71 protein-coding genes, 1 pseudogene and 2 other annotated features (1 of these 74 cut by a window edge) are annotated in these 56,065 nt (G+C 43.7%); of the genes and pseudogenes, 2 read left to right on the forward strand and 70 right to left on the reverse strand.

What is annotated here, in order from left to right; genetic code table 11:
- Positions 1–174: 174 nt before the first annotated feature.
- The gene (locus CE058_RS19265) at positions 175–405 is read right to left on the reverse strand and encodes a hypothetical protein (protein WP_048011491.1); all 231 of its coding nucleotides are present in this window, start codon (positions 403–405) and stop codon (positions 175–177) included.
- Between the two features lie 146 nt (positions 406–551).
- On the opposite strand from CE058_RS19265, the gene pdaB reads away from it, so the two are divergent.
- Complete coding sequence (pdaB, locus tag CE058_RS19270; RefSeq protein WP_048011492.1) at positions 552–1,304, forward strand: polysaccharide deacetylase family sporulation protein PdaB; 753 nt, start codon at positions 552–554, stop codon at positions 1,302–1,304.
- A 15-nt stretch (positions 1,305–1,319) separates the two neighbouring features.
- On the opposite strand, the gene CE058_RS19275 is transcribed toward pdaB, so the two are convergent.
- Positions 1,320–1,952: a KinB-signaling pathway activation protein gene (locus CE058_RS19275; RefSeq protein WP_048011493.1), complete on the reverse strand. Its 633-nt coding sequence runs from the start codon at positions 1,950–1,952 to the stop codon at positions 1,320–1,322.
- A 147-nt stretch (positions 1,953–2,099) separates the two neighbouring features.
- Here CE058_RS19275 and gerD point away from each other — a divergent pair, with 147 nt between their 5' ends.
- On the forward strand, positions 2,100–2,744 hold the full coding sequence (gerD, locus tag CE058_RS19280; RefSeq protein WP_048011494.1) for a spore germination lipoprotein GerD: 645 nt from the start codon (positions 2,100–2,102) through the stop codon (positions 2,742–2,744).
- 47 nt (positions 2,745–2,791) lie between these two features.
- Here gerD and CE058_RS19285 read toward each other — a convergent pair whose 3' ends face one another.
- The 68 genes and pseudogenes from CE058_RS19285 to CE058_RS19620 all read right to left on the reverse strand — a co-directional run.
- Positions 2,792–3,850 (reverse strand): Mrp/NBP35 family ATP-binding protein, encoded by a 1,059-nt coding sequence (locus CE058_RS19285; RefSeq protein WP_048011495.1) that lies wholly within the window; start codon positions 3,848–3,850, stop codon positions 2,792–2,794.
- A gap of 122 nt (positions 3,851–3,972) precedes the next feature.
- Entirely contained in the window at positions 3,973–4,695 is a 723-nt protein-coding gene (gene cwlD / locus CE058_RS19290; protein WP_135147989.1) for an N-acetylmuramoyl-L-alanine amidase CwlD, read from the reverse strand.
- Between the two features lie 102 nt (positions 4,696–4,797).
- A complete protein-coding gene (locus CE058_RS19295; protein ID WP_048011497.1) occupies positions 4,798–5,241 on the reverse strand; it encodes a YbaK family protein in 444 nt (147 codons plus the stop codon).
- 455 nt (positions 5,242–5,696) lie between these two features.
- Complete coding sequence (locus CE058_RS19300) at positions 5,697–6,965, reverse strand: glutamate-5-semialdehyde dehydrogenase (RefSeq protein WP_163144783.1); 1,269 nt, start codon at positions 6,963–6,965, stop codon at positions 5,697–5,699.
- Between the two features lie 19 nt (positions 6,966–6,984).
- On the reverse strand, positions 6,985–8,103 hold the full coding sequence (gene proB, locus CE058_RS19305; RefSeq protein WP_048011500.1) for a glutamate 5-kinase: 1,119 nt from the start codon (positions 8,101–8,103) through the stop codon (positions 6,985–6,987).
- A 35-nt stretch (positions 8,104–8,138) separates the two neighbouring features.
- Positions 8,139–8,981, reverse strand: coding sequence for a pyrroline-5-carboxylate reductase (proC, locus tag CE058_RS19310; protein ID WP_048011501.1), 843 nt, complete (start codon positions 8,979–8,981; stop codon positions 8,139–8,141).
- Positions 8,982–9,337: 356 nt separating this feature from the next.
- Positions 9,338–9,730: a 30S ribosomal protein S9 gene (gene rpsI, locus CE058_RS19315; protein WP_048011502.1), complete on the reverse strand. Its 393-nt coding sequence runs from the start codon at positions 9,728–9,730 to the stop codon at positions 9,338–9,340.
- Between the two features lie 20 nt (positions 9,731–9,750).
- On the reverse strand, positions 9,751–10,188 hold the full coding sequence (rplM, locus tag CE058_RS19320) for a 50S ribosomal protein L13 (RefSeq protein ID WP_048011503.1): 438 nt from the start codon (positions 10,186–10,188) through the stop codon (positions 9,751–9,753).
- Between the two features lie 449 nt (positions 10,189–10,637).
- Positions 10,638–11,375, reverse strand: a complete 738-nt coding sequence (truA, locus tag CE058_RS19325; protein WP_163144784.1) for a tRNA pseudouridine(38-40) synthase TruA — start codon at positions 11,373–11,375, stop codon at positions 10,638–10,640.
- Between the two features lie 12 nt (positions 11,376–11,387).
- Positions 11,388–12,185 (reverse strand): energy-coupling factor transporter transmembrane component T family protein, encoded by a 798-nt coding sequence (locus tag CE058_RS19330; protein ID WP_048011505.1) that lies wholly within the window; start codon positions 12,183–12,185, stop codon positions 11,388–11,390.
- Positions 12,182–13,051 (reverse strand): energy-coupling factor ABC transporter ATP-binding protein, encoded by an 870-nt coding sequence (locus CE058_RS19335; protein ID WP_048011506.1) that lies wholly within the window; start codon positions 13,049–13,051, stop codon positions 12,182–12,184. Before CE058_RS19335 ends, CE058_RS19330 begins: the two co-directional genes overlap by 4 nt.
- A complete protein-coding gene (locus tag CE058_RS19340) occupies positions 13,027–13,866 on the reverse strand; it encodes an energy-coupling factor ABC transporter ATP-binding protein (protein WP_048011507.1) in 840 nt (279 codons plus the stop codon). The genes CE058_RS19335 and CE058_RS19340 overlap by 25 nt, the downstream gene beginning before the upstream one ends.
- Before the next feature lie 582 nt (positions 13,867–14,448).
- Entirely contained in the window at positions 14,449–14,811 is a 363-nt protein-coding gene (gene rplQ, locus CE058_RS19345; RefSeq protein ID WP_009336608.1) for a 50S ribosomal protein L17, read from the reverse strand.
- Positions 14,812–14,887: 76 nt separating this feature from the next.
- Positions 14,888–15,832 (reverse strand): DNA-directed RNA polymerase subunit alpha, encoded by a 945-nt coding sequence (locus CE058_RS19350; protein WP_048011509.1) that lies wholly within the window; start codon positions 15,830–15,832, stop codon positions 14,888–14,890.
- 173 nt (positions 15,833–16,005) lie between these two features.
- Complete coding sequence (rpsK, locus tag CE058_RS19355) at positions 16,006–16,395, reverse strand: 30S ribosomal protein S11 (protein WP_048011510.1); 390 nt, start codon at positions 16,393–16,395, stop codon at positions 16,006–16,008.
- A gap of 22 nt (positions 16,396–16,417) precedes the next feature.
- Positions 16,418–16,783, reverse strand: a complete 366-nt coding sequence (rpsM, locus tag CE058_RS19360) for a 30S ribosomal protein S13 (protein ID WP_009336605.1) — start codon at positions 16,781–16,783, stop codon at positions 16,418–16,420.
- 23 nt (positions 16,784–16,806) lie between these two features.
- Entirely contained in the window at positions 16,807–16,920 is a 114-nt protein-coding gene (gene rpmJ / locus CE058_RS19365; protein ID WP_000868344.1) for a 50S ribosomal protein L36, read from the reverse strand.
- Between the two features lie 35 nt (positions 16,921–16,955).
- Positions 16,956–17,174, reverse strand: coding sequence for a translation initiation factor IF-1 (gene infA, locus CE058_RS19370; RefSeq protein WP_009336604.1), 219 nt, complete (start codon positions 17,172–17,174; stop codon positions 16,956–16,958).
- A pseudogene (locus tag CE058_RS19375) lies at positions 17,131–17,489 on the reverse strand (KOW domain-containing RNA-binding protein). The gene infA and the pseudogene CE058_RS19375 overlap by 44 nt, the downstream one beginning before the upstream one ends.
- A 16-nt stretch (positions 17,490–17,505) precedes the next feature.
- Positions 17,506–18,252, reverse strand: coding sequence for a type I methionyl aminopeptidase (gene map / locus CE058_RS19380; RefSeq protein WP_048011512.1), 747 nt, complete (start codon positions 18,250–18,252; stop codon positions 17,506–17,508).
- Positions 18,249–18,899, reverse strand: coding sequence for an adenylate kinase (locus CE058_RS19385; protein ID WP_095245987.1), 651 nt, complete (start codon positions 18,897–18,899; stop codon positions 18,249–18,251). The genes map and CE058_RS19385 overlap by 4 nt, the downstream gene beginning before the upstream one ends.
- Positions 18,900–18,957: 58 nt before the next feature.
- Complete coding sequence (gene secY, locus CE058_RS19390) at positions 18,958–20,253, reverse strand: preprotein translocase subunit SecY (protein ID WP_035332282.1); 1,296 nt, start codon at positions 20,251–20,253, stop codon at positions 18,958–18,960.
- On the reverse strand, positions 20,253–20,693 hold the full coding sequence (gene rplO / locus CE058_RS19395) for a 50S ribosomal protein L15 (RefSeq protein ID WP_035332284.1): 441 nt from the start codon (positions 20,691–20,693) through the stop codon (positions 20,253–20,255). The genes secY and rplO overlap by 1 nt, the downstream gene beginning before the upstream one ends.
- A 32-nt stretch (positions 20,694–20,725) precedes the next feature.
- Positions 20,726–20,908, reverse strand: coding sequence for a 50S ribosomal protein L30 (gene rpmD, locus CE058_RS19400; protein WP_009336598.1), 183 nt, complete (start codon positions 20,906–20,908; stop codon positions 20,726–20,728).
- Positions 20,909–20,921: 13 nt separating this feature from the next.
- Positions 20,922–21,422: a 30S ribosomal protein S5 gene (gene rpsE / locus CE058_RS19405; protein WP_009336597.1), complete on the reverse strand. Its 501-nt coding sequence runs from the start codon at positions 21,420–21,422 to the stop codon at positions 20,922–20,924.
- Positions 21,423–21,446: 24 nt separating this feature from the next.
- Positions 21,447–21,809, reverse strand: a complete 363-nt coding sequence (gene rplR, locus CE058_RS19410) for a 50S ribosomal protein L18 (protein ID WP_163144785.1) — start codon at positions 21,807–21,809, stop codon at positions 21,447–21,449.
- 32 nt (positions 21,810–21,841) lie between these two features.
- On the reverse strand, positions 21,842–22,378 hold the full coding sequence (gene rplF, locus CE058_RS19415; protein WP_048011515.1) for a 50S ribosomal protein L6: 537 nt from the start codon (positions 22,376–22,378) through the stop codon (positions 21,842–21,844).
- A 31-nt stretch (positions 22,379–22,409) separates the two neighbouring features.
- The gene (gene rpsH, locus CE058_RS19420) at positions 22,410–22,808 is read right to left on the reverse strand and encodes a 30S ribosomal protein S8 (RefSeq protein ID WP_035332289.1); all 399 of its coding nucleotides are present in this window, start codon (positions 22,806–22,808) and stop codon (positions 22,410–22,412) included.
- Between the two features lie 29 nt (positions 22,809–22,837).
- Complete coding sequence (rpsN, locus tag CE058_RS19425; RefSeq protein WP_009336593.1) at positions 22,838–23,023, reverse strand: 30S ribosomal protein S14; 186 nt, start codon at positions 23,021–23,023, stop codon at positions 22,838–22,840.
- A 25-nt stretch (positions 23,024–23,048) separates the two neighbouring features.
- A complete protein-coding gene (gene rplE / locus CE058_RS19430; protein WP_135149729.1) occupies positions 23,049–23,588 on the reverse strand; it encodes a 50S ribosomal protein L5 in 540 nt (179 codons plus the stop codon).
- 26 nt (positions 23,589–23,614) lie between these two features.
- The gene (gene rplX / locus CE058_RS19435) at positions 23,615–23,926 is read right to left on the reverse strand and encodes a 50S ribosomal protein L24 (protein WP_035332291.1); all 312 of its coding nucleotides are present in this window, start codon (positions 23,924–23,926) and stop codon (positions 23,615–23,617) included.
- A 37-nt stretch (positions 23,927–23,963) separates the two neighbouring features.
- The gene (gene rplN, locus CE058_RS19440; protein ID WP_009336590.1) at positions 23,964–24,332 is read right to left on the reverse strand and encodes a 50S ribosomal protein L14; all 369 of its coding nucleotides are present in this window, start codon (positions 24,330–24,332) and stop codon (positions 23,964–23,966) included.
- A gap of 41 nt (positions 24,333–24,373) precedes the next feature.
- Positions 24,374–24,637, reverse strand: a complete 264-nt coding sequence (gene rpsQ, locus CE058_RS19445) for a 30S ribosomal protein S17 (RefSeq protein WP_009336589.1) — start codon at positions 24,635–24,637, stop codon at positions 24,374–24,376.
- Between the two features lie 21 nt (positions 24,638–24,658).
- Positions 24,659–24,859 (reverse strand): 50S ribosomal protein L29, encoded by a 201-nt coding sequence (gene rpmC / locus CE058_RS19450; protein WP_009336588.1) that lies wholly within the window; start codon positions 24,857–24,859, stop codon positions 24,659–24,661.
- The gene (gene rplP, locus CE058_RS19455) at positions 24,849–25,283 is read right to left on the reverse strand and encodes a 50S ribosomal protein L16 (RefSeq protein WP_048011516.1); all 435 of its coding nucleotides are present in this window, start codon (positions 25,281–25,283) and stop codon (positions 24,849–24,851) included. Before rplP ends, rpmC begins: the two co-directional genes overlap by 11 nt.
- 1 nt (position 25,284) lies before the next feature.
- Positions 25,285–25,941 (reverse strand): 30S ribosomal protein S3, encoded by a 657-nt coding sequence (gene rpsC, locus CE058_RS19460; protein ID WP_009336585.1) that lies wholly within the window; start codon positions 25,939–25,941, stop codon positions 25,285–25,287.
- Positions 25,942–25,944: 3 nt separating this feature from the next.
- Entirely contained in the window at positions 25,945–26,286 is a 342-nt protein-coding gene (rplV, locus tag CE058_RS19465; protein ID WP_009336582.1) for a 50S ribosomal protein L22, read from the reverse strand.
- A gap of 18 nt (positions 26,287–26,304) precedes the next feature.
- Positions 26,305–26,583 carry a 30S ribosomal protein S19 gene (rpsS, locus tag CE058_RS19470; RefSeq protein WP_009336580.1) on the reverse strand — a complete coding sequence of 93 codons (279 nt, stop codon included), beginning with the start codon at positions 26,581–26,583 and terminating at the stop codon, positions 26,305–26,307.
- A gap of 60 nt (positions 26,584–26,643) precedes the next feature.
- Positions 26,644–27,474, reverse strand: coding sequence for a 50S ribosomal protein L2 (gene rplB, locus CE058_RS19475; RefSeq protein WP_035332294.1), 831 nt, complete (start codon positions 27,472–27,474; stop codon positions 26,644–26,646).
- A 31-nt stretch (positions 27,475–27,505) separates the two neighbouring features.
- The gene (rplW, locus tag CE058_RS19480; protein WP_179289093.1) at positions 27,506–27,793 is read right to left on the reverse strand and encodes a 50S ribosomal protein L23; all 288 of its coding nucleotides are present in this window, start codon (positions 27,791–27,793) and stop codon (positions 27,506–27,508) included.
- Complete coding sequence (rplD, locus tag CE058_RS19485; protein ID WP_035332298.1) at positions 27,790–28,413, reverse strand: 50S ribosomal protein L4; 624 nt, start codon at positions 28,411–28,413, stop codon at positions 27,790–27,792. Before rplD ends, rplW begins: the two co-directional genes overlap by 4 nt.
- A gap of 28 nt (positions 28,414–28,441) precedes the next feature.
- Positions 28,442–29,068 carry a 50S ribosomal protein L3 gene (rplC, locus tag CE058_RS19490; RefSeq protein WP_035332300.1) on the reverse strand — a complete coding sequence of 209 codons (627 nt, stop codon included), beginning with the start codon at positions 29,066–29,068 and terminating at the stop codon, positions 28,442–28,444.
- A gap of 40 nt (positions 29,069–29,108) precedes the next feature.
- The gene (rpsJ, locus tag CE058_RS19495) at positions 29,109–29,417 is read right to left on the reverse strand and encodes a 30S ribosomal protein S10 (RefSeq protein ID WP_009336571.1); all 309 of its coding nucleotides are present in this window, start codon (positions 29,415–29,417) and stop codon (positions 29,109–29,111) included.
- 474 nt (positions 29,418–29,891) lie between these two features.
- Positions 29,892–31,079, reverse strand: coding sequence for an elongation factor Tu (gene tuf, locus CE058_RS19500; RefSeq protein WP_009336569.1), 1,188 nt, complete (start codon positions 31,077–31,079; stop codon positions 29,892–29,894).
- A 119-nt stretch (positions 31,080–31,198) separates the two neighbouring features.
- Positions 31,199–33,277, reverse strand: a complete 2,079-nt coding sequence (fusA, locus tag CE058_RS19505; protein ID WP_035332301.1) for an elongation factor G — start codon at positions 33,275–33,277, stop codon at positions 31,199–31,201.
- 51 nt (positions 33,278–33,328) lie between these two features.
- Complete coding sequence (gene rpsG / locus CE058_RS19510; RefSeq protein WP_009336565.1) at positions 33,329–33,799, reverse strand: 30S ribosomal protein S7; 471 nt, start codon at positions 33,797–33,799, stop codon at positions 33,329–33,331.
- Between the two features lie 42 nt (positions 33,800–33,841).
- Positions 33,842–34,264: a 30S ribosomal protein S12 gene (gene rpsL, locus CE058_RS19515; RefSeq protein ID WP_009336562.1), complete on the reverse strand. Its 423-nt coding sequence runs from the start codon at positions 34,262–34,264 to the stop codon at positions 33,842–33,844.
- 103 nt (positions 34,265–34,367) lie between these two features.
- On the reverse strand, positions 34,368–34,616 hold the full coding sequence (locus tag CE058_RS19520; RefSeq protein WP_163144786.1) for a 50S ribosomal protein L7ae-like protein: 249 nt from the start codon (positions 34,614–34,616) through the stop codon (positions 34,368–34,370).
- A 156-nt stretch (positions 34,617–34,772) separates the two neighbouring features.
- A complete protein-coding gene (gene rpoC / locus CE058_RS19525) occupies positions 34,773–38,372 on the reverse strand; it encodes a DNA-directed RNA polymerase subunit beta' (RefSeq protein WP_163144787.1) in 3,600 nt (1,199 codons plus the stop codon).
- A 130-nt stretch (positions 38,373–38,502) separates the two neighbouring features.
- A complete protein-coding gene (gene rpoB, locus CE058_RS19530; RefSeq protein ID WP_163144788.1) occupies positions 38,503–42,057 on the reverse strand; it encodes a DNA-directed RNA polymerase subunit beta in 3,555 nt (1,184 codons plus the stop codon).
- 374 nt (positions 42,058–42,431) lie between these two features.
- Complete coding sequence (locus CE058_RS19535; protein WP_163144789.1) at positions 42,432–43,034, reverse strand: class I SAM-dependent methyltransferase; 603 nt, start codon at positions 43,032–43,034, stop codon at positions 42,432–42,434.
- A gap of 228 nt (positions 43,035–43,262) precedes the next feature.
- Positions 43,263–43,628 carry a 50S ribosomal protein L7/L12 gene (gene rplL / locus CE058_RS19540; protein ID WP_048011525.1) on the reverse strand — a complete coding sequence of 122 codons (366 nt, stop codon included), beginning with the start codon at positions 43,626–43,628 and terminating at the stop codon, positions 43,263–43,265.
- A gap of 57 nt (positions 43,629–43,685) precedes the next feature.
- Positions 43,686–44,186 carry a 50S ribosomal protein L10 gene (rplJ, locus tag CE058_RS19545; protein ID WP_048011526.1) on the reverse strand — a complete coding sequence of 167 codons (501 nt, stop codon included), beginning with the start codon at positions 44,184–44,186 and terminating at the stop codon, positions 43,686–43,688.
- Positions 44,187–44,220: 34 nt separating this feature from the next.
- Positions 44,221–44,360: a sequence feature (ribosomal protein L10 leader region), on the reverse strand.
- Positions 44,361–44,410: 50 nt separating this feature from the next.
- Positions 44,411–45,109: a 50S ribosomal protein L1 gene (gene rplA, locus CE058_RS19550; RefSeq protein WP_035332316.1), complete on the reverse strand. Its 699-nt coding sequence runs from the start codon at positions 45,107–45,109 to the stop codon at positions 44,411–44,413.
- A gap of 279 nt (positions 45,110–45,388) precedes the next feature.
- The gene (rplK, locus tag CE058_RS19555; RefSeq protein WP_009336545.1) at positions 45,389–45,814 is read right to left on the reverse strand and encodes a 50S ribosomal protein L11; all 426 of its coding nucleotides are present in this window, start codon (positions 45,812–45,814) and stop codon (positions 45,389–45,391) included.
- A 211-nt stretch (positions 45,815–46,025) separates the two neighbouring features.
- Positions 46,026–46,559 (reverse strand): transcription termination/antitermination protein NusG, encoded by a 534-nt coding sequence (gene nusG, locus CE058_RS19560; RefSeq protein WP_048011527.1) that lies wholly within the window; start codon positions 46,557–46,559, stop codon positions 46,026–46,028.
- A 130-nt stretch (positions 46,560–46,689) separates the two neighbouring features.
- Entirely contained in the window at positions 46,690–46,872 is a 183-nt protein-coding gene (secE, locus tag CE058_RS19565; protein WP_048011528.1) for a preprotein translocase subunit SecE, read from the reverse strand.
- Between the two features lie 117 nt (positions 46,873–46,989).
- Complete coding sequence (gene rpmG, locus CE058_RS19570; RefSeq protein ID WP_048011529.1) at positions 46,990–47,133, reverse strand: 50S ribosomal protein L33; 144 nt, start codon at positions 47,131–47,133, stop codon at positions 46,990–46,992.
- Positions 47,134–47,232: 99 nt separating this feature from the next.
- The gene (sigH, locus tag CE058_RS19575) at positions 47,233–47,889 is read right to left on the reverse strand and encodes an RNA polymerase sporulation sigma factor SigH (protein WP_048011544.1); all 657 of its coding nucleotides are present in this window, start codon (positions 47,887–47,889) and stop codon (positions 47,233–47,235) included.
- Positions 47,890–47,959: 70 nt separating this feature from the next.
- Entirely contained in the window at positions 47,960–48,469 is a 510-nt protein-coding gene (locus CE058_RS19580; RefSeq protein ID WP_048011530.1) for an NYN domain-containing protein, read from the reverse strand.
- Positions 48,470–48,471: 2 nt separating this feature from the next.
- Positions 48,472–49,215 (reverse strand): 23S rRNA (guanosine(2251)-2'-O)-methyltransferase RlmB, encoded by a 744-nt coding sequence (gene rlmB / locus CE058_RS19585; protein ID WP_048011531.1) that lies wholly within the window; start codon positions 49,213–49,215, stop codon positions 48,472–48,474.
- The gene (locus CE058_RS19590; RefSeq protein ID WP_163144790.1) at positions 49,212–49,637 is read right to left on the reverse strand and encodes a Mini-ribonuclease 3; all 426 of its coding nucleotides are present in this window, start codon (positions 49,635–49,637) and stop codon (positions 49,212–49,214) included. Before CE058_RS19590 ends, rlmB begins: the two co-directional genes overlap by 4 nt.
- 3 nt (positions 49,638–49,640) lie before the next feature.
- On the reverse strand, positions 49,641–51,044 hold the full coding sequence (cysS, locus tag CE058_RS19595) for a cysteine--tRNA ligase (protein WP_048011533.1): 1,404 nt from the start codon (positions 51,042–51,044) through the stop codon (positions 49,641–49,643).
- On the reverse strand, positions 51,025–51,693 hold the full coding sequence (cysE, locus tag CE058_RS19600; protein ID WP_048011534.1) for a serine O-acetyltransferase: 669 nt from the start codon (positions 51,691–51,693) through the stop codon (positions 51,025–51,027). Before cysE ends, cysS begins: the two co-directional genes overlap by 20 nt.
- A 106-nt stretch (positions 51,694–51,799) precedes the next feature.
- Positions 51,800–52,028, reverse strand: a binding site (T-box leader).
- A 46-nt stretch (positions 52,029–52,074) separates the two neighbouring features.
- Positions 52,075–53,532 (reverse strand): glutamate--tRNA ligase, encoded by a 1,458-nt coding sequence (gltX, locus tag CE058_RS19605; RefSeq protein WP_163144791.1) that lies wholly within the window; start codon positions 53,530–53,532, stop codon positions 52,075–52,077.
- A gap of 84 nt (positions 53,533–53,616) precedes the next feature.
- On the reverse strand, positions 53,617–54,102 hold the full coding sequence (gene ispF / locus CE058_RS19610; RefSeq protein WP_048011536.1) for a 2-C-methyl-D-erythritol 2,4-cyclodiphosphate synthase: 486 nt from the start codon (positions 54,100–54,102) through the stop codon (positions 53,617–53,619).
- A gap of 14 nt (positions 54,103–54,116) precedes the next feature.
- Positions 54,117–54,803 carry a 2-C-methyl-D-erythritol 4-phosphate cytidylyltransferase gene (gene ispD, locus CE058_RS19615; RefSeq protein ID WP_048011545.1) on the reverse strand — a complete coding sequence of 229 codons (687 nt, stop codon included), beginning with the start codon at positions 54,801–54,803 and terminating at the stop codon, positions 54,117–54,119.
- Positions 54,804–55,172: 369 nt separating this feature from the next.
- A protein-coding gene (locus tag CE058_RS19620; RefSeq protein WP_048011538.1) for a PIN/TRAM domain-containing protein crosses the window boundary here: on the reverse strand, positions 55,173–56,065 show its 3' portion. Its footprint extends 196 nt past the window's final position; the window shows 893 of its 1,089 coding nt (coding positions 197–1,089); its start codon lies off the right edge, out of view; it ends in the stop codon at positions 55,173–55,175.

The raw sequence follows: 56,065 nt of genomic DNA on the forward strand, positions 1-56,065 counted from the left end.
CCGCCGCTCAGAAGCGACTTTCTTAATATATCACATGCCAACTTCGACGTCAACAACTTTTTTTAAGTTGTTTTTATTGGTGCTTTCCGTCATCAGCGACGTTTATTAATATACCAAGATACCAATAAGAAGTCAACAACCTTTCTGAGTTTTTTTCTTCATACCCCAAAAAAATCACCCCTTCTTTTCATGATGCTGGCGGGAACGCATGTATTTCAGGCAATCTGCTGGCGTAGCCATACGCTGAAATAAGGAAAATAAAATTTTGTATCGTTCCTCCATCGCTCTTTTGACAATGTGGTCGATTCTGTCATCTTTTAAATCAAATAATATTTCGTCCATTTCCCGCTTGATCAGATACTCCATTTCTTTTAGCTCTTTTTGGCTTAAAAGCATTCCCATCATTTTGATTGCCTCCAATACATTTTTCAATTTATTTTTTGTAGTATTTTTCCAATTAAGTTTTTTTATGAATAAATTTTTTTATACATGGAAGAGACAAGTTCAGCATAGGTATGAGACTAGGAAGGTATCGGACGAGGTGAACGATAATGAACTTTTTTTACGTATTGAATGGTAAGTCTTTAAAACAAATTTCACTGGTTGTCATTGCAGCATTTTTCACGGCATGGTTCCTCTTCATGCAGAGTTTTGTCCACTTGCCTGCTTTTTCAGCCAAAGACGGGCCTAAGGCGATATACAAAGGGGAAAAGGATATTGCCCTCACCTTTAATATAGGATGGGGGGATGTTAAAGCAGAGCCCATATTGGATATCCTTAAAAAAGAGAATGTTAAATCTGCGACCTTTTTCCTGGCCGGTTCCTGGGCGGAGCGCCATCCGGATTTAGTTTCAAGGATTGTGAAAGAAGGCTATGAAATCGGAATTCTGGGCTATGGCTATGAAGATTATACAGAGCTTGAAGAGGATAAAATCAGGAGGGACCTTGCAAAGGCGCAGGAGGCATTTAGAAAACTGAATGTTAAAGACATTAAGCTTGTACGCGCCCCAACAGGGCATTTTGATCAGAAAACCTTAAAGGTTGCTGACCGGATGGGTTATACCGTTGTCCATTGGAGCGTCGATTCAAAGGATTGGACGAATCCGGGTGTTGAAAGGATTGCAGAGAATGTATCAAAAGCCAAAAAAGGAGATATTGTACTTTTGCATGCATCTGATTCTGCCAAGCAAACAGCCAAGGCTCTTCCGCTCATTTTAAATGATGTAGATTCCAAGGGGCTCAGCTTTGTTTCCGTCTCAGAAATGATTGCGAATGCCGAGACAAAGACAAATGAAATTAAATAAAACAAAAGCCATCCGTTATTTGGATGGCTTTTTAGCTATATGGCTTCTTTGCTTTTGAGAATCTTCATTCAGCTTATGAAGAATAAGCAGCTGATAGGTGTTGCAGACTAATAACGGGATCAGCATTAGATATAGCCAGCTTTCTTCGTTTACCCTTAGCACCGGCACCCACTCGATGGCGGTTACGACCACCATGAAGAAGACTGCAGGAATAAAGGCATGCTGGTTGGTCTGTTTGGTTTTAATTGCTGCGACCACAAGAGCGACTATAAGAAGGAATGCTGCAACGCCAACATACGGAAGCATGCTGTCTCCCGCACCGGCAAAAGCCTTATAGCGGAAATAAACCAAGTCAAATAAAGCAAATAAAATAAGGACAATTTGAATAGGATTCCATAATCCTTTGAAAATCCCCAATCCAAAGCGGTGTACTGTCAAATAAGCAAAAAAGCCCATTTGGCTAATAATACTGAAGATTAATCCTACACCGATAAGCCAGAACAATACCGACAGAATCTCCAGGAAATCGAAGTCAGTAAAAATAGGCGCAAATTCATCCCAGCGCACAATAAACCCGACAACTCCCGTCGTTATTCCTCCGACTAAAAGAGTTGTTATAAAAAGCTTTACCCAATTACGGCTAGTCAATTTATTTTTCCCCCATAATAAATAAATTCATTCTTATTGATTGTACCAACCAAAGTTTGAAAAATCTAGGCATTGTATTTCCAGCGCATAATATTTGCTGAAAATCTTCATTCTAAAGGTAAGGACACCTCTGAAAGGAGCTTCACCATGAAAAAAACATTCCGTTTGCTCCTTCCATTAGCGCTAGTGTTTTTCGTATCAGGCTGCGGCCAAGGGGAATCGGGCGCCGGCCAAATGGATTATGAGCAAACTAAAAAAATGGTTGTAGATATATTAAAGACAGATGAAGGAAAAAAAGCACTCGAAGAATTGATGGCTGATGAAAAAATGCAGCAAAAGATGGTCATGGACCAAAAGGTTGTAAGTGAGACCATTGAAAAGACCTTAACTTCCGATAAAGGCACAGAGTTTTGGAAGAAGTCCTTTGACGATCCAAAGTTTGCCGAAAGCATGGCAAAAAGTATGCAAAAGGAAAATGAGCAGCTTTTAAAAGACCTTATGAAAGACCCTGAATACCGGGGAATGATGATAGAAGTACTTAAAGATCCCGAGCTTGAAAAAGAAGTTACAGATGTCCTTAAAAGCAAGGAATATCGGGAGCACATTCAGAAAGTAATGACTGAGACATTTGAAAGCCCGCTCTTTAAAGCCAAAATTCAGGACATTCTTCTGAAAGCAGCAGCGGAAACGAAAAGCGGCGGTGAGCAGGGCGGACAAGAAAGCGGGGGTGAAGGCGGCGGCCAGGGTGAAGACCAAGGCGGCGGCGGTGGCGGCCAGGGCGGCGGAGCATAACCCCTATAAGAAGAAAACCTCTTCCATTTTGGAAGAGGCTTTTTTCATTATTTGCTTTCAATTGTTTGGATAACTTTACGGGCAATATCCGTATAGATTTGACCAAGCTTATGGTCTTTATCATAAATGGACGGAGCAAAATCTTCCTCATTCCAGTCAGGCTGCTGTAGAGGAAGCTGGCCCAGCACTTCTGTCCGCAGTTCATCAGCTAGCTTTTCACCGCCGCCTTGGCCAAATACGTGCTCTCTTTCTCCAGTCAATTGACTTTCGAAGTAGGCCATGTTCTCGATAACACCCAGGATTTCATGCTCTGTTCGAAGTGCCATTGCACCAGCTCTGGCAGCAACAAATGCGGCGGTAGGATGCGGAGTTGTCACAACAATTTCCTTGCAGGAAGGAAGCATAGTGTGCACATCCAGGGCAACATCTCCTGTTCCCGGAGGCAAATCAAGAAGAAGGTAGTCTAATTCACCCCACTCAACTTCATTGAAGAAGCTGTTCAGCATTTTGCCAAGCATTGGCCCTCTCCAGATAATCGGCGCATTATCTTCCACAAAGAATCCCATTGAAATCACTTTAACACCAAAACGTTCAACCGGCAGAATTCGTTCTCCCCTGACCACAGGGCGCTTTGTAATGCCCATCATATCCGGAACGCTGAATCCATAAATGTCAGCATCGATCAGTCCAACTTTTTTGCCCAGCCTTGCCAGGGATACAGCCAGGTTGACCGAAACAGTGGATTTGCCGACTCCGCCTTTTCCGCTGGCAATGGCAATGAATTCCGTCTTATTACCAGGAGAAAGCAGGCCTTTGTCCTCTTCCGCCGCTGCCTCTCTATATTGTGAAAGCACTTCATCCGGAAGCTCGCTGAAGCGGATGCCGACGGTCGCCGCCCCTGCTTCTTTTAAAAGATTGACGACTTCCGTCTGAAGCTGAAGCTGTTCAGCTGTACCTGTCTTGGCAACTTGAATCTTAACGCTGACATGATTCTTTTCTTCCTTGATTTTAATTTCTTCAATGGCGTTAAGTTCGCCCAATGTTCTATGTATAAATGGTTCCTTCAAGCCGCTCAAAGCTTCTCTGACTTTCTGTTCAGTTAACATACATTGCACCCGCCTTTTGAATTCGTTTCCATTTCAGTATAACATATTGAAAATTCTTTACAGTTAATTGTATCACACCGGAAAAATATTCAAAAAAGAAAAGGCACTTTCTCAGCACCTTTTCATTCCCATGTTTCAGTCAATTCTTTTTCATTGGTATAGTAGCGCATAATTCCATTATAGATGGAGGCAGCGATTTTATCCTGATATTCATCCGTTTTCAGGTTTGCCCGTTCCCCCGGGTTTGATAAGAATCCCACTTCTACTAAGACACCCGGCTTTTTGGCGTATTTTAAGATGAATACATTGTTTAAAGGCTTGGAATTTCGCTTCGTATTTTCCAGGTTGCGGCGGAGTTCATCCTGTATGAATTTCGCAGCTTTGGCATTTTCCTTTATCCCGGGCGCATAGAAAGTCTGCGCACCGCTCCATCGGGGAGAGGGAATCGAATTTAAGTGGATGCTGACATAAAAATCAGAATTAGACGTATTTATCATTTCAAGCCGTTTCTTCAGGTCTTCTACTTTTCTCCGGCTGTATCCCCTCGTTCCCTCTGGTGCGAGGTCCCTGTCGTCCTCCCTCGTCATGAGCACAAGCGCTCCCTGCTCCTGGAGGTAATCCCTTACTTTTAATGATACTTCCAGCGCAATATCTTTCTCGAGTGCCCCTTCGTCACCTGCCCCGCCATCCGGGCCGCCATGTCCGGGATCAAGCAAGATGATCTTACCGGTTAAAGGCAGATTCCACGATTCCCAGGAATCATCATCCGTAAAGTCATATTGCAAAATAAGAAAAAGGACGATAAGCCCGATCGCAAACCCGCCTATTTTTAATTTCTTCTTCATACGCCCTAATCAGTCCCCTCCTGCTTATCCTCATTTCAATATATGGGACAAGGCGGAGATCTAGAACTTCGATCAGGACAGCAGTCTGATCAAAATCACTTTTCAGTGGAGACGCAATTTATGCCTTCTCTCCCCTTTATTGAATCCTTCCGACCACCAGCTGTTTACGTATTGCTCGCACATATAATAAAGGGATTCACTCATAACAGCTTCCGAACCATGACCCCAATATAGGAAAAAGTTATATAGTGTATCCACTAAATGCTTATACTCTTTTTCACATCTATAACGGACCTGATCCAGCGATTCGCCATATCGCCCAAAACGGCTGTAGTTTGCCCCCAGCAAATAGGCTTCAATCGCTACATCATAGCAAGCCTCCTCAATTCCGGCATTCATCATCAGACCGGAGACAAATCTGGAAGAACCAAAAAATTGCTGTACTTTTTCTTTTAAGGCTTTTATCGAAATTTCCCGAAGGACTGATTTTTCATATTTGATCTGTTTTTCTCTTTTTTTCTCTTTGAACGTCGTTATGACAGTCACGTTTCTCACCCCTTGTAGATAGTCTTTATCTGCAGCGGGAGAGAAATGCAAAAAGCAGCCGCAATTGGGCTGCCAATTTTTTATCAGAAAAGCGGAAGGCGCCCGCTTATAAAGGAACGCAGACTAAAACCGCCACGTCCTTCCAAAAGCTGCCGCTTTTGGTCGTGCGATGTTTATACTAACGAAGCCTTCCTTGTCCTGCGGGCCTCAAGCATAAGACAAGCCGGCTGAAAGGTTGTTCTTTACCTTTTAGACGGATTGAACGAAATGTGAAGGCGACTGCCCAGGGACGACTAGCATAAGACGGTCCCTGTAAGATGGTGTTCTTTCCTTCTGGAAGGGAATGCCTTAGACCCGAGAGCCAATGGCGCCTGGAGCTAGACAGTTATCTAACTTCAGGATTAATTCTATTTTTTAGAAAAGCACCAGCCGGAGCTGATGCTTTTTAAAAAAACTTATCGAATCTGCCCATTTCCGGACATGAGATATTTGCGTGTTGTTAATGCAGGCAGACCCATCGGTCCTCTCGCATGGAGTTTTTGTGTGGAAATGCCGATTTCCGCTCCAAAGCCAAGAGCGCCTCCATCCGTGAATCTCGTGGACGCATTATGATACAGCGCCGCAGCATCTGTCAGCTGCATGAACTTTTTGGCTGTTACCCCATTTTCGGTAATAATCGCCTCAGAATGCTTGGTGCCGTATTGATCAATATGATCGATGGCCTCTTCAAGACTATTCACTATTTTCACAGCTAAGTCCAGGCTTAAATATTCATTCGCCCAATCACTCTCTCCCGCTGACATAACATCAGGCAATACAGCTGCTGCAGCCTCATCACCATGTACAGTAATCCCGTGCTTCTTCAGAGCTTCTGCAAGCAATTCTTTATGCTGATCCAGCCATGCTTCATGAACAATCAGCGTTTCTGCTGCATTACAGACTGCGGGACGGTCAGTTTTGGCATTAATGAGGATATTGATCGCTCTTTCCGGATCTGCTTCTTTATCAACATAGATATGGCAGTTTCCAACTCCTGTTTCGAGTACAGGCACCGTCGCATTCTCAACTACAGCTTTAATGAGGGATGCGCCGCCTCTCGGAATTAAGACATCAATATGCTCTTTCATGGTGAACAGCTGCTTTGTCGCTCCTCTGTCTGCAGTGGCAATGAATTGGACAGCATCTTTAGGTATCTTTGTTTTTTCAAGAGCTTCATGAATAATATCGACGATAGCCTGATTCGAATTCAGTGCTGATGACCCGCCTTTTAAGACAATGGCATTTCCTGATTTCAGCGCAAGACCAGCCGCATCGGCAGTTACATTAGGTCTTGCTTCATAAATCATGCCGATGACACCAAGCGGAACACGGACCTCTTCCACCTTCAGCCCATTATCCAAAGTCCAGCCCGACATAACATCTCCAATCGGGTCGGGAAGTTCAGCTACCTGGCGAAGGCCGTCTGCAAATTCATAAACCCGCTCCTTCGATAATGACAGGCGATCCATATATGCCTCTTCGAATCCTTTCTCCCTGCCATTTTCAAGATCGGCCCTATTAGCTGCAAGTATCGATTCATATCCGGTTTCCAACGCCTCTGCAACTATATAGAGTGCTTCGTTCTTTTCTTCCGTTGTTAAAACACTTAACGTTTTGGCAGCCCTTTTTGCCTTTATTGCCTGTTCTTCTACATTATTTATCTTTACTGCTGATGCAGTAGTCATTGAATCCCTCCTAAAAAGTTTAAACAAGTGCCGGCAGCTTAAAGTCGCGTGAGCATACAAACGTTTCCTGAGCGATGGCCGGTTCAAGCTCTTCATCTGCTGTATGGGCGCTTAACTGATCGTTTGAATAGTTAATGCGGCCGAGGCCGATTTCTTTTCCCTCTTCATCCAAAATGCGGACGACCGCTCCATCCTTAAACCGCCCTTTGACTTCCTGAATATCAGAGCGGTAAAGATTTTCCTGATGATCCACAATGGCTTCTATCCCATGGGAATTAATGGTCACCTTTCCTTCAGGACCTGAGTGGAACGCAATCCACTGCTTTTCATTATCCAGATTAAATGCATCCGGCTCCGGCGTGAAGTAGGTGCCTCTCGCTCTGTTTTCCACAGCTTCCATTAAAATATTTTCCGTTCCTGCTTTTCCTAAAAAGGAGTCTATCCCTGCAGCCATTGCAATTTTCACAGCCTGAATTTTTGACTTCATGCCGCCTGTTCCTACAGTACTGCCAGATCCTCCTGCAGCCGCTTCGATTTCAGGTGTAATGCTGTGAACCCTCTCCAGAAGTGTCGCATGAGGATTATCATTCGGGTTGCTGTCATAGAGGCCGTCAATGTCAGATAAAATAATCAGTAAATCTGCATCAATCAGACCAGCCACTTTTGCAGCCAGAGTATCATTGTCTCCGAAGCGCAGGCGATCGACTGTAACCGTGTCATTTTCATTTATGATCGGGATGATGCCTCGCTCCAGCAGCACATTCATGGTGTTATGCATATTGCCATAGCGATTTTCATCAGAGAAATCGCTTCTGGTAATCAAGATTTGTGAAGCTACGTAGCCATGAGATAAAAAGAGTTCTGAGTAAGATTCCATTAATAGCCCCTGGCCAATTGAAGCTGCAGCCTGTTTTTCCGGAAGGGAAGAAGGCCGGTCAAGACAGCCAAGCTTCCTATATCCTGCTGCAACAGCACCTGATGACACAACTGCTGTTTCATAGCCGGCATCCTTCAGCTCGACAATTTGCTCAGCAAACTTTTCAAGCTTTCTGCGGCTGATCTCCCCGTGCATGCTTGTTAATGAGCTGCTTCCAATCTTAATAACAACTCTTTTTATCTGCTTTTCTTTCATCAACATCCAATACCTCCTGTGAACTTGTAAATCCATTTCCCTTAGGAAGTGACAAGAGCACCTTCCAACTCTTCACTGATCTCCTTCGAACGTTTGGCGGCATGCTCAACTGCCTGTGTGATGGCTTCGCCCCCGTTGTATCTCCTTAATGCTTCCAGTCCTGAGGCGGTCGTGCCATTAGGAGATGTCACTTTCTCTCTTAGAGAAGTTGGCGTTTCTTCCTTTTCAAGCACCATCTTAGCTGCTCCAAATATCGTCTGGGCAACAATTTTGCGGACAGTCTCTTCATCCATTCCTTTTTGCACCCCTACCCGCTCCATATTTTCCATCAGATAATAGAAGTAAGCAGGACCGCTTCCGGCTAATCCTGTAAAAACATCCATCTGGTCTTCATCGATGGTATACACTTCACCCATGCATTCCAGTAATTCCTTTACCATTTCCACATTGGCCATGCTCGTATTCTTGCCTGCCACGACAGCCGTCGCAGATTCCTGAATCATGCTAGAAGTATTCGGCATCACACGCACTACCTGCTGTCCCGGATTTAAATGCTCTTCCATGAACTCTGTCGTAATGCCTGCCAAAACAGAGAGAATGACCTGGCCGGGATATAATTTGTCTTTAATGGAACGAAGAGCTTCTTCTGCTCCTTTTGGCTTCATGGCTAAAATAAATAAATCAATTTCCTCAAATGGAAGTTCGTTTTGCGGTATGGCACATACACCATACTGATCTTGAATCTCTTCCAGTCTGTCTGCATTGCTCCTGTTCGTTACAAAAACCCGATCAGGTGACATTTTTTCAGCTGTAATGACTCCTGAGATCATAGATTCCGCCATTGACCCTGCCCCTAAAAATGCAATTGTTTTATTGGCTAACATGGACATCCTCCTTCAGATGAAAAACTGTTCGTATATCCGTTCGTATTTTATCAACGTTATCTATCGTAACATGCTCAAATACAGATTCAAGGGTATTAGGGAAAGACGGGAGGATAAGGGCGAGATAGTGAATGAAAACGCTAACATATACGGTCTAAGCTCCGCTGAGGCTCTCTCATCGTAAATAATCCTCTCTCAGCCCGATATTTGCAATAATATAATTTCCAATTTTTCAACGCTGCCGAAATAAAGCCTCAGCTTGCTGGGTGGGCTGCAGAGAATAAAGGGAGCAGAGGTTAAATAAAATAAGAAAAAAGCTCCCAGCCAAAATGGCTGAGAGCTTTGGTAAGCAATAATTAACGCTTTGAGAACTGAGGAGCACGACGAGCACCTTTAAGACCGTATTTCTTACGCTCTTTCATACGTGCGTCACGAGTTAATAGTCCTGCGCGCTTTAATGTTGGACGGAATTCAGGATCAGCTTGAAGCAATGCACGAGCGATGCCGTGGCGGATTGCGCCAGCTTGACCAGTGTATCCACCGCCGTTTACATTTACAAGAATGTCATAGCTGTTAACTGTTTCAGTAGCTACAAGCGGCTGTTTTACAACTTCACGTAAAGCTGCAAAAGGAATGTATTCTGTGATTTCACGACCATTGATGATGATTTTACCGTCGCCTGGAACTAAACGAACACGTGCAACGGAGCTCTTACGACGACCAGTACCAATATATTGAACCTGTGCCAAGTTAATAACCTCCCTAAAAATTATCCACGAAGTTCGTAAACTTCAGGTTGTTGTGCTTGGTGCTTATGTTCGCTACCAGCATATACGTGTAATTTCTTGAACATTTGACGGCCAAGAGAGTTCTTTGGAAGCATGCCTTTGATAGCAAGCTCAAGCATTCTCTCAGGGTAGTTTGTACGCATTTCAAGAGCAGTTCTTGTTTTTAAACCGCCTGGGTGCATGCTGTGACGGTAGTAGATCTTGTCAGTAAGCTTTTTCCCAGTAAGTTCGATTTTTGAAGCGTTGATAAGAATTACATGATCACCAGTATCAACATGTGGTGTATAAGTTGGTTTATGTTTACCACGTAGGATTGACGCTACTTCACTAGCAAGACGACCAAGAGTTTTGCCTTCAGCATCAATCACGTACCATTTACGTTCGATATTGTTTGCATTCGCCATAAACGTTGTACGCATCAGTTTCCCTCCTAATAATTCCATTCATAATCAATTTTTTGGTTTATCTATTCGACACAATAAGTTCCGGGGCTTATCGTGGTTTTAATAATAATACCATATGCTATAATATAACTTTGACAGTCTATTGTCAAGCGAATGTTACACCTGGTTTAGTTGTTTTAAAATCTTTTTTAATTTGCGTTTGGCTTTACAACGCGCCCTCGCGGTTCCTCATTAGGTTTTTCCAAATTTTTTATAAGATTTTTCTTTATCAATACTATTAGCCTTATGAATGGAGTCCGTTGATTTCCGCTGCGGACACTTGCTTTCCACGGGGAGTAATGAGAGCCTCCTCGGCTTCGCCTGCGGGGTCTCTCACTTTTCTCACTTCCCGTAGGAGTCAAGTGCCCTCCGCTCCAATCAACTCTGTATAAAAACCAAAATACCACCTTCACCAGCAAATAATCTTAATAAAAAACTTCCCACAAATATAAACCCTGGGGAGGAGCTGTTTTTCCTGCAGCTGATCTGTTTTTTTCCTTAAGGACAGCTGGCATGGATTCGGGGTCTCTTTCCCCTGAGCCGACTTCCAGAAGGGTGCCTGTCAGGATCCGGACCATATTATATAAAAATCCAGTGCCTCTAAATCGGAAGATGATCATGTTCCCTTCTTCAAGAACATCTATCTCCTGGAGTTCCCTGACTTTATCCTCCACTTCCGTCTTGGCGGAGCAGAAGCTTGTGAAATCATGTGTCCCTATTAAACCCGCTGCCGCCTGTCTGATCGCATCCTTATTTATTGGGTACGGGTACTGATAGGCATATTGGCGTTTAAACGGGTCCCTCCTGGAGGATCGGTGCACGAAGTACCGATATTCCTTCCCTTTTGCATCAAAACGGACATGAAAGTCATCTGACACTGTCTCGGTCCCGATGATTGCCACATCATCCGGCAGCAGGGAATTAAGGGCGATTTCCCATTTTTCAATCGGAATATTCAAAGGGGAATCGAAATGAATCACCTGGCCCCTTGCATGGACACCTGCATCGGTTCTGCCTGAGGCAGTCACCCTGATGTCTTTTCCTTTATGAATCTTCTTTAAGGCCCGTTCCAGCTCTCCCTGCACCGTCCGCTTGCCAGGCTGCACCTGATAGCCTGCAAAAAGGGTGCCGTCATACGTCACAATACATTTAAATCTTTGCATAAGGTCACCCCATTACGTTCTCAGCAGGATTAACAACAGAGCCAGGGCTGCAAGCATGGCGAGCATTGCCGTATCCTTCAGGCCCCAGCTAAGCTGCCTGTATTTCGTTCTGCCTTCCCCGCCTCTATAGCCGCGTGACTCCATCGCCACAGCAAGCTCTTCAGCCCGCTTGAACGAGCTGACAAACAAAGGAATTAAAAGAGGTATAATGGCTTTAACACGTTCTTTTATCGGCCCGCTTGTAAAATCGGCTCCCCTGGCTGTCTGGGCCTTCATGATTTTATCGGTTTCCTGCATGAGTGTCGGAATGAAGCGGAGAGAAATCGACATCATCAAAGCCAGTTCGTGCACTGGAAACTTCACTTTATTTAATGGATTGAGCAGACTTTCCAGACCATCCGTAATTTCAATCGGAGTTGTGGTTAAAGTCAGAATAGAAGTCATCAGAATGAGCAGGAAGAAGCGCAATGAGATGAAAATCCCCTGTCTCAAACCTTCCTCATAGATTGTAATCCATCCAAACCGGAAGAGAACTTCACCCTCTTTTGTCAAAAACAAATGGAGGAATAAAGTGAAAATAACAAGCAGAAGGACCGGCTTCAATCCTGTATAGATAAACCGGATCGGAACCTTCGATAAAGCAATCATAAGAAAGGTATAAACCGTCAGAAGACCGTATGTCAGCAAATTATTTGCCAGAAAGACGATGCACACGAATAAGAAAATAAGGACAAGCTTTGAACGGGGATCCATCCTATGGATGACAGACTCGGCCGGAACATAGCGCCCAAAAATCATTTTGTCCATCATGTAGCTGTCCCCCTTTTCATCACAGCAGCAATCTCATCCGTCAGCTCATCCATTGTCAGACACGTCCTAGAAAGACGGACGTTAAGTGATTTTTCCATTTTCAGCTGAAAGCGGACAACCTCCGGAACATCGAGTCCAAGCTTAAGCAAGCCTTCCGGAGATGAAAAAATTTCTTCCGGTGTTCCCTTTTTGTAGACTTCGCCGTTGTGCATGATGACAATCTGATCAGCATAGCGGGAAGCATCCTCCATGCTATGTGTCACAAGCACCGTCGAGAGCCCCCTTGTCCCATGCAGACTGTAGAACATATCCATGATTTCCTTTCGGCCCCGCGGATCGAGTCCTGCAGTAGGCTCATCCAGGACAATGACATCAGGCTCCATTGCCAGCACTCCGGCTATGGCTACCCGTCTCATTTGGCCGCCTGACAGGTCAAATGGGGACTTGCTTAAAATTTCTTCCGGCAGGCCCACCTGTCCTATAGCTGCTCGCGCTCTTTTTTTGGCTTCCTCTTCTGTAACTCCGAAGTTCATTGGACCAAAGCAAATATCTTTCTCGACCGTTTCCTCAAACAGCTGATGCTCAGGAAATTGAAATACGATTCCGACTCTTTGCCGGATTTCTTTCAGGTTTTTTTGTTTCTTTTCCGGGTTGATCATCCGGTTTCCAATCACCACCTGGCCTTCTGTCGGCTTAAGCAGGGCATTTAAATGCTGCAGGACAGTCGACTTGCCTGATCCGGTATGACCGATGATCGCTAGAAACGTGCCAGATGGAATATCGATGGAGACATCCTTTATTGCAAGACGCTCAAATGGCGTATTAATCTGATAACGGTATTCTACATTTTGGAGTGAGATGTCCATAATTCTTCCACCAACTCTTCTTCAGATAGATAATGTCTAGATAACGGCAATCCTTTTTCTCTTAATACCTTGCTAAGTTTCACAGGAAAAGGAATATCTAACCCCAGCTTTACAAGCTCCTCATCCATTTGAAAAATTTCCTCAGGCGTGCCTTCCCGATATAGCTGGCCTTTGTTCATGACTATGATGCGGTCAGCCTTTGCTGCCTCCTCCAGGTCATGAGTGATGGAGATGACGGTCATCTGATAATCCCGCTTGAGCTCTCTGACAGTTTCAAGTACCTCTTCACGCCCTCTTGGGTCCAGCATGGATGTTGACTCATCGAGAATAATAATATCCGGCCTTAAGGCAATGACACCGGCAATGGCCACCCTTTGTTTCTGTCCTCCGGAAAGATGGTGCGGCTCTTGATTAAGAAATGATGTCATTTTGACCTTCTCCAGTGATTCTGTAACACGCTGAACCATGTCATTTCTTTCAATACCATGGTTTTCTAAACCAAAAGCCACATCATCCCGTACGGTCGTTCCAACAAACTGGTTATCCGGATTTTGAAAAACCATGCCAATCTTCTTTCTTACTTCCCATACCGTCTCTTCACTCAATGAAATTCCGCCTACTGTAATGCTGCCTTCCAGAGGAAAGTGCAGGCCATTAAGCAATTTGGCAAGTGTAGATTTTCCGGAACCATTATGCCCGACTATTGCGAGCCATTCTCCTTTATATATATTAAAAGAGACATTGTCCAGAGCATATGCAGCTTCTGCATCGTACTTAAACGAAACATTTTTTAATTCTACCAGCGGCTCGGTCATTTGAAGTCCTCCTCTCAGCTCTGCTTCTCTATTTCAGCTCTGCTCTAATAATGAAAAAACCCGCCATTGTTGGCGAGCTTTAAATAGTTCGATAATAGGTTATGTTACCGGATAGCAAGCGTTGAATGATACCATTCTCCCACACTTGTAATACACAAGAAATCTGGATTTCTGCTATCTAAGCTTATTGGATGCCTATTATGCCTCCCTATTAAAAGCTCATACTGACGCAGTATGGTGGTTGGTTCTTGCTATTGTATAAATGTTCAGAGACACTCGATTTCCTTATGGTTTATGAACATACTGAATTTAAAAAAGCCTGCACCTCTTTCCGTCAGGCAGTAAACTGCCGGGCGCATTTCTTCTTTCCGGAAGAGGTGCATGAGCTAGACGAGTCAATGTACCAGGCAATGGGGAATCTATTGTTCATCCATTCCTGTTTACTAGCTGTACATGCTCATCGTAACGCTCGTTTTTGGCCTGATTTCGGCGTTCCTTACAAATTAAGGAAACAGCCATTTTTATAGAAAAAGGGCAAAGAACAAGTTCTATGAAACCGTCCCGCGCCCTTTCCTTAAAAAATTATACTAACTCGATGATTACCATTGGCGCACCGTCTCCACGACGAGGTCCAAGTTTCATAATACGAGTGTATCCGCCTTGGCGCTCTTCATAACGAGTTGCGATGTCGCTGAATAATTTTTGAACTGCATCCTGGTCAGTTTCAGCGTTAGCTACCTCGTTGCGAACAAATGCAGCTGCTTGACGGCGTGCATGCAAGTCGCCGCGCTTTCCAAGAGTGATCATTTTCTCAACAACTGAACGAAGTTCTTTCGCACGAGCTTCAGTTGTTTCGATGCGCTCATTGATGATTAGATCTGTTGCTAAGTCACGCAGCATAGCTTTACGTTGTGAGCTAGTGCGTCCTAACTTTCTGTATCCCATGAAAGTTTCCCTCCTTTGTTGAAGTCATTCAATCTGCTGAAAGCAAACATGCAGATAATCAATTAATCTTCATTAATCAATCGTCTTTGCGTAAGCCCAGTCCAAGATCTTCTAATTTATGTTTTACTTCCTCAAGTGACTTTCTGCCAAGGTTACGGACCTTCATCATATCCTCTTCAGTCTTATTGGCTAATTCCTGAACAGTATTGATGCCAGCGCGCTTTAAGCAGTTGTAAGAACGGACAGACAAGTCGAGTTCTTCAATTGTCATCTCAAGTACTTTCTCTTTTTGGTCTTCTTCTTTTTCAACCATGATTTCGGCATTTTGAGCTTCGTCAGTTAAACCGACAAAGATATTCAAATGCTCAGTTAAGATCTTCGCTCCAAGTGCAACCGCATCTTGAGGACCTGTACTGCCGTCAGTCCAAACATCGAATGTTAACTTATCAAAGTTAGTCATTTGACCCACACGTGTATTCTCTACCTGGTAAGAAATACGAGATACTGGAGTGTAGATGGAATCGATCGGAATCACACCGATTGGCTGATCTTCTCTCTTGTTTTGGTCAGCTGGTGTATAGCCTCGTCCGCGTCTTGCAGTTAAACGCATGCGCAGGTGGGCATTCGAACCAAGAGTAGCAATATGAAGATCCGGATTTAGGATTTCAACATCGCTGTCATGTGTTACGTCAGCTGCCTTCACTACACCCTCACCCTGAACATCGATTTCCAATGTTTTTTCTTCATCAGAGTAGATTTTAAGTGCTAGTTTTTTAATGTTTAAAATGATAGATGTTACATCTTCTACGACGCCTTCAATTGTTGAGAACTCATGAAGTACCCCATCAATTTGGATCGATGTGACAGCGGCACCTGGGAGTGAGGATAAAAGGATACGACGTAAGGAGTTACCCAAAGTTGTACCATACCCACGCTCAAGTGGCTCGACGACGAACTTGCCGTACTTGGCATCATCGTTGATCTCAACCGTTTCGATTTTTGGTTTTTCTATTTCGATCATCAAAATATACCCTCCTTCAAAACGTCGAAACCCCGGCTAGCAATCTCTAACCGAAATTCCCCCATGTATACGTTCCCGTTTTGTGCACAACAACTGGAATAATTATTCTGTATAACTAAAAAATTAGTATCATATCCCATTATAGACAAGGATACAAATTCTATACAGAAAAATTATACACGGCGGCGTTTAGGCGGACGACATCCGTTATGAGGAACTGGAGTTACGTCTCTGATAGCAGTAACTTCTAGACCAGCAGCTTGAAGAGCACGGATTGCAGCTTCACGTCCTGCACCAGGTCCTTTAACAGTTACTTCAAGGGATTTCATACCGTGTTCCTGAGAAGTTTTAGCTGCAGTTTCAGCTGCCATTTGTGCTGCGAATGGAGTAGATTTACGAGAACCTCTGAATCCAAGAGCTCCAGCACTTGACCATGAAATAGCATTTCCATGAACATCAGTGATAGTTACGATTGTGTTGTTGAAAGTAGAACGGATATGTGCAATACCCTGTTCAATATTCTTTTTCACACGACGCTTACGTGTATTAGTTTTACGAGCCATTTAAAGTTACCTCCTTTACCGATTATTTCTTCTTGTTCGCTACAGTCTTACGAGGACCTTTGCGTGTACGAGCGTTGTTTTTAGTGTTTTGTCCGCGAACCGGTAAACCACGGCGATGACGTAGACCGCGATAGCTTCCGATCTCCATAAGACGTTTGATGTTTAGTGAAACCTCACGGCGAAGGTCACCTTCAACTTTCAATTTGTCGATGATGTCACGGATTTTGTTAAGTTCATCTTCTGTAAGATCACGAACACGAGTGTCTTCAGAAACACCAGCTTCAGCCAAAACCTTCTGAGCTGTAGATTTACCAATACCAAAGATATAAGTTAATGAGATTACTACACGTTTTTCACGTGGAACATCTACACCAGCAATACGTGCCATTGTATAAGCGCACCTCCTTCGAATTAACCTTGTTTTTGTTTATGTTTAGGGTTTTCACAGATAACCATTACTTTTCCACGTCTGCGGATAACTTTACACTTTTCGCAGATTGGTTTAACTGATGGTCTTACTTTCATTATCCTAACCTCCTTAATAGTACGGAGTGCAATGATTATTTAAAACGATATGTGATTCTACCGCGTGTTAAATCATATGGAGATAGCTCAACTGTTACTTTATCTCCAGGTAAAATGCGGATGAAGTGCATGCGGATCTTACCGGATACATGAGCTAGCACTGTATGACCATTTTCTAATTCTACCTTAAACATTGCATTTGGCAAAGTATCAACAACTGTGCCTTCTATTTCGATTACATCGTCTTTCGCCATTGAACTTTATTCTCCCTTCTTCATGTCATATACGAATTCATTTACATACTTTGCAAGCGCAAAGCGCAACTTTCCGTTTGTTACACGGCCGGTCTCCTGGAGACTGGTCTGAACTTCTGGAGAGATATAATTAAGCAATTGCAGATGCTGAACGTTCTTTTTCTTCGGGCGGTCGAATTTCTTCCTGCCGCCGTCAGCAAGCATAACATACCTTTCATCCAACAACCTTATAATTATAGCATATTGACCAGCATCGCTTCCACTTTTGATCAAAACAATTTGACCATGCTGCGGATTCGCATCAGAACCAACCAATGGAATCACCTGCACCTTAGGCTTTTGTCAGTATTTCATAACCGGATTCAGTGATCGCTATTGTATGCTCATAATGTGCACACCTTTTACCGTCAACCGTTACAACTGTCCAGTTATCGGTTAAGGTTTTAACATAACGACTTCCTGCATTCACCATAGGTTCAATAGCAAGTACCATTCCCGGCTTTAAGCGCGGCCCTCTGTTAGGGGGTCCATAATGAGGAATTTGAGGATCCTCATGTAAGTCTTGCCCTACACCATGGCCGACATACTCGCGTACAATGGAAAAGCCATTAGATTCCGCATACGTTTGGATAGCATGGGAGATGTTCGACAAGCGCTCACCTGGTTTTGCTTCTTCAAGGCCCTTATATAATGATTCCTCTGTCACATCCATCAGACGCCCGGATTCCTCATCAATTTGGCCAACAGCATAAGTCCAGGCTGAGTCACCATGATAACCGTTATATTTAGCACCGATATCAATGCTGATTATATCACCGTCATTTAAAACTCGACCACCAGGAATGCCATGAACAAGTTCATCGTTAACTGAAGCACAGATGCTGCCGCGGAAACCATTGTACCCTTTGAATGATGGAATCGCATCGTGTTTACGGATAAACCGGTCAGCAATAACATCCAGTTCGCGGGTTGTGATTCCGGGTGCAATATGTTTTTTCAGTTCCTGATGTGTAAGTGCTACGATTCTGCCGGCCTCACGCATTATTTCAAGCTCACGCGGGGTTTTGCAAATGATCATTGTAAGCCCCCGAGCAATGCATCAAGATCAGAAAATACTTTATTAATATCCTGCTGACCATCAATATTGCGCAGATAACCTTTCGTTTCGTAGAAATCAAGCAACGGTTTGGTTTGTTTAATATTAACGTCAAGTCTATTCTGAACAGTCGCTTCATTATCATCAGCACGCTGATACAGCTCACCGCCGCAGCGATCACACACTCCGTCTTTCGCTGGCGGATTGAAAACTAAATGATAAGTTGCTCCGCAGTCTTTACAGATGCGGCGTCCAGTAAGACGTTCCATTAGAATACTCTGATCAACATCAATATTAATAACATAATTAATTTTCTTGTTCAAATCAGAAAGGATGTTTTCAAGGGCGTCTGCTTGGGCAACCGTTCTTGGGAAGCCATCCAGCAAAAAGCCTTTTTCGCAATCATCCTTGCTTAATCGTTCACGTACAATGCCGATTGTTACCTCATCAGGAACAAGCTCGCCTTTATCCATGAATGATTTTGCTTTAAGGCCTAGGTCCGTTTCGTCTTTAATAGCCGCACGGAACATATCTCCGGTAGAAATATGAGGGATGCCGTATTTTTGGACGATCTTCTCGGCTTGTGTACCTTTACCGGCACCAGGGAGCCCCATTAAAACTAAATTCACGTCAATTTCCCCCTAGTCTCTAAATGGTATAAGGGAACATGCGTCCCCTACAACCAAATTATTTAATGAAACCTTTATAATGACGTTTAACCAGCTGTGCTTCAAGCTGCTTCATCGTTTCCAGTGCAACACCGACAACGATCAGCAGGCTTGTGCCTCCAATTTGCGCAGATTCAGGCAATCCGGCGATATTGATGAAGAATACTGGCAGGATTGAAATCACTGTCAGGAATAGCGCACCAACAAAAGTTAAACGGTATAAGACGCGAGTCAAATATTCCTGCGTGTTATTTCCTGGACGGATGCCCGGGATATAACCGCCCTGCTTCTTCAGGTTTTCCGCAACTTGTTCCGGGTTCACCTGAATGAAAGCATAGAAATAAGTAAAAGCAATGATTAATGCACTATAGATGACCATTCCGATTGGAGACGTATAGTCAAATATTCTTTGAATCCACAGGGTAACATCATTCTGCTCAAAGAAACCGGCAATGGTTCTAGGCGTGATGATGAAAGAAATTGCAAAGATTACTGGTATTACACCAGCTGCATTAACTTTTAACGGAAGATGAGTTGATTGTCCGCCAGCAGAATTCTGTCCTGCTGTTACACGCTTAGCATATTGAATAGGAATCTTTCTTAATGCCTGTTGGATGAAGATCGTTCCTACAACAATAGCAATGACTGCGATTAGGATAAGCACAACTGTCACAATGCGAAGGAACAGCTGCTCTCCAGCATTTTCAAATTGCTGAGCGTAAATCTGGTTAACCGTTGAAGGAATCCCAGCTACGATACCAGCAAAGATAATGATGGAAATACCATTTCCTACACCTTTTGATGTAATCTGCTCACCAAGCCACATTAAAAACGCAGTTCCAGCAGTCAATACCACAGCAATCAATAGATAAGAGGTAATTCCCGGATTCTCAATCAGCATTCCGCCTGCTAGGTTATTAAACCCATAAGACATACCGAGAGCCTGGATAAAACCAAGCACGATAGTAAAGTAACGGGTAAACTGAGCTAACTTACGGCGTCCAACATCTCCCTGCTTTGACCATTCCGTAAACTTAGGAACAACATCCATCTGCAGAAGCTGCACAATGATGGATGCCGTAATGTACGGCATGATACCCATTGCAAGGATGGAGAAGTTTAGGAGCGCCCCGCCGCCGAATGTATTCAGAACACCGAATACATTAAGTTCATCCTGGGCTTTTAACAGATCTGCATTTACGCCCGGTACAGGGATAAATGTACCGATGCGAAATACAATCAGCATTAAAAGGGTGAAGATAATCTTTCGTCTTATATCACCCACACGCATAAAATTGGAGATTGTCTGAAACATTAAATCACCTCAGTTTGACCGCCGGCAGCTTCAATAGCTTCCTTTGCAGCAGAGGAGAATTTATGAGCTTTTACTGTAAGCTTTTTCTCAACTTTGCCTTTTGCAAGAATCTTGATTCCTGCTTTTTCGTTGCTAACTACACCAGTTTCGATAAGAAGCGCTGGAGTTACTTCAGCTCCATCTTCGAAACGGTTTAAAGCATCAAGGTTCACAATCGCGTACTCTTTACGGTTGATGTTAGTGAAACCGCGTTTAGGCAAGCGTTGGAATAAAGGTGTTTGACCACCCTCGAATCCAGGACGGACACCGCCGCCAGAACGAGCGTTTTGACCTTTATGACCCTTACCAGCAGTTTTACCATTACCGGAACCGATACCACGGCCTTTGCGTTTGCGTTCCCCACGAGAACCTTCTGCAGGCTTTAATTCATGAAGTTTCATGTTGGCACCTCCTTATTTGTAGAAGAATAGATTTATTTTTCTTTTACCACAACAAGGTGAGCAACTTTGTTGATCATTCCGCGGATAGCAGGATTATCTTGATGCTCAACTGTTTGGTGCATTTTGCGTAAGCCAAGAGCCTTAACTGTTTCGCGCTGGTCTTGCGGGCGACCAATCACGCTGCGAGTGAGGGTTACTTCTAGTTTATTCGCCATTTGATATCCCTCCTTATCCTAACAGTTCTTCTACTGATTTACCACGTAATTTCGCTACGTCCTCAGCACGTTTTAATTGAGTTAAACCGTTCAAAGTGGCGCGAACCATGTTGATTGGTGTGTTAGTACCTAAAGATTTAGATAAGATATCACCAACACCAGCTAATTCTAGAACCGCACGAACTGGACCTCCGGCGATTACTCCAGTACCTTCAGAAGCAGGCTTAAGAAGGATTTCTCCAGCACCGAAGTGACCGATTACCTGGTGAGGAATTGTAGTTCCAACCATAGGTACTTCGACTAAGTTTTTCTTAGCATCTTCAATAGCTTTGCGGATCGCTTCAGGTACTTCCTGTGCTTTACCTGTACCAAAGCCAACGTGACCGTTTTTGTCACCTACTACTACAAGAGCAGAGAAACGAAAACGACGTCCACCTTTAACAACCTTTGCTACACGATTAACCGTAACTACGCGCTCTTCAAGTTCAAGTTTGTTTGGATCAATACGACGCATCTTTTTGTGTCCCTCCTTTGTCTATTAAAATTCTAAACCATTTTCACGTGCTGCATCAGCTAGAGCTTGAACACGTCCATGATATAGATAGCCACCACGATCGAAAACGACAGCTTTAATGCCTTTTTCGACTGCGCGCTTTGCAACTAATTCTCCGACCTTAACTGCTGCATCAACGTTGCCAGTTGCATCAAGGTTCACTTCTTTATCTTGTGTAGAAGCACTTGCTACAGTAACTCCGTTTACATCATCAATAAGTTGAGCATAAATGTGCTTGTTTGAACGATACACATTTAAACGAGGACGAGCCGCAGTTCCAGAAAGTTTCGCACGCACACGAGCATGTCTTTTCTTACGAACTGCATTTTTATCAGCCTTCGTAATCATTTCGGTCACTCCTTTCGTTTACCTAAGCGGCATTACTTACCAGTTTTACCTTCTTTACGACGAACATATTCGCCTTCATAGCGGATACCTTTACCTTTGTAAGGCTCTGGAGGACGAACATCACGAATGTTGGCAGCCAATGCGCCAACACGCTCTTTGTTAGTACCTTTAACAATGATCTTAGTGTTAGATGGCACTTCAACCTCAATACCTTCTTCAGGCTCGATTTCAACAGGATGAGAGTAACCAACGTTTAAAACAAGCTTTTTGCCTTGTTTTTGAGCACGGTAACCGACACCGATAAGCTCCAGTCCTCTTTCGAATCCTTTTGACACACCCTCAACCATGTTAGCTAGAAGTGCGCGAGTTGTTCCGTGCAATGCGCGGTGTTCTTTCGCATCAGATGGACGGGAAACGTTGATTACGTTATCCTCCACCTTGATTTCGATATCCTGGTTGAATGAACGAGTTAGTTCACCTTTAGGACCCTTCACAGTAACAGTGTTATTGTCATTAGTAACAGTAACACCAGTTGGAATTTCGATTGGTTTTTTACCTATACGAGACATTTAATTGCACCTCCATTCATGAAAAACTCTATTACCAAACGTATGCTAATACTTCTCCGCCGACTTGTTTAGCGCGGGCTTCTTTATCAGTGATAACTCCTTGAGAAGTAGAAACTAGTGCGATTCCAAGACCGTTAAGTACGCGAGGTACTTCATCAGCCTTTGCGTATACACGAAGACCAGGCTTACTGATACGCTTAAGACCAGTGATAACGCGTTCGTTGTTTGAACCGTATTTTAGGAAAATGCGGATGATGCCTTGCTTGTTATCCTCGATAAGCTCAACATCACGTACAAAACCTTCACGCTTTAAGATCTCTGCAATTTCTTTCTTGATGTTAGAAGCAGGAACTTCTAATTTTTCGTGACGAACCATGTTCGCATTACGGATGCGAGTTAGCAAGTCTGCAATTGGATCTGTCATGACCATTGTTTTTACCTCCTTCCCATGCTTGGGGTTTACCAGCTAGCTTTTTTCACGCCAGGAATTTGTCCTTTATATGCTAATTCACGGAAACAAATACGACAAAGCTTAAATTTACGGTATACAGAATGTGGACGTCCGCAGCGTTCGCAGCGAGTGTACTCCTGTACCTTGTGTTTAGGCGTGCGTTTTTGTTTCGCAATCATTGACTTTTTAGCCACGTTTTCGCCTCCCTCTATTTAGCGATTACTTTTGGAATGGCATTCCAAATTGAGTTAAAAGTTCACGAGCTTCTTCATCAGTGTTAGCTGTAGTTACGATAACGATATCCATACCACGAACTTTGCTTACTTTATCGTAATCAATCTCAGGGAAGATCAACTGTTCTTTGACACCTAGAGTATAGTTACCACGGCCGTCAAATGACTTCTTAGAGATACCGCGGAAGTCACGTACACGTGGAAGAGATACAGATACTAACTTATCAAAGAACTCATACATGCGCTCTCCACGAAGAGTAACCTTCGCACCGATTGGCATACCTTCACGAAGACGGAAGCCAGCGATTGATTTCTTAGCGCGAGTGATAACCGGCTTTTGACCAGTGATCAAAGTTAATTCCTCAACAGCTTTATCTAGTGCTTTTGCGTTTTGAACAGCGTCACCAACACCCATGTTGATAACGATTTTTTCTAGCTTAGGTGTTTGCATAACTGATTTATAGTTAAACTTGCTCATTAGAGCAGGAGTAATTTCTTTTGAATGCTTTTCTTTTAGGCGGTTCATTCATTGTACCTCCCTTCTTCTTTGAACTATTTATCTAGAACTTCACCGGATTTTGTTGCAACACGTACTTTTTTGCCATCAACCGTTTTATAGCCTACACGAGTTGGTTCACCAGATTTAGGATCGACAGGCATAACGTTTGATACATGAACAGGTGCCTCTTGGCTGATGATTCCGCCTTGCGGGTTCATCTGAGAAGGCTTAGAGTGTTTCTTTACAATGTTAACTCCTTCAACAAGCACTCGGCTTTGTTTAGGGAACGCTGCAAGAATAACGCCCGTTTTGCCTTTATCCTTACCAGAGATGACCATAACTTTGTCACCTTTTTTCACATGCATCTGTGCGCACCTCCTTAAAGGCAATTTGATTTGTTATTTATAATACTTCTGGAGCTAAAGATACAATTTTCATGAAGTTGTTTTCACGTAGTTCACGGGCAACCGGTCCGAAGATACGAGTTCCGCGTGGTCCTTTGTCATCACGAATAATTACACATGCGTTTTCATCGAAACGAATGTAAGTACCGTCATTACGGCGTACACCGCTCTTAGTACGAACAACTACCGCTTTAACAACATCACCTTTTTTAACAACGCCACCTGGTGTTGCTTGTTTCACTGTACAAACGATAACATCACCGATGTTAGCAGTTTTGCGGCCAGAGCCACCAAGAACTTTGATTGTAAGTACTTCACGAGCACCAGAGTTGTCAGCAACTTTTAAACGTGATTCTTGTTGAATCATGTGTGTAACCTCCCTTCGGGATAAATCTCCCAACCGAACAATTAGATAATAACTGCTTTTTCAACTACTTCTACAAGACGGAAGCGTTTAGTCGCAGATAGTGGACGAGTTTCCATAATACGAACGATATCGCCAGTTTTTGCTTGGTTTTGCTCATCATGAGCCTTGAACTTTTTAGAGTACTTAACGCGTTTACCGTAAAGTGGATGCTTTTTGTAAGTTTCGACAAGAACCGTTACTGTCTTATCCATTTTGTCAGAAACGACGCGTCCAGTGTAAACTTTGCGTTGGTTGCGTTCACTCATTGTGCGAACCTCCTCTCAATATCACTTGCTAAAGCCGATTTCTCTTTCACGAATAACAGTTTTCATGCGGGCAATCGCTTTGCGTACTTCACGAATGCGAGCTGTGTTTTCAAGTTGTCCAGTCGCCAATTGAAAGCGAAGGTTGAAAAGCTCTTCTTTTAATGATTTTACTTTTTGTTCAATTTCGGCAGTGGTAAGGTCACGAATTTCATTAGCTTTCATTTGATTCACCACCAATTTCTTCTCGTTTTACAAACTTGCACTTAACTGGAAGTTTGTGTGCTGCAAGACGTAATGCTTCACGAGCGATCTCTTCAGATACACCAGCGATTTCGAACATTACTTTACCAGGCTTAACAACTGCTACCCATCCTTCAGGAGCACCTTTACCGGAACCCATGCGGACTTCAAGAGGCTTTGCAGTGTATGGTTTGTGTGGGAAAATTTGAATCCAAACTTTACCGCCACGTTTCATGTAACGAGTCATTGCAATACGTGCAGATTCAATTTGACGGTTAGTGATCCAAGAAGCTTCTAAAGCTTGAAGGCCATATTCACCGAAGTTTACTTCAGTTCCGCCCTTTGATTGACCACGCATTTTTCCGCGGTGTACACGACGATATTTTACGCGCTTTGGCAATAACATATTATTTGCCTCCTTCCCCAGTTTTCTTCTTCGTAGGAAGGACCTCTCCACGATAGATCCATACTTTTACGCCCAATTTACCGTAAGTTGTATCAGCTTCAGCTGTAGCATAATCGATATCAGCACGAAGAGTATGAAGTGGAACTGTTCCTTCGCTGTATGATTCTGAACGAGCGATATCAGCACCGCCTAAACGACCAGATACCATTGTTTTGATACCTTTAGCGCCAGCGCGCATTGCACGTTGAATAGTTTGTTTTTGAGCACGACGGAAAGATACGCGGTTTTCTAATTGACGAGCAATGTTTTCCGCAACCAATTTCGCATCGATATCTGCTCTTTTAATTTCAAGAATGTTGATGTGAACACGCTTGCCAGTTAATGAGTTAAGTGACTTGCGAAGTGCTTCAACCTCAGTACCACCTTTACCGATAACCATTCCTGGTTTCGCAGTGTGGATAGTGATGTTCAGGCGATTAGCAGCACGTTCGATTTCTACTTTAGAAACAGAAGCATCGCTTAAGCGCTTTGTGATGTACTCACGAACCTTAAGGTCTTCGTGTAAAAGATCAGCATAGTCTTTGCCTGCGTACCATTTTGACTCCCAATCACGGATGACACCGACACGCAAACCGACTGGATTTACTTTTTGACCCACTGATTATCCCTCCTTCTTTTCTGATAAAACGATAGTAATATGGCTAGTGCGCTTATTGATTTGGCTTGCACGGCCCATAGCGCGAGGACGGAAACGTTTTAAAGTTGGTCCTTCGTCTACGAATGCTTGAGCAACTACCAGGTTGTTAACGTCCATTTCGTAGTTGTGCTCAGCGTTAGCTAGTGCAGATTTTAAAACTTTCTCTACGATTGGAGAAGCAGCTTTAGGTGTAAGGTTTAAAATCGCTACTGCTTCGCCTACTTGCTTTCCTCGAATTAAATCTACGACTAAACGAGCTTTACGAGGAGCAATACGAACTGTTCTTGCAACAGCTTTAGCTTGCATTAGAATGCCCTCCTCTCATTAACGTCTTGTTTTCTTATCATCATTGCCATGGCCTTTGTACGCACGAGTTGGAGCGAATTCTCCAAGCTTGTGGCCTACCATGTCTTCAGTGATGTATACAGGCACATGTTTACGACCATCATAAACTGCGATTGTGTGTCCGATGAATTGTGGGAAGATCGTAGAACGGCGAGACCAAGTTTTAGTAACTTGCTTGCTTTCTGTTTCATTAAGCTTTTCGATCTTTGTCATTAAATGTTCATCAACAAAAGGTCCTTTTTTTAAGCTGCGACCCATGATTGAACCTCCCTTCGTGATTGCTCTACGGTTCTTAGTTGGAACCGTAGTACAATCCCGTTATTTTTTACGACGACGTACGATAAATTTGTCTGATTTGTTGTTCTTCTTGCGTGTCTTGTAACCAAGTGTTGGTTTGCCCCAAGGAGTCATTGGAGACTTACGTCCGATTGGCGCACGTCCTTCACCACCACCGTGTGGGTGATCGTTAGGGTTCATTACAGATCCACGTACAGTTGGGCGCTTGCCTAACCAGCGTGAACGACCTGCTTTACCAATGTTAATAAGCTCGTGCTGCTCGTTTCCGACTTGACCAACAGTCGCACGGCACTCAGCAAGAATCATGCGAACTTCACCAGAGTTTAAACGAACTAATACGTACTTGCCTTCTTTACCAAGAACTTGTGCAGAAGTACCAGCAGAACGTACTAATTGTCCGCCTTTACCAGGTTTTAATTCGATGTTGTGGATTACTGTACCCACTGGAATGTTAGCTAGTGGAAGTGCATTACCCACTTTGATATCTGCTTCAGGACCAGACATTACTTCCATGCCCACCTGTAAGTTCTTAGGTGCAAGGATGTAACGCTTTTCTCCATCTACATAGTTAATTAGTGCAATATTTGCAGAGCGGTTTGGATCATACTCGATTGTGGCAACGCGTCCTGGAATGCCATCTTTGGTACGTTTAAAATCGATGATACGATATTGACGTTTATGACCGCCGCCTTGATGACGAACTGTCAACTTACCTTGGTTGTTACGGCCGCCTTTTCTCTTTAAAGGAGCAAGTAAAGACTTTTCTGGTTGGTTAGTCGTGATTTCTGCGAAATCAGAAACCGTCATGCCGCGACGACCATTAGAGGTAGGTTTATACTTTTTAATCGCCATTTCGTTTCCCTCCTCTTCTAGTTATAGTGAATTAAGCTTCAAATAGCTCGATTTCTTGGCTTTCAGCTGTTAATTTAACGATCGCTTTACGGCGTTTGTTAGTGTATCCGCCGAATTTGCCCATACGCTTGAACTTACCTTTGTAGTTCATGATGTTAACTTTCTCAACTTTAACGCCAAAGATTTGCTCTACAGCGTCTTTAACTTGAGTCTTGTTAGCTCGTACGTCAACTTCGAACGTATATTTTTTATCAGCCATAATGTCAGTAGAACGTTCAGTGATTACGGGGCGCTTAATGATATCGCGTGCATCCATTATGCAAGCACCTCCTCTACTTTTTCAACCGCTGCTTTCGTCATGATAAGCTTATCATGGTTTAAAACATCTAAAACAGTGATTCCAGAAGCAGACACAACTGTTACACCAGGGATGTTACGAGCAGATAGTGCTACGTTCTCATCTAGGTCAGCAGTTACGATAAGTGCTTTTGAATCAACAGAAAGACCAGTTAATACACCTTTAAAGTCTTTAGTTTTAGGAGCTTCGAAAGCAAGGCCTTCTAATACTAGGATGTTTTCTTCTAATACTTTAGAAGATAACGCAGATTTGATTGCCAGACGGCGAACCTTTTTAGGCAGTTTGTAGCTGTAGCTGCGTGGTACAGGACCAAATACAGTACCGCCTCCGCGCCATTGTGGTGAACGGATAGAACCTTGACGTGCACGGCCTGTGCCTTTTTGGCGCCATGGCTTACGTCCTCCGCCCGCTACTTCAGAACGAATTTTAGTTTTATGAGTCCCTTGACGTAATGAAGCTCTTTGCATAACAACAGCTTCGAAAAGTACGTGCTGGTTGGGCTCGATACCAAAGATCGCATCATTAAGTTCGATATCACCAACTTTAGATCCGCTTTGGTTAAACAATGCTACTTTCGGCATTCTGTTTTCCTCCTTTCCGGTTTAATTATTATGCTTTTACCGCACTTTTGATTTTTACTAATGCTTTTCTGGCACCAGGTACATTACCTTTGATCAAAAGAAGGTTGCGTTCAACATCAACTTTAACGATTTCAAGGTTTTGTACAGTCACTTGCTCTCCGCCCATGCGACCAGGTAATAATTTACCTTTGAATACACGGTTTGGAGCTACAGGACCCATTGAACCAGGGCGACGGTGGTAACGAGAACCGTGAGCCATAGGCCCGCGAGATTGTCCGTGGCGCTTGATCGCACCCTGGAAACCTTTACCTTTTGAAATTCCTGTTACATCAACAGTATCGCCTTCTGCGAAAATATCAACTTTGACTTCTTGACCAACTTCATATTGTCCTAAATCAGCTCCGCGGAATTCGCGTACGAAGCGCTTAGGAGCAGTGTTTGCTTTAGCAACATGCCCTTTTTCAGGTTTGTTGGACAACTTGTCGCGCTTGTCTTCGAATCCAATCTGGATTGCTTCATATCCATCAGTTTCAACTGATTTCTTTTGAAGAACAACGTTAGCAGCTGCCTCAACTACTGTTACCGGGATAAGATCACCGTTTTCAGCAAATACTTGAGTCATACCAATCTTTCTTCCTAAGATTCCTTTGGTCATTTCAGTCACACCTCCTAAGTTTCTTATGATTATTTATTGATTAAAGTTTGATTTCGATATCTACACCAGACGGTAAGTCTAAACGCATTAGAGAATCAACCGTTTGTGGTGTTGGGTTAACGATGTCGATTAGACGTTTATGCGTACGCATTTCGAACTGCTCACGAGAGTCTTTGTACTTGTGAACCGCACGTAGGATTGTGTAAATAGACTTTTCAGTTGGTAATGGAATCGGACCAGAAACAGCCGCACCAGAACGTTTTGCAGTCTCAACAATCTTTTCTGCTGATTGATCAAGAATTCTGTGATCATACGCTTTTAAACGAATACGAATTTTTTGTTTTGCCATTATTTTCCCTCCTTTTCGCCTATTTTAATATAGACATTCTCCGTGAAAATTTCCCACACACTCGCCATGGCAAAGCGGCCGGGTGTGTCAGCAACCTTTCACATCATCGCAGTCAAAGACCAACATTGTCTATTATACAGAAACAATAAATGAAATGCAACATGTATATGTTATTTCTTTTTGTTCCGCACACTTTTACTATTATAACTGCTGTGTATTCAGTTTTCAATAGTATAGGAAGAAGTCTAACTATTTGCACTGTGAGTAATTGAATAGAAAAATATAGTGGTGATTATATATAGAAGAAAAGCGGTTTTGATCGGGGGTCTAACAGAGGAATAATCCCTTTCCGGCCATTGCAAGCAGGAACGCAAGAAATATTATTGAAATTGAAACGAGCTCTTATATTCCATTCGTCTTTTTACAAATAAAAAAACAGATGGGTCGTCACCCATCTGTTTTTATTAGTTGAGATTACTCTTGGATTGTAGCAACTACGCCAGCGCCAACAGTACGTCCACCCTCACGGATAGAGAACTTAGTACCTTCTTCGATAGCGATTGGAGCGATTAGTTCTACTGTCATTTCGATGTTATCTCCAGGCATAACCATTTCTACGCCTTCAGGAAGATTACAGATACCAGTTACATCAGTTGTACGGAAGTAGAACTGAGGACGGTAGTTAGTGAAGAATGGAGTATGACGTCCACCTTCTTCTTTTGAAAGAACGTATACTTCAGCTTTGAACTTAGTGTGTGGAGTGATTGAACCTGGCTTAGCAAGTACTTGTCCACGTTGGATATCTTCACGTGCAACACCACGAAGAAGGGCACCAATGTTGTCTCCAGCTTCAGCATAGTCAAGAAGCTTACGGAACATTTCTACACCAGTTACAGTAGTTGATTTTGGCTCTTCAGCAAGACCGATGATTTCGATAACGTCACCGACTTTAACTTGTCCACGCTCAACACGTCCTGTAGCAACAGTACCACGGCCAGTGATTGAGAATACATCCTCAACAGGCATCATGAAAGGCTTGTCAGTGTCACGAGTTGGAGTTGGGATGTACTCGTCAACAGCTGCCATAAGTTCTTCGATTTTAGCTTCCCACTCAGCTTCTCCTTCAAGAGCTTTAAGAGCAGAACCTTTGATTACAGGAATGTCATCACCAGGGAATTCGTACTCAGAAAGAAGGTCACGAACTTCCATTTCTACTAATTCAAGTAGTTCTTCATCGTCAACCATGTCACACTTGTTCATGAATACAACAAGGAAAGGAACACCAACCTGACGAGAAAGAAGGATGTGCTCACGAGTTTGTGGCATTGGGCCGTCAGCAGCAGAAACAACTAGGATTCCGCCGTCCATTTGCGCAGCACCAGTGATCATGTTTTTAACATAGTCAGCGTGACCTGGGCAGTCAACGTGTGCATAGTGACGGTTTTCAGTTTCGTACTCAACGTGTGCAGTTGAGATTGTGATTCCACGCTCGCGCTCTTCTGGAGCCGCGTCGATTTGATCGTATCCGCGTGCTTCACCGCCGCCCTTTTTAGAAAGAACAGTTGTGATAGCTGCAGTTAAAGTAGTTTTACCATGGTCAACGTGTCCGATAGTACCGATGTTAACATGGGGTTTTGAACGGTCAAATTTAGCTTTTGCCATTTGAAAAATCCTCCTTCAGAATATAAAAGTTAAGTATTTGATGCTGTGGAGAGGTTGCCCTTTCCACAGCGCTTATAGCCTACAATAGTAGTTATACTTTATTGAAAAGGTAAAATCAATTATTCACCTTTATTTTTTTTGATGATTTCTTCAGAAATTGATTTTGGTACTTCTTCATAGTGGTCGAAGTGCATTGAGAATGTACCGCGTCCCTGCGTGTTAGAACGCAATGAAGTTGCATATCCAAACATTTCTGATAGTGGAACCATCGCACGAACTACTTGTGCGTTACCGCGAGCTTCCATACCTTCAACGCGTCCACGGCGTGAAGTTACATCACCCATGATGTCTCCCATGTATTCTTCAGGGATTACGACTTCAACTTTCATAACCGGCTCAAGAATTACAGGGTTACATTTTGACGCAGCGTTTTTAAGTGCCATAGATGCAGCAATCTTAAACGCCATTTCAGAGGAGTCAACATCATGGTAAGAACCGTCAAATAAACGGGCTTTGATGTCAACCATTGGGAATCCGGCAAGTACTCCTCTTTCCAGCGAATCTTCAAGACCCGCTTGAACAGCTGGGATGTATTCACGAGGAACGACACCACCAACGATTCCGTTTTCGAATTCGAAGCCTTTACCTTCTTCATTAGGACTGAATTCGATCCAAACGTGACCGAATTGTCCGCGTCCACCGGATTGACGTGCGAATTTACCTTCAACCTGAGCTGAACCACGGAAAGTTTCACGGTATGCAACCTGAGGAGCACCTACGTTAGCTTCCACTTTAAATTCACGTCTCATACGGTCAACAAGGATATCAAGGTGAAGCTCACCCATACCCGCGATGATAACCTGTCCAGTTTCCTGGTCAGTATGAGCGCGGAATGTAGGATCTTCTTCTTGAAGTTTTTGAAGAGCAGTTGTCATCTTATCTTGGTCAGCCTTTGATTTAGGCTCGATAGATAATGAGATAACCGGCTCTGGGAATTCCATAGACTCAAGAATAACAAGACTCTTTTCATCACATAGAGTATCCCCTGTAGTAGTGTCTTTAAGACCTACAGCAGCTGCGATATCTCCAGCGTGTACTACTGAGATCTCTTCACGGGAATTCGCATGCATTTGCAGGATACGTCCTACACGCTCACGCTTTCCTTTAGTAGAGTTCTGTACATATGAACCGGAGTTTAATGTACCGGAATACACACGGAAGAATGTAAGTTTACCAACGTAAGGGTCGGTCATAACTTTAAATGCAAGTGCTGAGAATGGCGCATCATCGCTTGAAGGACGAGTAACCTCTTCTTCAGTATCCGGTGTTGTACCTTTAATAGAAGGTACATCAAGTGGAGATGGAAGGTAGTCGATTACTGCATCAAGCATTTTTTGAACACCTTTGTTTTTGAACGCAGAACCACAGATTACTGGGTAGAATTCAACGTTTACTGTACCTTTACGAATAGCAGCTTTTAGCTCTTCGTTAGTGATTTCTTCACCGCCAAGGTATTTCTCCATTAATTCTTCATCAAGTTCAGCTACCGCTTCAATTAGCTTTTCACGGTATTCTTCTGCTTGATCTACGTATTCAGCTGGAATTTCACGGTCTTCGATATCAGTACCCAAATCGTTTCCGTAGAATGTAGCTTTCATTTCAATTAAATCGATGATGCCTTCGAATTGATCTTCAGCACCAATTGGTAATTGAATTGCAGCTGCATTCGCTTGAAGACGATCATGAAGAGTCTTCAATGAGTACAAGAAGTCTGCACCGATTTTATCCATTTTGTTTACGAATACCACACGTGGTACTCCGTAAGTAGTAGCCTGACGCCAAACTGTTTCAGTTTGCGGCTCAACACCTGACTGTGCGTCAAGTACAGCTACCGCACCATCAAGAACACGAAGTGAACGTTCAACTTCAACTGTGAAGTCTACGTGTCCAGGAGTGTCAATGATGTTAACGCGGTGGCCTTTCCACTGTGCAGTTGTTGCAGCAGAAGTGATTGTGATTCCACGCTCTTGCTCCTGCTCCATCCAGTCCATCTGTGAAGCACCTTCGTGCGTTTCACCGATTTTATGGATACGGCCAGTGTAGTAAAGTACACGCTCAGTAGTTGTTGTTTTACCGGCATCGATGTGAGCCATGATACCGATATTACGAGTATTTTCTAAGGAGAACTCTCTAGCCATTGGGTCTTTCTCCTTCCTAGTATGAGTGTTATTTTAGTTAAGCAGTATATCTTACCAGCGGTAGTGAGCAAACGCTTTGTTTGCTTCTGCCATTTTGTGTGTATCTTCACGTTTCTTAACAGATGCACCAGTGTTGTTAGCTGCATCAAGGATTTCGTTAGCTAAACGCTCTTCCATAGTCTTTTCACCGCGAAGACGCGCATAGTTTACTAACCAGCGAAGACCAAGAGTTGTACGGCGGTCAGGACGCACCTCAACTGGTACCTGATAGTTTGCACCACCTACACGGCGTGCTCTAACTTCAAGTACAGGCATGATGTTTTTAAGCGCCTGATCGAAAACTTCCATTGGTTCTTTGCCAGTGCGCTCGCTGATGATATCGAACGCAGAGTAAAGAATTGCTTGAGATTTACCTCTCTTACCATCGATCATCATTTTGTTGATCAGACGGCTAACTAGCTTTGAGTTGTAAATCGGATCCGGCAATACGTCTCTTTTTGCTACAGGACCTTTACGTGGCATGGATTGTTCCTCCTTTCAAAGATGGTTGTCTATTAATTAGAATTATTTTTTAGCTGCTTTTGGACGCTTAGCACCGTATTTAGAACGGCCTTGCATACGGTTGTTAACACCAGCAGTATCTAAAGCGCCGCGCACGATGTGGTAACGCACACCCGGTAAGTCTTTTACACGTCCTCCACGGATAAGAACAACACTGTGCTCTTGAAGGTTGTGCCCGATACCAGGGATGTAAGCATTAACCTCGATACCATTTGTTAAACGAACACGAGCATATTTACGTAATGCAGAGTTCGGTTTCTTTGGAGTCATTGTACCAACACGAGTACAAACACCACGCTTTTGAGGTGAAGCTACATTTGTTTGAGCCTTCTTGAAGCTGTTGTAGCCTTTGTTAAGAGCAGGTGAGTTTGACTTCTCAGACTTAGTTTGACGAGGCTTGCGCACTAATTGATTAATAGTAGGCATTTGATTTTTCCTCCCTTCGAATTTGTTTAAGCCCACACATCCAGGTGGTTCATTTTGTTGCAAAAACAAAGTTCTTGCAGATACCAATCTACAAAAACAGTTTTTAAATAGATATGGCAACAGCTGCTGCCCCAACTTCGATTCCACATGCCTTTCCGAGTTTTTTCATCGAATCGACATACACAATCGGAACGTTCATCTCTTTCGCTGTACTAACCACTTTTGCTGTAACCCTAGGATCAGCATCACTGGCGACTACGATTTCATCGATTGTTCCCAGTTTAAGAGCTTTGACTGTTTGCTTTGTTCCTACAATAATACTTTTTGCCTGCAATACTTTATCATAAGACATTTACGACATCCTCCAAAGTATCCGGTGAATAGGAGCACCTTTGCTATAGTAACACCTTCATATTTCAATGTCAACAAGCAAAATGATTTTTATTTCTTTTATTCACTATAAAATGCGGTACTTGCTATCAAATAAGCAAGCACCGCAATGATTACTTTATTCTACAGTAACAGTATCTTCAGCAGCTTCCTCATTTGTATAAGGCTCTGCTCTTCTGTATCTCTGCATACCTGTTCCGGCAGGGACAAGCTTACCAATAATTACATTCTCTTTCAGGCCAAGAAGCTCATCGCGCTTGCCTTTGATCGCTGCATCGGTAAGAACTCTTGTTGTCTCCTGGAAGGAGGCTGCTGATAAGAATGAATCTGTTTCAAGAGATGCTTTTGTAATACCCAGCAGAACCGGACGTCCTGTAGCAGGCATTTTACCAGCAAGAAGGGCTTTTTCATTGGCATCTGTAAATTGATGGATATCAAGCAGTGTACCTGGAAGCACATCTGTCTCTGCCGCATCGATTACACGCACTTTGCGAAGCATCTGGCGGACCATTACCTCGATGTGCTTATCGCCGATTTCAACACCCTGCATGCGGTATACCTTCTGAACTTCACGCAGCAAGTATTCTTGAACAGCTGTTACATCTTTAACTTTAATTAACTCTTTAGGGTCAATAGAACCTTCAGTCAGTTCCTGTCCACGTACTACTTGGTCGTTTACAGCTACTTTTAAGCGGGCTGTATACGGTGCAGTATAGGTCTTGGACTCAACTTCACCCTGAACAACAATCTCCTGCTGGCGGTCGCGGCCTTCGTTGAGGCCGACTACTACACCATCGATCTCTGAAATAACCGCCTGACCTTTAGGGTTACGCGCTTCGAAAATTTCCTGGATACGCGGTAAACCTTGAGTGATATCGTCTCCTGCTACCCCGCCGGTATGGAAGGTACGCATCGTTAACTGTGTACCTGGTTCACCGATGGATTGGGCAGCGATAATACCTACTGCTTCTCCAACTTCAACCTCTTGGCCGGTAGCTAAGTTGCGGCCGTAGCACTTCTTACAAACACCATGGCGGGTGTTACAAGTGAATGCTGAACGGATCCATACCTTTTCAATGCCGGCTGAAACAATTTCGACTGCAATATCTTCAGTGATCAATCCATTTTCAGGCACGATCACTTCATTTGTCTCAGGATGCTTGATATTTCTTCTTGCATAACGTCCAATCAGACGCTCTTCAAGCGCTTCAATGACTTCAGTGCCATCCTTAAGGGATGCGATAAGCAAACCGCGGTCAGTTCCGCAATCGTCGTCGCGAACGATGACATCCTGCGCAACATCAACAAGACGGCGAGTAAGGTAACCTGAGTCAGCTGTTTTAAGAGCCGTATCGGCAAGACCTTTACGGGCACCGTGCGTGGAAATAAAGTATTCGAGTACTGTTAAGCCTTCACGGAAACTCGATTTGATCGGTAATTCAATGATACGTCCAGCCGGGTTGGCCATCAGTCCGCGCATTCCGGCTAACTGAGTGAAGTTGGACGCGTTACCACGGGCACCGGAGTCACTCATCATGAAGATCGGGTTGGATTTATCCAATGACTTCATTAATTTTGCCTGGATATTATCTTTCGCTGCACTCCAGATTGAAATAACACGATCATAACGCTCGTCTTCAGTAATAAGACCGCGTCTGAACTGTTTCAATACATTATCAACCTTGCTCTGTGCTTCCTGGATAATTTCCTGCTTCTCCCTTAATACTACGATATCAGCAACACCGACTGTGATGCCGGCTTTTGTGGAGTGCCTGAATCCAAGGTTCTTCATGCGGTCAAGCATTTTAGACGTTTCCGTAATTTTGAAGCGTTTAAAGACTTCCGCAATGATGTTTCCAAGGATCTTTTTCTTAAACGGATCTACCAGAGGCATTTCCTTGATAACGGCAGCTACATCAGTAGCAGGCTCTACAAAGTATTTCACAGGAGTTTCAATCTCAAGGTTTTCTTTTGTAGGCTCGTTAATGTAAGGGAATGTTTCAGGCAGAATTTCGTTGAAAATAAGCTTACCAACCGTAGTTAATAAAAGCTTTTTATTTTGTTCTTCAGTGAAAGTCTGATTATTTAAGGATCCAGCATGGACAGCTACTCTTGTATGCAAGTGCACATATCCATTTTGATAAGCAAGCAGAGCTTCGCTTGTATCTTTAAAAATCATACCTTCGCCAACGGCACCGGCTCTTTCTAGTGTTAGGTAATAGTTACCTAGTACCATATCCTGAGAAGGAGTAACAACTGGCTTACCGTCTTTCGGATTCAGGATGTTCTGTGCTGCCAGCATCAGCAAGCGGGCTTCCGCCTGTGCTTCAGCTGAAAGCGGCACGTGAACAGCCATTTGGTCACCGTCAAAGTCTGCGTTGTAAGCAGTACATACAAGCGGGTGAAGACGAATAGCGCGTCCTTCCACCAATGTCGGTTCGAATGCCTGAATGCCGAGTCTGTGAAGAGTTGGAGCACGGTTAAGCAATACAGGGTGCTCTTTAATAACACTTTCAAGAACATCCCAAACTTCCGGCTGTACTCTTTCAATTTTGCGTTTTGCAGATTTGATGTTGTGAGCTAAGCCCTTCTCCACCAATTCCTTCATAACGAACGGCTTGAATAATTCCAATGCCATTTCTTTTGGAAGTCCGCACTGGTACATTTTTAAGTTTGGTCCTACGACGATAACCGAACGTCCGGAATAGTCAACACGCTTACCAAGCAAGTTCTGGCGGAAGCGTCCTTGTTTCCCTTTAAGCATATGCGATAGGGATTTCAACGGGCGGTTTCCTGGTCCAGTTACCGGTCTTCCGCGGCGGCCGTTATCAATTAGCGCATCTACAGCTTCCTGAAGCATGCGTTTTTCGTTCTGAACGATAATGCTTGGAGCACCAAGGTCCAATAAACGCTTCAAACGGTTGTTGCGGTTGATTACACGGCGGTATAGATCATTCAAGTCGGAAGTGGCAAAGCGTCCGCCATCCAGCTGTACCATCGGACGAAGTTCCGGAGGAATAACCGGAAGAACGTCGAGAATCATCCAGGACGGTTCATTTCCAGAACCACGGAAAGCTTCAAGTACTTCCAAGCGCTTGATTGCACGAGTGCGTCGCTGGCCCTGGGCAGTTTTCAGTTCCTCTTTAAGGGTATCTACTTCTTTATTGAGATCTATGTCAGAAAGAAGCTTCTTAATGGATTCAGCACCCATGGATGCCTGGAACTTGTTTCCGTATTTTTCACGGTATGCACGGTACTCTTTTTCAGAAAGCAGCTGCTTCTTTTCAAGAGCCGTATCGCCAGGATCCGTTACAACATAAGAAGCGAAGTAAATAACTTCCTCAAGTGCACGCGGGGACATGTCCAGCACAAGACCCATACGGCTTGGGATGCCCTTGAAATACCAAATGTGGGATACAGGGGCTGCAAGTTCAATATGGCCCATTCTTTCACGGCGGACTTTCGCACGTGTTACTTCAACGCCGCATCGGTCACAGACCACGCCTTTGTATCGAACACGCTTATACTTTCCACAGTGACATTCCCAGTCTTTCGTCGGTCCGAAAATGCGCTCGCAGAATAGACCGTCTTTTTCTGGTTTTAATGTACGATAGTTGATCGTTTCAGGCTTCTTAACTTCACCATGTGACCAAGAACGTATCTTATCCGGTGAAGCAAGACCTATTTTCATATACTCGAAATTGTTTACATCTAGCAAGGGGCCTACCTCCCTTTTGATCTCCGGGTTTTACCCTTATTGCTCAAACAGCAGCAAAGTGCCAATAATATCCCCAGCGGCATCCGCCATGTAAGGCGGAGCGCCAAGGGATGAAGGAATTTATATGAAATTATTCTTTCGTAACTACTTGCTCTTCGTTTTGCGTTTCCGGAGCGATTGTCAATGATTCAGCCTGCTGAACTTCATCTTCATCTTCCATGTCGCGCATTTCAATTTCTTCTTCATCGCCGGATAGGATCTTAACATCCATACCTAAACTCTGAAGCTCTTTGATCAGTACCTTGAATGATTCCGGTACACCTGGTTCAGGAACATTCTCGCCTTTGACGATTGATTCATAAGTCTTAACACGTCCAACCACGTCATCGGACTTAACTGTTAAGATTTCCTGAAGTGTATAGGCAGCACCATATGCTTCAAGTGCCCATACCTCCATCTCACCGAAACGCTGTCCGCCAAACTGTGCTTTACCGCCCAATGGCTGCTGCGTAACAAGAGAGTAAGGTCCTGTTGAACGGGCATGAAGCTTATCGTCAACCATGTGTGCCAGTTTGATCATATACATGACTCCGACAGATACACGGTTGTCGAACGGCTCGCCTGAACGTCCATCATAAAGGACAGTCTTCGCATCACGCGCCATGCCTGCTTCTTCGATCGTTGACCATACATCTTCCTCACGTGCACCATCGAATACAGGAGATGCAACATGGATGCCAAGTGCTCTGGCAGCCATACCAAGGTGAAGCTCAAGCACCTGTCCGATGTTCATACGCGATGGAACCCCAAGAGGGTTTAACATGATGTCTACTGGAGTGCCATCCGGCAGGTAAGGCATATCTTCTTCCGGTAAAATACGGGAGATAACACCTTTGTTACCGTGGCGTCCGGCCATCTTGTCACCTTCAGAGATTTTACGCTTCTGAACGATATATACACGTACAAGCTGGTTAACACCTGGAGGAAGTTCATCTCCGTCTTCTCTGTTAAACACTTTAACATCCAGTACAATACCGCCTCCGCCATGTGGCACACGAAGGGATGTATCACGGACTTCACGTGCTTTTTCACCAAAGATTGCGTGCAATAGCCTTTCTTCAGCTGTCAGTTCCGTTACCCCTTTAGGAGTTACTTTACCAACTAGAAGATCGCCATCTTTCACTTCTGCACCTGTACGGATAATTCCGCGTTCGTCCAGGTTGCGCAGTGCATCTTCCCCAACGTTAGGGATATCTCTTGTGATCTCTTCAGGTCCAAGCTTTGTATCGCGAGATTCTGATTCATATTCTTCAATATGGATGGATGTATAAACATCATCTTTTACAAGGCGCTCACTCATGATGATCGCATCCTCGTAGTTATAGCCATCCCAAGTCATGAACGCTACAAGAACGTTGCGTCCAAGAGCTAATTCACCAAGTTCCATGGAAGGACCGTCTGCAAGGATTTCTCCTTTTGTTACAAGGTTGCCAACAGCGACGATAGGACGCTGGTTGTAGCAGGTTCCCTGGTTGGATCGGATGAATTTAAGCATTCTGTATTTATCAAGATCGCCTTTAACTTCCTGGCCATCTACATTTTGAATACGGCGAACCCAAACTTCGCGGGCTTCTACATGCTCAACAATTCCTTCATGCTTACAGATGACTGCAGCACCTGAGTCTTTACCTGATACATATTCCATACCAGTTCCGACTCTTGGGGCCTCAGGCTGCATCAATGGCACAGCCTGACGCTGCATGTTCGCTCCCATCAGGGCACGGTTGGAGTCATCGTTTTCAAGGAACGGGATACATGCTGTCGCAGCAGATACTACCTGTTTCGGCGATACATCCATGTAGTCAACACGGTCGCGTTTGACAACTGTGTTCTCACCTTTGAAACGGGCAACTACTTCTTCGTCCAGGAATGAACCATCGTCACCAAGAAGTGCATTTGCCTGTGCCACTACATAGTTATCCTCTTCATCGGCTGTCAGATAGTCGATGCGGGATGTAACTTTTCCGGTCTCAGGGTCGATTCGGCGATATGGTGTTTCGATAAAGCCGAAGCGGTTTACCTTCGCAAATGAAGATAAGGAGTTAATCAGACCGATGTTTGGTCCCTCCGGCGTTTCAATCGGACACATACGGCCATAGTGAGAGTAGTGAACGTCACGGACTTCGAAGCCGGCACGTTCACGCGTCAGACCGCCCGGTCCTAACGCAGAAAGACGGCGTTTATGTGTAAGTTCAGCAAGCGGATTTGTCTGGTCCATGAACTGGGACAACTGAGAGCTTCCAAAGAACTCTTTAATTGACGCAATAACAGGACGGATATTAATCAGCTGCTGAGGTGTAATCGTATTTGTATCCTGGATGGACATTCTTTCGCGGACCACACGCTCCATACGGGATAAACCGATGCGGAACTGGTTCTGCAATAGTTCTCCGACTGAACGAAGACGTCTGTTTCCAAGATGGTCAATATCATCTGTATCTCCTACAGAATGCAGAAGGTTAAAGAAATAGCTGATAGATGCAATGATGTCAGAAGGTGAAATGTTTTTCACTGCTTCTTCCACATAGGCATTGCCGATCACATTGATGACCTTTTCGCCATCTTCATTAGGCGCGTAAATCTTAATAGACTGTAGCAATACTTCATCATCTACTACTCCGCCTAATAGGCTTACCGTTTTGAAGCCGATATCCTTCTCAAGGTTAGGAAGAATGCGGTCTAATGTACGGCGGTCAAGTGTAACGCCTTTTTCCGCAATGATTTCGCCAGTTTCTGGATCCACAAGCGTCTCAGCCAGTTTTTGGCCAAACAGGCGATTTTTAATATGAAGCTTCTTATTGATCTTATAGCGTCCAACGTTCGCAAGGTCATAACGCTTTGGATCAAAGAATCTTGAGACAAGCAAGCTTTTTGCATTTTCGACCGTTGGCGGCTCGCCAGGACGAAGACGCTCATAGATTTCAAGAAGCGCTTTTTCAGTGCTTTCAGTATTGTCTTTCTCAAGCGTATTGCGAATGTACTCGTTGTCTCCAACCAAATCGATGATCTCTTGATCAGAGCCGAACCCAAGTGCACGCAAAAGAACCGTAACGGGCAGTTTCCGAGTACGATCTATTCTGACGTATACGACGTCTTTGGCATCTGTTTCATACTCAAGCCATGCGCCGCGGTTCGGGATTACGGTTGCTGTATAGCCTTTTTTCCCGTTTTTATCAAGCTTTCCACTGAAGTATACGCTCGGAGAACGCACTAACTGGGATACAATGACACGTTCCGCTCCATTAATAACGAACGTACCTGTCTCTGTCATAAGCGGGAAGTCACCCATAAAGACATCCTGGTCTTTAACTTCGCCTGTTTCTTTGTTTACAAGACGCACTTTCACACGTAAAGGTGCAGAATATGTAACATCTCGTTCTTTCGATTCCTCAACGGAATATTTTGGTTCGCCAAGGCTGTAATCAATAAATTCAAGCGACAAATTACCAGTAAAGTCTTCAATCGGAGAAATATCATGGAACATTTCTCGTAAACCCTCATCAAGAAACCATTGATAAGAAGAGGTTTGGATTTCGATTAGATTTGGTAATTCTAAAACTTCACTGATTCGTGCGTAACTTCTACGTTGGCGGTGTCGTCCATACTGAACTAGTTGACCTGTCAACTGATTCACCCCTCAAATCAAGCGTTATTGTTGCTAATAGCAATTTATATCATCCTATAAGAAAAGCAATGAGCGCCTGCCTATCGGTTAGGTATTAGCAGCTGGACCGATGGCGCACGAAGCCAGCCAGTAAAACTGGCCCAGAAGCAGGCTTATCCCCCAAAAAAGGACAGGGACATAAAGCCAAGCCTCCATTCTTACAAGACAAAAAGAAAAAGGGTTTTCACTTCAAAAACCACATTTTCACAATACGACTATTATTTTGTTAGCTTTCCCATTAAAACCAAATTTATACAACTATTAGATAAATTTAGTTATAAATAGAAATATAATATGTTGGCATTTTACAATACTATCATAGCAAAAAAGTCAAGTCAATCTTTTTTTGCTCTTAATATAAAATAGCCTTTTTTCTTTTCTGCCGTCTCAACTTCACCGAATAACTCTGTCAGTTTATCGATCGCAGATGGTGCACCCTGCTTTTTCTGGATGACAACCCATAGCTCTCCGCCCGATATCAGAGCCTCAAAGCTTTGTTCAAAAATATCATGCACTATCTTTTTCCCGGCGCGGATTGGCGGGTTTGTCAGGATAGCCGCAAACTTATTGCCTTTCGTACTTTCAAGGCGGTCACTTTCATAGATTTGGACATTTTTTATGCCGTTCAATTCTGCATTTTCCTTCGCCAGGCCTAGCGCCCTCTCATTTACATCAACCATATGAACAGTCCGTTCCGGCATAAGCTTTGCAGCAGTCAGCCCGATAGGTCCATATCCGCAGCCGACATCGAGAATATTCCCATCCGCTTCCGGCTGTTCAAATGTCTCGATTAATAATTTAGACCCAAAATCCACTTCACCCTTTGAAAAAACACCGTTATCTGTTTTAAAGCGGAATGGGAATCCCATTAGTGTATAGCTCCAGATTTTAGGGCTGCTATCAACTTGCTGTGTTTTGGAATAGTAGTGTTCAGACATGAAATCACCTCCAGGAGTATATATAAGAAGATAAAAGGAGAATCACAAATTATGTGGTTTCGAAGGAATTATATAGGATTGCCTATTAAAAAGCAAAAAGTTATAACAAAACCGTAACTGCTGAAGCCAGACGCAGACAAGTTCATCCACAGTTATAAACATTTCGCTGTTTTTTTAATTTCCCAAAACAAAAAGCCCGCTTAAGCAGCGGACTTTTCATAAAGGCTATTACTTAACTTCAACGCCAGCTCCAACTTCTTCAAGCTTAGCTTTAACTTCTTCAGCTTCTTCTTTAGAAACGCCTTCTTTAAGAGCTTTTGGAGTGTTGTCAACAAGTTCTTTCGCTTCTTTAAGTCCAAGACCTGTGATTTCACGTACCACTTTAATAACTTTGATTTTTTGGTCGCCTGCAGAAGCAAGAACAACGTCAAATTCAGTTTGCTCTTCAGCAGCGCCACCAGCAGCAGCTCCGCCCATCATTGCTACAGGAGCAGCAGCAGTTACACCAAATTCTTCTTCAATAGCTTTTACTAAGTCGTTTAGTTCTAAAACAGTCATAGATTTAACTGCTTCAATGATTTGTTCTTTAGTCATGATTATGTTTCCTCCTTATTTTTGGTTTGAATCTATTAGTTTAACGCTAAAATTAACTTACGCGCCTTGTTCTTCTTTTTGATCTGCAACAGCTTTTGCAGCAAGAGCAAGATTGCGGATAGGTGCTTGAAGTACGCTGAGTAGCATAGAAAGCAAGCCTTCGCGTGATGGTAGTTCAGCAAGAGCTTTGACATCTTCTACTGAAGCGATATTTCCTTCGATTACACCTGCTTTAATTTCAAGTGCTTCATGCTTTTTCGCGAAATCATTAAGGATTTTCGCTGGAGCAACTACATCTTCTGTGCTGAACGCGATTGCGTTAGGTCCAGTTAAAGACTCGTTTAAACCGGAAAGTTCAGCAGCTTCAGCAGCACGGCGAGTCATTGAATTCTTGTATACTTTGAATTCCACGCCAGCTTCACGAAGCTGTTTACGAAGTTCAGTAACTTCAGCAACAGTAAGACCACGGTAGTCAACAACAACTGTTGATAAACTTGATTTAAGCTTATCAGCAATTTCGTCTACGATTTGTTTCTTTTGTTCGATAATGCTGCTCATCCTTACACCTCCTGTAGAATTTTCTACATTCATACCGTTCAATAAAAAACCTCCACGACTTTGCAGACATGGAGGAAGTATACAATAGCAAGAAAAAGCAATTCTATCGTAATACCTCGGCAGGAAATTAAGCAATTAAGCACCTGCTGTCTACGGCACAAATGTTATTATATTTTAACAACAAAATACATATTACAGCATGTATTTCAGAATGTCAATTGGTATTATTTAACTGCAACAGATGATGGATCTACTTTTACGCCAGGTCCCATTGTAGAAGTAACAGAAACGTTCTTCATGTAAGTTCCTTTAGCAGCAGCAGGCTTCACTTTCATCATTGTGTCGAAAATCGTGTTGAAGTTTTCAACAAGCTTTTCGTCTTCGAAAGATACTTTACCGATTGGCACGTGGATGTTACCAGCTTTGTCAACACGGTATTCAACTTTACCTGCTTTGATTTCGTTAACTGCTTTTTGAACGTCAAAAGTAACTGTGCCAGTCTTAGGGTTTGGCATTAAGCCTTTAGGTCCTAATACGCGGCCAAGTTTACCAACTTCACCCATCATGTCAGGCGTAGCAACGATTACATCAAAGTCGAACCAGCCTTGGCTGATTTTGTTGATGTATTCAGAATCGCCTACGAAATCTGCTCCAGCAGCTTCTGCTTCTTTCGCTTTTTCGCCTTTAGCGAATACTAGAACTCGCTGAGTTTTACCAGTTCCGTTTGGAAGAACAACCGCTCCACGGATTTGCTGGTCAGCTTTCTTAGGGTCAACTCCAAGGCGGAATGCTACCTCAACAGTTGCATCAAATTTTGCAAAATTAGTTTTCTTCGTAAGTTCAATTGCTTCAGCAATCGGGTAAGCTTTTGAAGAATCAACAAGCTTCACAGCTTCTGCGTACTTCTTACCTTTTTTAGCCATTTTTATTTCCTCCTTGATTGTGGTTTTAGCGGAATAACCTCCCACGTTTAAAAGCGGAGGCGCCTTGGTCAGACCCGACAAGTATATGACAAGCCTCACTGAAAGATGTTCTTTAACTTTCCGGGAGGATTGGCATATGACCTCGAGGGGCTAGGCGCCGCAGCTAGACAGTAAAAGCGGAGGCGCCCATTAAGGCGCCCGCTCTTGACAGAACAAAGGTTGCGAGTGAAACCAAATTCACCGTCGCAACCTCATCCCTAAATCTGCTTCATACATGGATTAGTCTTCGATAACGATACCCATGCTGCGTGCAGTACCTTCAACCATACGCATTGCAGCTTCTACGCTTGCAGCGTTTAGATCAGGCATCTTTGTTTCAGCAATCTCGCGTACCTTGTCACGCTTGACTGTTGCTACTTTATTACGGTTTGGTTCACCAGAACCAGACTCGATTCCAGCCGCTTTCTTAAGAAGAACTGCAGCAGGAGGAGTTTTCGTAATAAATGTAAATGAACGGTCTTCAAAAACCGTGATTTCAACAGGAATGATTAAGCCAGCTTGTTCAGCTGTGCGAGCGTTAAATTCCTTACAGAATCCCATGATGTTAACACCTGCTTGACCTAGTGCCGGTCCTACCGGTGGTGCAGGGTTCGCTTTACCTGCAGGGATTTGCAGCTTTACAAGTTTGATTACTTTTTTAGCCACGAGACACACCTCCTTAAAGTCCGTGATGTGGTAATAGGGAAAGTTCCCTCCCACTCAACTTATAGTCTTTATATTAAGATAAAGAACTTTTAACTACTGTCCAGTCTCTTTGTCCGAGACATACTGACCTTTGAAATATTATCACTTTTCAAAGCCAATTTCAAGTTTTTTTACAAAGATATATAAAAGTACTTTCACAGAAGACTGATTCTTACAGTTTTTCAATCTGTGAAAAATCAAGTTCAACCGGAGTGTCACGGCCAAACATGTTCACAAGCACTTTAATCTTTGCCTTATCTTTATCAATATCTTCAATCGAGCCTGTGAAGTTCGCAAACGGACCTTCGTTCACCTTAACAGTTTCGCCGATCTCAAAGTTGATATCAAAGCGGGCTTCTTCAACACCCATATGCTTAAGAATATGAGTAACTTCCTCAGGCAATAGCGGAGTCGGCTTTGAGCCTGAACCTGCCGAACCTACGAAGCCGGTTACACCCGGAGTATTTCTTACTACATACCAGGAATCATCTGTCATCACGATTTCTACCAGTACATAACCAGGGAAGACCTTGCGCTTCACTACTTTTTTCTTGCCGTTCTTCAATTCTGTTTCTTCCTCTTCCGGGACTACCACCCGAAAGATCTTATCTTGCATACCCATTGATTCAACACGTTTCTCCAGATTGGCTTTCACTTTATTTTCGTAGCCGGAGTACGTATGAACAACATACCAATTCTTTTCCATTCACGAGGACTTGTTCGTCCTTCCCTCCCTGTATTCCAATTTATTATTTTTCTCCAAATTAAAAAACCCGTTTCCGGGCTTTGCAAATGTTTCCTGTGTTATTCTCCATTATACCATGGAAACTCAGGGGTTATTCAAGAATTATACGAATCAATTCAGAAATTCCCAGGTCAATCACTGCAAAAAACAGAGCGAAGAACGTAACTGTAGCAAGAACGGTAACAGTATAGCTTGTCAGCTCTTTGCGTTTAGGCCAGCTGACCTTTCTCATTTCCCGGCCAACTTCACGGAAAAAATTCACGATGCGCTGCATTTCGTAACCCCCAACTTTCAAAAGATATATCCTTTAACAAGAAGCGAAAGCGGCTTCAAATCTGCATAAAACACTCAGCTTCAGTCTATTAAAAGAACAAACTTCTTATCTATATAATCACTTTGTTTCTTTATGGATCGTATGAGCACTGCATGTGCTGCAGAATTTCTTCAATTCCAGCCGTACAGCATCATTTTTTCCCGCAGTGGAATAGTTCCTGGAACCACATACGGAGCAAGCCAAAATCACTTTTTTTGTCATATTTCCACCTACTAAGTCACATTACGCCCTTAAAACTTTAACACGCACCCTAAAACATGTCAATAACTGCAAAAAAAGCATAGTGTTGGGAAATTATGTCTAAAGTGAAAATTCACGCACTTCCAGATATCTTTCAAGCTTTCTTTTCACCCGCTGAAGAGCATTGTCAATCGATTTAACATGACGGTTCAGTTCTTCAGAAATTTCCTGATAGGACTGCCCATCCAGATAAAGAGCAAGCACCTTGCGTTCAAGGTCACTCAAAAGCTCGGACATTTTCACTTCAATATGATCAAATTCTTCCTGGTTGATAATCAGCTCTTCAGGGTCCATAACCTTCGCCCCAGAGATAACATCCATAAGCGTTCTGTCCGATTCCTCATCATAAATGGGCTTGTCCAGAGACACATATGAGTTCAGCGGAATATGCTTTTGGCGGGTCGCCGTCTTAATGGCGGTTATGATTTGCCTGGTGATGCACAGCTCGGCAAACGCTTTAAATGAAGACAGCTTGTCCTCTTTAAAGTCACGGATCGCCTTGTATAAGCCGATCATTCCCTCTTGTACAATATCTTCTTTATCTGCGCCAATCAAAAAATAGGATCTTGCTTTTGCCCGGACAAAGTTGCGGTACTTATGAATAAGATAATCCAGCGCCTCACTCTCGCCCTTATGAACGAGCTCCACTATTTCTTCGTCCTCAAGCTGCATAAAGTCTATAAGATTTTCGTCGATTGTCTTGAAGTCAGCACTCACTAGGATCCCCCCGACCGTACAAGCATGGTTAGAAACATTATACAGCACGGTTTTTTCAAGCGTCAACCGCTCATTGGCCTCCTCTGCGCCATTTTTCAAAAATTTCTGCCACTTCATCACTGAGAGGTATCTTGGAAACTGGCTTTTTCTCCTGAATTTTTTTTACTTTTTTTTCGATGCTGCTTTCAATCAGATTCATTTCATTCAGAAGCTCCCTCGCTGATTTCCTTAACGCGCCCTGGCCAAATATGACCCACTGCTCTGTGAAATCGGAGGTTGCTACATGAATTTGAGTTTTAATATTACTGAGATCGATAGCCAGTTTTTCGATGCGTTCATCGGCCGTTTCATTATTCCGCGTAAAAATAACTTCGATCTTTGAATTCTTAAACTTTTTTTCCGTGCCCTTTACATAGTGGGCATCAAACACGACAATCACTCTGTACCCGGAATATCCCTGGTACTCGGCCATTTTTTCAATCAGTCGGTCTCTGGCAGATGATAAATCCTTGTCTTTGAGTTCCCTGAGTTCCGGCCAAGCACCAATTATGTTGTATCCGTCAACAAGAAGGATGTCCATTTTTATCCCTCAAGCGGGTGACGTTTCCGATAAACCTCATACATGAGCAGTGCAGCCGCAACTGATGCGTTAAGGGAAGTAACATGTCCAGCCATCGGCAGGTTAATGAGGAAGTCGCATTTATCACGTATCAGGCGGCCCATTCCTTTACCTTCACTGCCAATCACAAGACCTAAAGGCATCGCTCCATCCATCTGGCGGTAGTCCTGTTTCCCTTTTGCATCCGTACCGGCGATCCAGACGCCTCTTTCTTTTAATTCATCAATCGTTCTCGCCATATTGGTAACACGGACAACCGGAATATACTCGATCGCACCTGTTGAAGCTTTAGCTACCGTTGCTGTCAGCCCGACCGCTCTCCTCTTCGGAATAACAATTCCGTGTGCCCCTACTGCATCTGCCGTTCTCATGATGGACCCAAGATTATGCGGATCTTCTATCTCATCCAGAAGCAAGAAGAACGGTGCTTCGTTTTTCTTTTCTGCAGCAGCAAACAAATCGTCAATTTCTGCGTATTGATAGGCAGCAACCTGTGCGATGACGCCTTGATGATTTCCCTCTGCCATCCCATCTATTTTTTTCTTGGGTACAAACTGGACCAGCACCCCGGCGGACTTCGCCAAACCGATTACCTGCTGCATCTGCCCGCTTTGCGAACCTTCAGCAATAAAAATCTTATTAATATCCCTCTCTGACTTCAATGCTTCAATGACGGGATTCTTCCCAATGATAAAATCCTGGCTCATTTTACCGCTCCTCCTTTCTTTTTCTCAACTAAATCTATGGATTCCATAATCAGCTCTTCCATCCGCTCCTGTCTTTTCGCTAAAAACAGATAGCCGATCAGAGATTCAAAAGCTGTGCTGTATCTGTATGTTTGGACATCTGTATTTTTCGGCACCGAACCGGACTTGGCATTCCGCCCCCTGCGGACGACCGCCAATTCTTCTTCTGTCAGCCGTTCAGCGTCTATTAATTCATGAATGATCAGGGACTGGGCTTTTGCAGAAACATACCGGGTCGCCTCCTTATGAAGAAAGTGAGGCCGAACCCGTCCATTTTGAAGGAGATGGTGGCGTATATAGGTCTCAAATACTGCATCTCCCATATACGCCAAGGCAAGACTATTCAATTGTTTTTCATCTACTTTTTTATCATAGTGAAGCATTGCTTAGCCTCTTTTCCATCTGATTCCCTGCGGTGTATCTTCAAGGATAATATTCATTTCTTTCAGCTGATCACGGATTTTATCTGCCAGTTCGAAGTTTCGCTCTTTTCTGGCCTGCTGCCTCTCTTCAATCAGCTGCTCGATTTCTTCATCCAGAAGATCTGCATGTGCCTCTTCAAGTGAAAGCCCCAATACATCAAACAGTGTTTCAAATTTTTTCGTGAAAGCATCGATCACTTCCACAGCTGTGTTTTTCTCCATCAGATAATAATTCGCAAGCTTAGACAGTTCGAACAAAATGGATACAGCATTCGCTGTGTTAAAATCATCATCCATATCTTGAATGAATTGCTCATGAAGTGCTGTAATTTTATCCAGCCACTCCTGATTATTATCGGTCAGGTTCACACTTGCTTCTCTGCGGTGCTGCAAATTGTGATAAGACGTTTTAATGCGCTCAAGCCCTGTCCGGGTGTTTTCCAGAAGCTCATCACTGTAGTTGATCGGATGCCTGTAATGAACCGACAGCATGAAAAACCTTAAAACCTGCGGGTCATGCTTTTGGATAATGTCATGAACCAGGACGAAATTCCCCAGTGATTTGGACATTTTTTCGTTGTCGATATTAATATACCCGTTGTGCATCCAGTAGCGGGCGAAGGTTTTTCCTGTCAGTGCTTCCGACTGGGCAATTTCATTTTCATGATGCGGGAAGGCCAGATCCTGACCGCCGGCATGGATGTCAATCATGTCCCCAAGGTATTTCTTCGCCATCGCGGAGCATTCGATATGCCATCCGGGTCTTCCTTGCCCCCAAGGACTCTCCCACGCGATTTCCCCTTCCTTCGCCGCTTTCCAAAGAACAAAGTCAAGGGAGTCCTGTTTCTTCTCGCCGACGGCAATGCGGGCGCCGACTCGCAATTCATCAATGGACTGATGAGAAAGCTTGCCGTACTCATCAAATTTCCGGGTATGGTAATAGACATCTCCCTCTGATTCATACGCAAAGCCTTTATCAATCAATGTCTGGATAAATTCAATAATGATATCGATGCTTTCTGTCACTCTCGGGTGGACATCAGCCCTTCTGCAGCCGAGCGCAGAAACGTCTTCAAAATAGGCATTAATGAACCGTTCTGCAACTGCTGGAACATCCGTTCCTAATTCGTTGGCCACGCGGATCAGCTTATCATCCACATCTGTAAAATTGGAGACATACTGTACATCGAAGCCGCGGAACTCAAGATATCTTCTTACGGTATCAAATACAATCGGCGGGCGGGCATTCCCTATATGGATATAGTTATAAACGGTTGGCCCGCACACATACATTTTCACTTTTCCCTCTTCCAAGGGAATAAAATCCTCTTTTTGACGAGTAAGTGTATTATAGATTTGAATGGCCATGAATCTGGCTCCTTTCTTTCCTCAATGTTTCCACTTCCGTTTTTAATTCCCGCAGCTCCCCTTCCAGTTCCTTAAACCGGTCTGCAATTGGATCGGGAAGATCACAATGATTTAAATCCTTGCTAATTTTCACACCATCCCGGATTTTCACCCTTCCAGGAATCCCGACTACTGTTGAATTAGGCGGAACCTCATGAAGAACAACAGAGCCTGCACCCACCTTAGAATTTTCGCCAATTGTAATAGAGCCCAAAACCTTCGCACCGGTTGCAATCAGCGCATTGTCCTTAATGGTAGGATGGCGCTTGCCTTTTTCCTTCCCGGTTCCTCCCAGTGTCACACCCTGAAAAACTGTAACATTATCACCGATTTCACACGTTTCCCCGATGACAACCCCCATGCCATGGTCGATAAAAAAGCGTCTGCCGATCTTTGCTCCCGGATGAATTTCAATTCCTGTGAAAAAGCGGCTGATCTGGGAAACCACTCTTGCAAGAAAATAAAACTTCCGCTTAAAAAGTGCGTGGGCAATGCGGTGTGACCAGACAGCATGTAATCCTGAGTAGGTTAATATTACTTCCAAATAACTTCTTGCTGCCGGATCCTGTTCAAATACCACTTCGATATCTTCCTTCATTCTTGCAAACATGGTTCATTTCCCCTCCTGGCATAGATCTTCTTTTTAATAAATATTTTTCTCATATACTGATTTCTTGCAGGTTTTGCATATAAAAAAAGCGTCTCTGCCACAATCGGACAGAGACGCTTTACGCGCGGTTCCACTCTGTTTAGGCTTAAACAGCCTCAACTTTAACTTGTTAACGGATAAGTTTCCGCTCAAATCTACTTGGAAGCTTGGCGTCCGTTCGAATTGAGGCTCAGAGGCGCACTTCAGAATAAAGAGAGGCTTAAACCACTTTCAGCCGGTGATGGTTTTCTCTAAAAAGCATCTTTTTTCTTACTTTTCCTCTTCAACACTTTTCAATATAGAATAATTTACTTAATACTATATTACATTTTCTCCAAGATGTTAACCAATAATGCTCATTAATCGAGTTTTTACTTTTTCTTTTCCTAAAAGCTCGATTGCCTGCGGCAGATCCGGTCCATGGGTTTGGCCGGTCGTTGCGGAACGGATAGGCATGAAGAGCTTTTTGCCCTTGTGGCCTGTTGATTTCTGCACAGCCTTCATAGCCGCTTTAATTTCATCTGCTTTGAATTCTGCAAGTGCATCAATTTCCTGCAGGAATGCAGTCAGCACCTCAGGAACCTGCTCTTCAGCCAGAACTTCCTTCGCTTCTTCATCAACGGTCATTTCCTCTGTAAAGAACAGTTCAGAAAGCTCGACAATCTGAGCGCCAAAGCTCATTTTTTCCTGGTAAAGAGTGATCAGGCTATTAACCCACTCTTCGTTTTCCTGCTGCCAGTTTCCGCTGATCTTCCCTGCCTTCACCAGGTGAGGGGCTGAAATGGACACCAATCGCTCCTGATCAAGCTTCTTCATGTACTGGTTATTCATCCATTCAAGCTTCTGCTTATCGAAAAGGGCAGGAGACTTTGAAAGGCGGTTTTCATCAAAGATATCGATGAATTCTTCTTTTGAGAAAATCTCTTCCTCCCCTGCAGGAGACCAGCCAAGTAGAGCAATAAAGTTAAAGAGTGCTTCCGGCAAGTAGCCGAGCTCTTCATATTGTTCAATGAACTGGATGATCGTCTCGTCGCGCTTGCTCAGTTTTTTGCGGCTTTCATTGACAATCAAAGTCATATGTCCAAACACCGGAAGGTCCCAGCCCAATGCTTCATAAATCATCTGCTGTTTAGGCGTATTGGAAATATGGTCATCCCCGCGCAGAACATGGGAAATTTTCATCAGGTGATCATCCACTGCTACGGCAAAATTGTAGGTAGGTGTGCCGTCTTTCTTAACGATGACATAATCGCCAAATCCATCAGACTCGAATGACACTTCCCCTTTTACCATATCATTGAATGTCAACATCTTGCCTTTTGGCACCAGGAAGCGGATGCTGGGCTTTCTGCCTTCAGCTTCAAGTGCAGCTCTTTCTTCCTCTGTCAGGTGGCGGCATTTTCCAGAGTAAGCAGGAGTATCGCCTTTTGCAGATTGAGCTTCACGCTCTGCTTCAAGCTCCTCTTCCGTACAATAGCATTTATAGGCATGCCCTTTTTCGAGCAATTCCTTATAGTAGGTTTCATAGATATGATTTCTTTCAGATTGGCGGTACGGGCCATATTCGCCTTCCCTGTCAATGCTTTCGTCCCAATCCATGCCGAGCCATTTTAAATAATGAAGCTGGCTTTCCTCGCCGCCTTCAATATTACGTTTTTTATCTGTATCCTCAATGCGGATGATGAACTTTCCGCCTTTGCTTCTTGCAAACAAATAGTTAAAAAGCGCCGTTCTCGCATTTCCGATATGCAAATGCCCAGTCGGACTCGGAGCGTAGCGGACGCGGATTTCATTTGACATACTGACTGCCTCCTTAAAATCTTGAATCTTGAGTTTATCGTAAGCTATATTTTAACACTCAGGTTTTTCTTCTGAAAGGTAATTTTAACGGTTCTCTATCTTTTTCAGCAAAACAGCGGCCTGGGAGGCGATTCCCTCTCCCCGTCCTGTAAAGCCAAGTTTTTCTGTAGTTGTTGCTTTCACATTAATATTTTCTTTTTCGGTTTCCAGAAGCTCTGCAATCCGCTCCTGCATTTTACCGATATGAGGAGCCATCTTCGGCTTCTGGGCAATGATGGTGCAGTCTGCATTAACCAGCTCATACCCTTTTTCTTTTACGATTCCCCATACATGCTGCAGCAGCTTTGCCGAATCGGCATCCTTGAATTCAGGATCGGTATCAGGAAAATGCCGTCCAATGTCTCCTTCTCCAATGGCCCCAAGGCAGGCATCTGCCACTGTATGCAGCAGGACATCTGCATCTGAATGCCCTAAAAGCCCTTTCTCATATGGTATTTCAATACCCCCGATAATCAGCGGTCGTCCTTCAGCAAACTGATGAACATCAAAACCTTGTCCAATCCGAAACATGATAACAATCCCCTTTACATATGACTTCTTTTCTTTATAATTGCTTCCGCAAAATAAATATCTTCCGGCGTAGTCAGCTTAATATTATCGTAACTTCCCTCAACAATCACCACTTCATTCCCTAACCGCTCCACGAGGCTCGCATCATCTGTTCCTAAAAAGCCGTCTCCGTCTGCCTTGCGGTGTGCTTCAAGCAGGGAAGAAACACGAAAGGCCTGTGGAGTTTGAACAGCCCACAGGCAGGAACGTTCAAGTGTTTCTGTAATTAAATGCCCGTCAGCTTTTTTAACGGTATCCTTCAGCGGCACTGCGAGAACAGCAGCTCCTTTTTCCCAGGCTGCTTTCACCAGAGGCTGCAGTAAATCCCGTGTAATAAAAGGGCGGGCAGCGTCATGAACCAGCACTACTTCCTCACCCGAAGCTGCCTTGGCCGCATTATAGACGCTATGCTGCCTTTCCCTGCCGCCTTCAACCATAGCAGCCACCTTCTTTATCTGATGCTGTTTTAAGAGAGTGCGCATTTCTTCCTCATCCTGAGGATTAATGGCCAGAACAATGCCCGTGCACTCCGGGTCACTCTCAAAAACTTTTAACGTATGTATAAACACAGGGACATCCCCAATTTCCAGAAGAAGCTTATTCCTTCCGGCTCCCATTCGTTTCCCCTGCCCGGCTGCCGGGAGAATCACTTGATAATTCATATTTTTGACTCCTCTTTTTAGAAAAGCGCAAGCGCCTTGGTCACCCCCGACAAGCACAAGACGAGCCTCCCAAAAAGGCGTTCTTTGCCTTTTTGGGTGGATTGCCCGAAAGGTGGAGGCGACTGCGCAGGGACGACAAGCATAAGACGAGCCCTGCAAGAAGGTGTTCTTTCCTTCTGGAAGGGATTGGCTTATGTCTCGAGTTCCTAGGAGCCGCAACTGGACAAGCTTGTGACCTCGAGGGGGTAGGCGCTGGAGCTAGACACTTATCGACGTTTAAAATTTTATACTTTCTATTTGTTAAAAAAGCAGGCAAAAAGGCAGGGAAATCAATCTCCCTGCACATTCTGTCCTACTTTCCATCATACATTATAAAGCTTTTTCCAGAAGTTTAGGTTTTGCAAAGATCATTCTTCCGGCTGATGTCTGCAGAACACTTGTGACAAGTACATCAATATGTTTGCCAATGTAATTTCTGCCTTCTTCCACCACGATCATCGTGCCGTCGTCCAGATAAGCAATCCCTTGATTCTGTTCCTTGCCGTCTTTTATTACCTGTACCTTCATTTCTTCACCTGGAAGCACAACCGGTTTTACCGCATTAGCCAGGTCATTAATATTAAGGACTGCCACTTTTTGCAGTTCACAAACCTTGTTTAAGTTAAAATCATTGGTCACAACGACGCCATTCGTTAACTTAGCCAGCTTCACAAGCTTGCTGTCCACCTCTTGGATTTCTTCAAAATCGCCTTCATAGATTTCCACATTAATCGAAAGCTCTTTTTGAATCCGGTTTAATATATCCAAACCCCGTCTGCCGCGGTTCCTCTTTAATACATCTGATGAATCAGCAATATGCTGAAGTTCTTCGAGCACAAACTGCGGAATGACAATCGTGCCTTCCAAAAAGCCAGTCTGGCAGATATCAGCAATGCGTCCATCGATAATAACGCTTGTATCAAGAATCTTGAGTGATTTTTTAGGTGCAGCTTCAGGCTCAAGTTCTTCTTCACTGCTCTTCTTTTTCTTGCTGGAAAATAAACTTAGAAGCTCATCCCGCTTTTTAAAACCAACCTGAAATCCCAGGTAGCCGAATATAAGCGTTAGCACAATGGGAGCAACGGTATTCAGTATCGGCACCTCAATCGCATTTAGGGCATATCCGATTAAAAAGGCAATGACTAATCCAAAAACCAGGCCGACACTTCCAAAAATAATATCTGTTATAGGTACTTTTACCAGTGATTCTTCTGCCCATCTCA

Origin of the sequence: Bacillus sp. 22-7, assembly GCF_010628845.1 — a bacterium.
GTDB classification, from domain to species: domain Bacteria; phylum Bacillota; class Bacilli; order Bacillales; family Cytobacillaceae; genus Cytobacillus; species Cytobacillus firmus_B.

Bases quoted from the DNA above. Each gene is read 5' to 3' on its own strand.
- rplF (WP_048011515.1), bottom strand. From the start codon at position 22,378: ATGTCTCGTATAGGTAAAAAACCAATCGAAATTCCAACTGGTGTTACT.
- cysE (WP_048011534.1), bottom strand. From the start codon at position 51,693: ATGTTTGCAAGAATGAAGGAAGATATCGAAGTGGTATTTGAACAGGAT.
- rplD (WP_035332298.1), bottom strand. From the start codon at position 28,413: ATGCCGAAAGTAGCATTGTTTAACCAAAGCGGATCTAAAGTTGGTGAT.
- CE058_RS19300 (WP_163144783.1), bottom strand. From the start codon at position 6,965: ATGACTACTGCATCAGCAGTAAAGATAAATAATGTAGAAGAACAGGCA.
- CE058_RS19520 (WP_163144786.1), bottom strand. From the start codon at position 34,616: ATGTCTTATGATAAAGTATTGCAGGCAAAAAGTATTATTGTAGGAACA.
- secY (WP_035332282.1), bottom strand. From the start codon at position 20,253: ATGTTTCAGACAATCTCCAATTTTATGCGTGTGGGTGATATAAGACGA.
- rplX (WP_035332291.1), bottom strand. From the start codon at position 23,926: ATGCATGTGAAAAAAGGTGACAAAGTTATGGTCATCTCTGGTAAGGAT.
- CE058_RS19285 (WP_048011495.1), bottom strand. From the start codon at position 3,850: ATGTTAACTGAACAGAAAGTCAGAGAAGCTTTGAGCGGCTTGAAGGAA.
- proC (WP_048011501.1), bottom strand. From the start codon at position 8,981: ATGTTAGCCAATAAAACAATTGCATTTTTAGGGGCAGGGTCAATGGCG.
- cwlD (WP_135147989.1), bottom strand. From the start codon at position 4,695: ATGAAGAAGAAATTAAAAATAGGCGGGTTTGCGATCGGGCTTATCGTC.
- rpsM (WP_009336605.1), bottom strand. From the start codon at position 16,783: ATGGCACGTATTGCTGGTGTAGATGTTCCACGTGAAAAACGTGTAGTA.
- rplL (WP_048011525.1), bottom strand. From the start codon at position 43,628: ATGACTAAAGAACAAATCATTGAAGCAGTTAAATCTATGACTGTTTTA.
- CE058_RS19335 (WP_048011506.1), bottom strand. From the start codon at position 13,051: ATGGACATCTCACTCCAAAATGTAGAATACCGTTATCAGATTAATACG.
- rplP (WP_048011516.1), bottom strand. From the start codon at position 25,283: ATGTTATTGCCAAAGCGCGTAAAATATCGTCGTGTACACCGCGGAAAA.
- rplA (WP_035332316.1), bottom strand. From the start codon at position 45,109: ATGGCTAAAAAAGGTAAGAAGTACGCAGAAGCTGTGAAGCTTGTTGAT.
- rpsS (WP_009336580.1), bottom strand. From the start codon at position 26,583: ATGGGTCGCAGCTTAAAAAAAGGACCTTTTGTTGATGAACATTTAATG.
- nusG (WP_048011527.1), bottom strand. From the start codon at position 46,559: ATGGAAAAGAATTGGTATGTTGTTCATACGTACTCCGGCTACGAAAAT.
- tuf (WP_009336569.1), bottom strand. From the start codon at position 31,079: ATGGCAAAAGCTAAATTTGACCGTTCAAAACCCCATGTTAACATCGGT.
- rplQ (WP_009336608.1), bottom strand. From the start codon at position 14,811: ATGGGATACAGAAAGTTAGGACGCACTAGCTCACAACGTAAAGCTATG.
- rpsH (WP_035332289.1), bottom strand. From the start codon at position 22,808: ATGGTCATGACAGATCCAATTGCAGACTTGCTAACTCGCATCCGTAAT.
- rplB (WP_035332294.1), bottom strand. From the start codon at position 27,474: ATGGCGATTAAAAAGTATAAACCTACCTCTAATGGTCGTCGCGGCATG.
- rpsK (WP_048011510.1), bottom strand. From the start codon at position 16,395: ATGGCTCGTAAAACTAATACACGTAAGCGTCGTGTGAAAAAGAATATT.
- proB (WP_048011500.1), bottom strand. From the start codon at position 8,103: ATGTTGATGAAAGAAAAGCAGATAAAAAGAGTTGTTATTAAGATTGGA.
- rplO (WP_035332284.1), bottom strand. From the start codon at position 20,693: ATGAAACTTCATGAATTAAAGCCTGCAGAAGGTTCTCGTGGGGAACGC.
- rpmD (WP_009336598.1), bottom strand. From the start codon at position 20,908: ATGGCGAATAAACTAGAAGTAACCCTCACTCGCAGCGTGATTGGTCGC.
- map (WP_048011512.1), bottom strand. From the start codon at position 18,252: ATGATCATTTGCAAAACCCCGCGTGAGCTTGAAATAATGCGTGAGGCC.
- cysS (WP_048011533.1), bottom strand. From the start codon at position 51,044: ATGGCCATTCAAATCTATAATACACTTACTCGTCAAAAAGAGGATTTT.
- ispD (WP_048011545.1), bottom strand. From the start codon at position 54,803: ATGAATTATCAAGTGATTCTCCCGGCAGCCGGGCAGGGGAAACGAATG.
- CE058_RS19580 (WP_048011530.1), bottom strand. From the start codon at position 48,469: ATGGACATCCTTCTTGTTGACGGATACAACATAATTGGTGCTTGGCCG.
- rpmJ (WP_000868344.1), bottom strand. From the start codon at position 16,920: ATGAAAGTAAGACCATCAGTTAAACCAATCTGCGAAAAGTGTAAAGTT.
- rpsG (WP_009336565.1), bottom strand. From the start codon at position 33,799: ATGCCACGTAAAGGTCCTGTAGCAAAAAGAGACGTATTGCCGGATCCG.
- rplN (WP_009336590.1), bottom strand. From the start codon at position 24,332: ATGATTCAACAAGAATCACGTTTAAAAGTTGCTGACAACTCTGGTGCT.
- rplM (WP_048011503.1), bottom strand. From the start codon at position 10,188: ATGCGTACAACGTTTATGGCGAATGCAAACAATATCGAACGTAAATGG.
- CE058_RS19350 (WP_048011509.1), bottom strand. From the start codon at position 15,832: ATGATCGAAATAGAAAAACCAAAAATCGAAACGGTTGAGATCAACGAT.
- CE058_RS19590 (WP_163144790.1), bottom strand. From the start codon at position 49,637: ATGCTTCACTATGATAAAAAAGTAGATGAAAAACAATTGAATAGTCTT.
- CE058_RS19330 (WP_048011505.1), bottom strand. From the start codon at position 12,185: ATGATGGACAAAATGATTTTTGGGCGCTATGTTCCGGCCGAGTCTGTC.
- CE058_RS19340 (WP_048011507.1), bottom strand. From the start codon at position 13,866: ATGACCGAGCCGCTGGTAGAATTAAAAAATGTTTCGTTTAAGTACGAT.
- truA (WP_163144784.1), bottom strand. From the start codon at position 11,375: ATGCAAAGATTTAAATGTATTGTGACGTATGACGGCACCCTTTTTGCA.
- pdaB (WP_048011492.1), top strand. From the start codon at position 552: ATGAACTTTTTTTACGTATTGAATGGTAAGTCTTTAAAACAAATTTCA.
- rplV (WP_009336582.1), bottom strand. From the start codon at position 26,286: ATGCAAGCTAAAGCTGTTGCAAGAACAGTTCGTATTGCTCCTCGTAAA.
- rplE (WP_135149729.1), bottom strand. From the start codon at position 23,588: ATGAACCGCCTAAAAGAAAAGCATTCAAAAGAAATTACTCCTGCTCTA.
- rpsQ (WP_009336589.1), bottom strand. From the start codon at position 24,637: ATGAGTGAACGCAACCAACGCAAAGTTTACACTGGACGCGTCGTTTCT.
- rplJ (WP_048011526.1), bottom strand. From the start codon at position 44,186: ATGAGCAGCATTATCGAACAAAAGAAACAAATCGTAGACGAAATTGCT.
- rplR (WP_163144785.1), bottom strand. From the start codon at position 21,809: ATGATTACGAAGGCTGATAAAAATGCAGTTCGTAAGAAAAGACATGCT.
- fusA (WP_035332301.1), bottom strand. From the start codon at position 33,277: ATGGCTAGAGAGTTCTCCTTAGAAAATACTCGTAATATCGGTATCATG.
- rpsE (WP_009336597.1), bottom strand. From the start codon at position 21,422: ATGCGTCGTATTGATCCAAACAAACTTGAACTTGAAGAGCGCGTAGTT.
- rpsL (WP_009336562.1), bottom strand. From the start codon at position 34,264: ATGCCTACTATTAATCAATTAGTGCGCAAGCCTCGTCAAACTAAGTCT.
- CE058_RS19535 (WP_163144789.1), bottom strand. From the start codon at position 43,034: ATGTCTGAACACTACTATTCCAAAACACAGCAAGTTGATAGCAGCCCT.
- rpmC (WP_009336588.1), bottom strand. From the start codon at position 24,859: ATGAAAGCTAATGAAATTCGTGACCTTACCACTGCCGAAATTGAACAA.
- rplC (WP_035332300.1), bottom strand. From the start codon at position 29,068: ATGACCAAAGGAATCTTAGGAAGAAAGATTGGTATGACTCAAGTATTT.
- CE058_RS19265 (WP_048011491.1), bottom strand. From the start codon at position 405: ATGATGGGAATGCTTTTAAGCCAAAAAGAGCTAAAAGAAATGGAGTAT.
- rpmG (WP_048011529.1), bottom strand. From the start codon at position 47,133: ATGACAAAAAAAGTGATTTTGGCTTGCTCCGTATGTGGTTCCAGGAAC.
- gltX (WP_163144791.1), bottom strand. From the start codon at position 53,532: ATGTCAAATGAAATCCGCGTCCGCTACGCTCCGAGTCCGACTGGGCAT.
- rpsJ (WP_009336571.1), bottom strand. From the start codon at position 29,417: ATGGCAAAACAAAAAATTCGTATTCGTTTAAAAGCGTATGATCACAGA.
- secE (WP_048011528.1), bottom strand. From the start codon at position 46,872: ATGCAGCGCATCGTGAATTTTTTCCGTGAAGTTGGCCGGGAAATGAGA.
- ispF (WP_048011536.1), bottom strand. From the start codon at position 54,102: ATGTTTCGGATTGGACAAGGTTTTGATGTTCATCAGTTTGCTGAAGGA.
- rlmB (WP_048011531.1), bottom strand. From the start codon at position 49,215: ATGAGCCAGGATTTTATCATTGGGAAGAATCCCGTCATTGAAGCATTG.
- gerD (WP_048011494.1), top strand. From the start codon at position 2,100: ATGAAAAAAACATTCCGTTTGCTCCTTCCATTAGCGCTAGTGTTTTTC.
- infA (WP_009336604.1), bottom strand. From the start codon at position 17,174: ATGGCGAAAGACGATGTAATCGAAATAGAAGGCACAGTTGTTGATACT.